The organism is Streptomyces parvus, assembly GCF_014648875.1.
GTDB classification, from domain to species: domain Bacteria; phylum Actinomycetota; class Actinomycetes; order Streptomycetales; family Streptomycetaceae; genus Streptomyces; species Streptomyces parvus.
This window is the reverse complement of sequence record NZ_BMRY01000015.1, coordinates 57,672-115,342: the sequence shown is the minus strand read 5'-3', so window position 1 is coordinate 115,342 and position 57,671 is coordinate 57,672. Positions and strand designations below refer to the sequence as shown.

50 protein-coding genes, 1 tRNA gene and 1 other RNA gene (2 of these 52 cut by a window edge) are annotated in these 57,671 nt (G+C 71.2%); 8 read left to right on the top strand and 44 right to left on the bottom strand.

Annotated elements, in window-relative coordinates:
• Positions 1-993 carry the 3' portion of an MFS transporter gene (locus tag IE140_RS32680; protein ID WP_150197016.1) on the top strand. It extends 366 nt beyond the left edge of the window, so the window shows 993 of its 1,359 coding nt (coding positions 367-1,359); its start codon lies off the left edge, out of view; the stop codon is at positions 991-993.
• Here IE140_RS32680 and IE140_RS32675 read toward each other — a convergent pair.
• The 6 genes from IE140_RS32675 to IE140_RS32650 all read right to left on the bottom strand — a co-directional run bounded on the left by IE140_RS32675 (position 953) and on the right by IE140_RS32650 (position 7,084).
• Positions 953-1,741: a S16 family serine protease gene (locus IE140_RS32675; protein WP_088575067.1), complete on the bottom strand. Its 789-nt coding sequence runs from the start codon at positions 1,739-1,741 to the stop codon at positions 953-955. The two genes, IE140_RS32680 and IE140_RS32675, sit on opposite strands and share 41 nt — an antisense overlap.
• A gap of 109 nt (positions 1,742-1,850) precedes the next feature.
• Positions 1,851-2,495, bottom strand: coding sequence for an IclR family transcriptional regulator (locus IE140_RS32670; protein ID WP_006124906.1), 645 nt, complete (start codon positions 2,493-2,495; stop codon positions 1,851-1,853).
• Between the two features lie 509 nt (positions 2,496-3,004).
• Complete coding sequence (locus IE140_RS32665; protein WP_032765050.1) at positions 3,005-4,789, bottom strand: DEAD/DEAH box helicase; 1,785 nt, start codon at positions 4,787-4,789, stop codon at positions 3,005-3,007.
• Positions 4,790-4,945: 156 nt separating this feature from the next.
• Entirely contained in the window at positions 4,946-5,341 is a 396-nt protein-coding gene (locus tag IE140_RS32660; protein ID WP_032765051.1) for a type II toxin-antitoxin system death-on-curing family toxin, read from the bottom strand.
• Positions 5,338-5,538 (bottom strand): ribbon-helix-helix protein, CopG family, encoded by a 201-nt coding sequence (locus IE140_RS32655; protein ID WP_093445696.1) that lies wholly within the window; start codon positions 5,536-5,538, stop codon positions 5,338-5,340. Before IE140_RS32655 ends, IE140_RS32660 begins: the two co-directional genes overlap by 4 nt.
• A gap of 40 nt (positions 5,539-5,578) precedes the next feature.
• Positions 5,579-7,084 carry an MFS transporter gene (locus IE140_RS32650; protein WP_093445697.1) on the bottom strand — a complete coding sequence of 502 codons (1,506 nt, stop codon included), beginning with the start codon at positions 7,082-7,084 and terminating at the stop codon, positions 5,579-5,581.
• A gap of 200 nt (positions 7,085-7,284) precedes the next feature.
• On the opposite strand from IE140_RS32650, the gene IE140_RS32645 reads away from it, so the two are divergent.
• Positions 7,285-7,359 (top strand) — tRNA-Cys (locus IE140_RS32645).
• 74 nt (positions 7,360-7,433) lie between these two features.
• Here IE140_RS32645 and IE140_RS32640 read toward each other — a convergent pair.
• The 15 genes from IE140_RS32640 to IE140_RS32570 form a co-directional block, all read right to left on the bottom strand.
• On the bottom strand, positions 7,434-8,207 hold the full coding sequence (locus tag IE140_RS32640; RefSeq protein WP_150197930.1) for a hypothetical protein: 774 nt from the start codon (positions 8,205-8,207) through the stop codon (positions 7,434-7,436).
• Positions 8,208-8,273: 66 nt separating this feature from the next.
• Positions 8,274-8,945 (bottom strand): hypothetical protein, encoded by a 672-nt coding sequence (locus tag IE140_RS32635; protein ID WP_150197928.1) that lies wholly within the window; start codon positions 8,943-8,945, stop codon positions 8,274-8,276.
• Positions 8,942-9,589, bottom strand: a complete 648-nt coding sequence (locus IE140_RS32630; protein WP_229826982.1) for a hypothetical protein — start codon at positions 9,587-9,589, stop codon at positions 8,942-8,944. The genes IE140_RS32635 and IE140_RS32630 overlap by 4 nt, the downstream gene beginning before the upstream one ends.
• A 72-nt stretch (positions 9,590-9,661) precedes the next feature.
• Positions 9,662-10,165, bottom strand: a complete 504-nt coding sequence (locus IE140_RS32625) for a hypothetical protein (RefSeq protein ID WP_150197924.1) — start codon at positions 10,163-10,165, stop codon at positions 9,662-9,664.
• Between the two features lie 152 nt (positions 10,166-10,317).
• Positions 10,318-12,627, bottom strand: a complete 2,310-nt coding sequence (locus IE140_RS32620; protein WP_150197922.1) for a hypothetical protein — start codon at positions 12,625-12,627, stop codon at positions 10,318-10,320.
• Positions 12,628-12,646: 19 nt separating this feature from the next.
• The gene (locus IE140_RS32615; protein ID WP_150197920.1) at positions 12,647-13,075 is read right to left on the bottom strand and encodes a hypothetical protein; all 429 of its coding nucleotides are present in this window, start codon (positions 13,073-13,075) and stop codon (positions 12,647-12,649) included.
• 525 nt (positions 13,076-13,600) lie between these two features.
• Positions 13,601-15,964, bottom strand: coding sequence for a xanthine dehydrogenase family protein molybdopterin-binding subunit (locus IE140_RS32610; RefSeq protein ID WP_189460955.1), 2,364 nt, complete (start codon positions 15,962-15,964; stop codon positions 13,601-13,603).
• Between the two features lie 76 nt (positions 15,965-16,040).
• Complete coding sequence (locus IE140_RS32605) at positions 16,041-17,663, bottom strand: (2Fe-2S)-binding protein (RefSeq protein WP_189460953.1); 1,623 nt, start codon at positions 17,661-17,663, stop codon at positions 16,041-16,043.
• Positions 17,660-18,556 carry an FAD binding domain-containing protein gene (locus IE140_RS32600; RefSeq protein WP_032765056.1) on the bottom strand — a complete coding sequence of 299 codons (897 nt, stop codon included), beginning with the start codon at positions 18,554-18,556 and terminating at the stop codon, positions 17,660-17,662. The genes IE140_RS32605 and IE140_RS32600 overlap by 4 nt, the downstream gene beginning before the upstream one ends.
• Before the next feature lie 354 nt (positions 18,557-18,910).
• Entirely contained in the window at positions 18,911-20,620 is a 1,710-nt protein-coding gene (locus tag IE140_RS32595) for a beta-N-acetylhexosaminidase (RefSeq protein ID WP_150195563.1), read from the bottom strand.
• 4 nt (positions 20,621-20,624) lie between these two features.
• Positions 20,625-21,521 (bottom strand): carbohydrate ABC transporter permease, encoded by an 897-nt coding sequence (locus IE140_RS32590; protein WP_050486837.1) that lies wholly within the window; start codon positions 21,519-21,521, stop codon positions 20,625-20,627.
• Positions 21,518-22,504, bottom strand: coding sequence for a carbohydrate ABC transporter permease (locus IE140_RS32585; protein ID WP_032765058.1), 987 nt, complete (start codon positions 22,502-22,504; stop codon positions 21,518-21,520). The genes IE140_RS32590 and IE140_RS32585 overlap by 4 nt, the downstream gene beginning before the upstream one ends.
• Positions 22,505-22,506: 2 nt before the next feature.
• Positions 22,507-23,811, bottom strand: a complete 1,305-nt coding sequence (locus IE140_RS32580; RefSeq protein WP_109178722.1) for an extracellular solute-binding protein — start codon at positions 23,809-23,811, stop codon at positions 22,507-22,509.
• Positions 23,812-24,049: 238 nt separating this feature from the next.
• Positions 24,050-24,346: a DUF3039 domain-containing protein gene (locus IE140_RS32575; RefSeq protein WP_006124925.1), complete on the bottom strand. Its 297-nt coding sequence runs from the start codon at positions 24,344-24,346 to the stop codon at positions 24,050-24,052.
• A 30-nt stretch (positions 24,347-24,376) separates the two neighbouring features.
• Complete coding sequence (locus IE140_RS32570; RefSeq protein ID WP_032765060.1) at positions 24,377-24,937, bottom strand: YqgE/AlgH family protein; 561 nt, start codon at positions 24,935-24,937, stop codon at positions 24,377-24,379.
• A 287-nt stretch (positions 24,938-25,224) separates the two neighbouring features.
• Between IE140_RS32570 and murA the strand changes: the two genes are divergently transcribed.
• Complete coding sequence (murA, locus tag IE140_RS32565; RefSeq protein WP_006124927.1) at positions 25,225-26,565, top strand: UDP-N-acetylglucosamine 1-carboxyvinyltransferase; 1,341 nt, start codon at positions 25,225-25,227, stop codon at positions 26,563-26,565.
• A gap of 50 nt (positions 26,566-26,615) precedes the next feature.
• Here murA and IE140_RS32560 read toward each other — a convergent pair whose 3' ends face one another.
• On the bottom strand, positions 26,616-27,530 hold the full coding sequence (locus IE140_RS32560) for a helix-turn-helix transcriptional regulator (protein ID WP_373296211.1): 915 nt from the start codon (positions 27,528-27,530) through the stop codon (positions 26,616-26,618).
• On the opposite strand from IE140_RS32560, the gene IE140_RS32555 reads away from it, so the two are divergent.
• On the top strand, positions 27,529-28,020 hold the full coding sequence (locus IE140_RS32555; protein ID WP_189460951.1) for a DUF2000 domain-containing protein: 492 nt from the start codon (positions 27,529-27,531) through the stop codon (positions 28,018-28,020). The two genes, IE140_RS32560 and IE140_RS32555, sit on opposite strands and share 2 nt — an antisense overlap.
• A gap of 112 nt (positions 28,021-28,132) precedes the next feature.
• Here the strand turns inward: IE140_RS32555 and IE140_RS32550 are convergent, their stop codons facing one another.
• The 6 genes from IE140_RS32550 to IE140_RS32525 all read right to left on the bottom strand — a co-directional run bounded on the left by IE140_RS32550 (position 28,133) and on the right by IE140_RS32525 (position 35,631).
• Positions 28,133-28,414, bottom strand: coding sequence for an HU family DNA-binding protein (locus IE140_RS32550; protein ID WP_003968811.1), 282 nt, complete (start codon positions 28,412-28,414; stop codon positions 28,133-28,135).
• 578 nt (positions 28,415-28,992) lie between these two features.
• Complete coding sequence (locus IE140_RS32545) at positions 28,993-30,429, bottom strand: NAD-dependent malic enzyme (protein ID WP_150195565.1); 1,437 nt, start codon at positions 30,427-30,429, stop codon at positions 28,993-28,995.
• A gap of 425 nt (positions 30,430-30,854) precedes the next feature.
• The gene (locus IE140_RS32540; RefSeq protein WP_189460949.1) at positions 30,855-33,227 is read right to left on the bottom strand and encodes a HelD family protein; all 2,373 of its coding nucleotides are present in this window, start codon (positions 33,225-33,227) and stop codon (positions 30,855-30,857) included.
• Positions 33,228-33,328: 101 nt separating this feature from the next.
• Entirely contained in the window at positions 33,329-34,294 is a 966-nt protein-coding gene (locus IE140_RS32535) for an anti-sigma factor family protein (RefSeq protein ID WP_150195569.1), read from the bottom strand.
• Positions 34,291-34,878 (bottom strand): sigma-70 family RNA polymerase sigma factor, encoded by a 588-nt coding sequence (locus tag IE140_RS32530; RefSeq protein WP_024263532.1) that lies wholly within the window; start codon positions 34,876-34,878, stop codon positions 34,291-34,293. The genes IE140_RS32535 and IE140_RS32530 overlap by 4 nt, the downstream gene beginning before the upstream one ends.
• Before the next feature lie 66 nt (positions 34,879-34,944).
• A complete protein-coding gene (locus IE140_RS32525) occupies positions 34,945-35,631 on the bottom strand; it encodes a CGNR zinc finger domain-containing protein (RefSeq protein WP_225680038.1) in 687 nt (228 codons plus the stop codon).
• Positions 35,632-35,736: 105 nt separating this feature from the next.
• Here IE140_RS32525 and IE140_RS32520 point away from each other — a divergent pair, with 105 nt between their 5' ends.
• A complete protein-coding gene (locus tag IE140_RS32520) occupies positions 35,737-36,384 on the top strand; it encodes a GNAT family N-acetyltransferase (RefSeq protein ID WP_373296210.1) in 648 nt (215 codons plus the stop codon).
• Here IE140_RS32520 and IE140_RS32515 read toward each other — a convergent pair.
• The 7 genes from IE140_RS32515 to IE140_RS32485 form a co-directional block, all read right to left on the bottom strand.
• Positions 36,317-36,880 carry a GNAT family N-acetyltransferase gene (locus IE140_RS32515; protein WP_109178729.1) on the bottom strand — a complete coding sequence of 188 codons (564 nt, stop codon included), beginning with the start codon at positions 36,878-36,880 and terminating at the stop codon, positions 36,317-36,319. The genes IE140_RS32520 and IE140_RS32515 overlap by 68 nt on opposite strands.
• A 139-nt stretch (positions 36,881-37,019) precedes the next feature.
• The gene (locus IE140_RS32510) at positions 37,020-38,162 is read right to left on the bottom strand and encodes a uroporphyrinogen-III synthase (RefSeq protein WP_093445711.1); all 1,143 of its coding nucleotides are present in this window, start codon (positions 38,160-38,162) and stop codon (positions 37,020-37,022) included.
• A gap of 176 nt (positions 38,163-38,338) precedes the next feature.
• Positions 38,339-39,670, bottom strand: coding sequence for a nitrate/nitrite transporter (locus tag IE140_RS32505; RefSeq protein ID WP_093445712.1), 1,332 nt, complete (start codon positions 39,668-39,670; stop codon positions 38,339-38,341).
• Positions 39,671-39,840: 170 nt separating this feature from the next.
• On the bottom strand, positions 39,841-41,013 hold the full coding sequence (locus tag IE140_RS32500) for an acyltransferase family protein (RefSeq protein WP_150195571.1): 1,173 nt from the start codon (positions 41,011-41,013) through the stop codon (positions 39,841-39,843).
• Positions 41,010-43,220 carry a bifunctional polysaccharide deacetylase/glycosyltransferase family 2 protein gene (locus IE140_RS32495; RefSeq protein WP_150195573.1) on the bottom strand — a complete coding sequence of 737 codons (2,211 nt, stop codon included), beginning with the start codon at positions 43,218-43,220 and terminating at the stop codon, positions 41,010-41,012. Before IE140_RS32495 ends, IE140_RS32500 begins: the two co-directional genes overlap by 4 nt.
• Positions 43,221-43,910 (bottom strand): hypothetical protein, encoded by a 690-nt coding sequence (locus IE140_RS32490; RefSeq protein ID WP_150195575.1) that lies wholly within the window; start codon positions 43,908-43,910, stop codon positions 43,221-43,223.
• A gap of 162 nt (positions 43,911-44,072) precedes the next feature.
• Complete coding sequence (locus IE140_RS32485; protein WP_150195577.1) at positions 44,073-45,044, bottom strand: LysR family transcriptional regulator; 972 nt, start codon at positions 45,042-45,044, stop codon at positions 44,073-44,075.
• Positions 45,045-45,147: 103 nt separating this feature from the next.
• Here IE140_RS32485 and IE140_RS32480 point away from each other — a divergent pair, with 103 nt between their 5' ends.
• Both IE140_RS32480 and IE140_RS32475 read left to right on the top strand, forming a co-directional pair.
• A complete protein-coding gene (locus tag IE140_RS32480; RefSeq protein WP_229826978.1) occupies positions 45,148-46,599 on the top strand; it encodes an MFS transporter in 1,452 nt (483 codons plus the stop codon).
• A gap of 65 nt (positions 46,600-46,664) precedes the next feature.
• Positions 46,665-48,395, top strand: a complete 1,731-nt coding sequence (locus tag IE140_RS32475; protein WP_189460947.1) for a protein kinase domain-containing protein — start codon at positions 46,665-46,667, stop codon at positions 48,393-48,395.
• 83 nt (positions 48,396-48,478) lie between these two features.
• Here IE140_RS32475 and ssrA read toward each other — a convergent pair.
• The 5 genes from ssrA to ftsE form a co-directional block, all read right to left on the bottom strand.
• Positions 48,479-48,865: a transfer-messenger RNA gene (ssrA, locus tag IE140_RS32470) on the bottom strand.
• Between the two features lie 98 nt (positions 48,866-48,963).
• The gene (gene smpB, locus IE140_RS32465; RefSeq protein ID WP_073800936.1) at positions 48,964-49,452 is read right to left on the bottom strand and encodes an SsrA-binding protein SmpB; all 489 of its coding nucleotides are present in this window, start codon (positions 49,450-49,452) and stop codon (positions 48,964-48,966) included.
• 18 nt (positions 49,453-49,470) lie between these two features.
• Positions 49,471-50,658: a S41 family peptidase gene (locus tag IE140_RS32460; protein WP_150196214.1), complete on the bottom strand. Its 1,188-nt coding sequence runs from the start codon at positions 50,656-50,658 to the stop codon at positions 49,471-49,473.
• Positions 50,659-50,726: 68 nt separating this feature from the next.
• Entirely contained in the window at positions 50,727-51,644 is a 918-nt protein-coding gene (gene ftsX, locus IE140_RS32455) for a permease-like cell division protein FtsX (protein WP_006124948.1), read from the bottom strand.
• Between the two features lie 54 nt (positions 51,645-51,698).
• Positions 51,699-52,388: a cell division ATP-binding protein FtsE gene (ftsE, locus tag IE140_RS32450; RefSeq protein ID WP_003968787.1), complete on the bottom strand. Its 690-nt coding sequence runs from the start codon at positions 52,386-52,388 to the stop codon at positions 51,699-51,701.
• Positions 52,389-52,648: 260 nt separating this feature from the next.
• Between ftsE and IE140_RS32445 the strand changes: the two genes are divergently transcribed.
• On the top strand, positions 52,649-52,846 hold the full coding sequence (locus IE140_RS32445) for a hypothetical protein (RefSeq protein ID WP_010070940.1): 198 nt from the start codon (positions 52,649-52,651) through the stop codon (positions 52,844-52,846).
• Positions 52,847-53,015: 169 nt separating this feature from the next.
• Here IE140_RS32445 and IE140_RS32440 read toward each other — a convergent pair whose 3' ends face one another.
• The 4 genes from IE140_RS32440 to IE140_RS32425 form a co-directional block, all read right to left on the bottom strand.
• The gene (locus tag IE140_RS32440) at positions 53,016-53,927 is read right to left on the bottom strand and encodes an LPXTG cell wall anchor domain-containing protein (RefSeq protein WP_150196215.1); all 912 of its coding nucleotides are present in this window, start codon (positions 53,925-53,927) and stop codon (positions 53,016-53,018) included.
• A 332-nt stretch (positions 53,928-54,259) separates the two neighbouring features.
• Positions 54,260-55,366 carry a peptide chain release factor 2 gene (gene prfB / locus IE140_RS32435; protein ID WP_032775042.1) on the bottom strand — a complete coding sequence of 369 codons (1,107 nt, stop codon included), beginning with the start codon at positions 55,364-55,366 and terminating at the stop codon, positions 54,260-54,262.
• 116 nt (positions 55,367-55,482) lie between these two features.
• Positions 55,483-56,727 (bottom strand): serine/threonine-protein kinase, encoded by a 1,245-nt coding sequence (locus IE140_RS32430; protein ID WP_109178737.1) that lies wholly within the window; start codon positions 56,725-56,727, stop codon positions 55,483-55,485.
• A gap of 182 nt (positions 56,728-56,909) precedes the next feature.
• A protein-coding gene (locus IE140_RS32425; RefSeq protein WP_150196216.1) for a serine/threonine-protein kinase crosses the window boundary here: on the bottom strand, positions 56,910-57,671 show its 3' portion. Its footprint extends 933 nt past the window's final position; 762 of the gene's 1,695 nt are visible here — the last part of the coding sequence; its start codon lies off the right edge, out of view; its stop codon occupies positions 56,910-56,912.

Below are 57,671 nucleotides of genomic sequence, written 5' to 3'. Positions count from 1 at the left end.
ATCCCGGACCTGGCCGAACACGCCGGGACCACGCTCACCCGCGCCGCCAGCCTCTTCGACGCGGTCTCGCGCGGGGCCCGGATGGTCGGCGCGGCCCTCGCCGGGGTCCTCATCGCCTTCGCCGGGGCGGAGACGGTGCTGCTGCTGGACGCGGCGACCTTCGGGCTGTCGGCCCTGCTCATCGCCGCGGGGGTACGGGGAGTGCGCGCGGCCGAACCGCGGAAGGCGGAGGCCCCGGTCTCACTGCGCGCCTACGGCACCGAACTCCGCGAGGGTTACGCCCACTTGCTCGGCAACCGGCTGCTGCTGGCGGTCGTGGTGATGGTGATGTTCATGAACGGCACCGACCAGGGCTGGTATGCCGTACTGCTGCCCGTGCACGCCGAGGCCGAACTGGGCGGGGCGACCCACATCGGGCTGCTCACGGCACTGTTCGGGGCGGGCGGCCTGACCGGGGCGCTGCTGTACGGGGCGGTGGGGCACCGCTTCCCGCGCCGGGCGGTGTTCACGGTGTGCGTGATCCTGTGCGGCGCGCCGAGGTTCCTGGTCGCCGCGGTGACCGGGACGACGCTGCCGCTCGCGGTGACGATGCTGCTCGGCGGGATCGCGGGCGGTGTGCTGAACCCGATCCTGACGACGGTCATCTACGAGCGGGTGCCGGACCGGCTGCGCAGCCGGGTGTCGGGGGCGCTGACGGCGGGCTGCGAGTTCGCGATGCCGGTGGGCGGGCTCGCGGCCGGGCTGCTGGTGGAGGGCGCGGGGGCGACGGGGGCGCTGCTGGCGATGGGCGGGGTCTACTTCCTGGCGACGCTGAGCCCGCTGGTGTTCCCGTCCTGGCGGACGCTGGACGACGTGCCGGGGCCGGAGCCCGTACAGAAGCCCGTACCGCAGGCAGAGGTGGCGGCAGAGGCACCGACGCAGGCGCCGGCAGAGACCCCGGCACCGGGGCAGGTCAGCAGCTCGGCACCTTCCCGCCCGACTCCAGGGCCTTGAGCGAGCCGACCGCGTCCTTCAGCGTGGAGACGGGCACGATCCGCAGCCCGTCGGGCGCCTCGGCCTCAGCCTGACGGCACTCGGCCTTCGGTACGAGGAAGACGCTCGCCCCGTCGCGGTGGGCGCCCTGGACCTTCATCGACACGCCGCCGACCGCGCCGACCTCGCCGTCCGCGGTGATCGTGCCCGTACCGGCGATGGTGCGGCCGCCGGTGAGACCGCCGCCGGAGCCGTTGCCGTCGAGCTTGTCGATGATGCCGAGGGAGAGGAAGAGCCCGGCGCTCGGACCGCCGATGTCGCCGAGGTCGACTTCCACCCGCATCGACCCGGGCTCGCGGTCCAGGTAGTTCAGGGCGGCGTCGACGGCGACGTTCTGCGACTCCTTCATGTCGTCGAGGTTGTGCTTCTCGATCTCCTTCTCGGAACCGCCGGTGGGGTAGACGGCATCGCGCGGCATGACCGCGCGGTCGGTCCGGAACCAGCTGTCGAAGACCTCACCGATGCGGACGTCCGCCTTCGGCCCGGTGGCGAGGATCGTCGTCATCCGCAGCTGCCCGTCGGTGGGCCGGGTCTCGGCACCGGTGATGGTGATCACCGGCCGCCCGTCGTCCTTGCCGAGCACGTCCGCGGTCACCCCGGGCCGCGCCAGGGTGAACGGCAGCGGCGCGAGGGCCGCCGTACCGAACAGGGCGAGGACGGGAAGTGCGCAGAGGGCGAGGACGCGGGGGCGCGAGAGACGAGAGAGCACGCACCCAATCTAACCGCCGCACCGGAACGGGAACGCGCCAGGCGTACGCCGCCCCGCGCGCGCTCCGACGCGTACGCATCCACGTACCTGAGGTGTACGGCCGCCCCGCCTACCGCAGCGCGTCCGCCACTTCCCGGGCGGCGTCGAGCACGCGGGGCCCGACCCGTTCCGGTACGGCGTCGGCGAGCATGACGACACCGACGCTGCCCTCGACGCCCGAGACTCCGACCAGGGGCGCGGCCGCCCCGCTGGCGCCGGCTTCGAGTTCGCCGTGGGTGAGGGTGTAGCCGGGGTGGCCGGCCTCCGTGGCCTGCCGGGCGGACAGGATGGCCCGGCCCGCGGCGCCCCGGTCCAGGGGATGGCGGAAGCCGGCCCGGTAGGCGACGTGGTAGTCGGTCCAGGTGGGCTCGACCACGGCGACCGCGAGGGCGTCGCTGCCGTCGACGAGCGTGAGGTGGGCGGTGGCCCCTATGTCCTCGGCCAGGGAGCGCAGCGCGGGCAGCGCCGCTTCCCGGACGAGCGGGTGGACCTGTCGGCCGAGCCGCAGCACACCGAGGCCGACCCGGGCGCGGCCGCCCAGGTCGCGGCGTACCAGGGCGTGCTGCTCCAGCGTGGCGAGCAGCCGGTAGACGACGGTCCGGTTGACACCGAGCTTGTTGGACAGCTCGGTCACGGTCAGGCCGTGGTCGGTGTCGGCGAGCAGTTTGAGGACGCGCAGTCCTCGGTCGAGCGTCTGGGAAGTCTCCGCTGTCACGACGCCCTCTCCTCTTCGGGGTGAGCGACGACGGCCCTGCTCCGACGGTAGCGACGCCGGTCCCAGCGGCGACGCACGGAGAGGCCGCCGGTCTGGCAAGGCACCGGCTGCGCTCCGCGGCGGCGTTGCCACGGGGCGTTCATATGGCGGGGACAGTAGCGAGCCGGTCCGCTCAGCGGAAGTCCTCGTCCAGAATCCGGTCTCCGGACGCGGGGCCCCGGAACGGCCCGCGCATAAGGGCCGGTCAGCGGGACGGCGTCCGGAAAGCGAACATCTACGCGCGTTCACGTGTCACGACACCGCCGGGTCGACACGTCCACGGATGTGAACCGACGTTAACTGCGTGTGAACGGACACCGGAGAAATTTCCCGGGCGCGAGGCCCGGAAACACCGCCGGACCGCCAAGGGGGAGCCGGGTAACGCCGTCGGCCTGTACGGAGGTTGGCACCTCCGTACAGGCCGACGGGAACAACGGGAACAGCGGGCGACAGGAACGGACGGCCGCGGATCACGTCATCCGCGTCGCCCACTCCTGAACCTTCGCGATGCGCGTCTGGATCTGGTGGGCCGTGGCCTCCGCGCTCGGCGGGCCGCCGCACACGCGGCGCAGTTCGTTGTGGATCACGCCGTGCGGCTTGCCGCTCTGGTGGGTGTAGGCGGAGACCATCGTGTTGAGCTGCTTGCGCAGGCTCAGCAGCTGCTTGTGCGTGACCACGGGCCGGGCCTCGGCGGGCTTCTCCAGGAGGTCGGCCTCCTCGGCCGGCTTCTGGCGGCTGTGCGCGATCTGCCGGCTCTGCCGCTTCTGGAGGAGGAGCTGCACCTGGTCGGGCTCCAGGAGCCCCGGGATGCCGAGGTAGTCCTGCTCCTCCTCACTGCCCGGGTGGGCCTGCATGCCGAATTCGGCACCGTCGTACAGCACCCGGTCGAAGACGGCGTCGGACTCCAGGGCCTCGAAGGGCAGCTGGTCCTCGGTCTCCTCGTCCTCCAGCTTCTCGGCGTCGGCGAGGAGCTTGTCCTCCTCCGAGAAGGGGTTCTCCTCGTCGCTGCCCTTCTTCGGCTTGTCGAGGACGTGGTCGCGCTCGACCTCCATCTCGTTGGCGAAGTCGAGAAGCATCGGGATGGTCGGCAGGAAGACGGAGGCGGTCTCGCCGCGCCGGCGGGAGCGCACGAAGCGGCCGACGGCCTGGGCGAAGAAGAGGGGCGTCGAGATCGTGGTCGCGTACACGCCGACGGCGAGCCGCGGCACGTCGACGCCTTCGGACACCATCCGGACCGCGACCATCCAGCGCGACTCGTCGCCGCTGAACTGGTCGATCTTCTTGGACGCGGCCTTCTCGTCGGAGAGGACCACGGTCGCCGACTCCCCGGTGACCTTCTTCAGGATCTTGGCGTACGCGCGGGCCGAGTCCTGGTCGGTGGCGATGACGAGGCCGCCGGCGTCGGGGATGCCCTTGCGGACCTCGGTGAGCCGCTTGTCGGCGGCGGCGAGGACGTTGGGGATCCACTCACCGGTGGGCGCCAGCGCGGTGCGCCAGGCCTGGCCGATGGCGTCCTTGGTCATCGGCTCGCCGAGCCGGGCGGCGATCTCGTCCCCCGCCTTCGTACGCCAGCGCATGTTGCCGCTGTAGCTGAGGAAGATGACCGGCCGGACGACGCCGTCGGCCAGCGCGTTGCCGTAGCCGTAGGTGTAGTCGGCCGAGGAGCGGCGGATGCCGTCGTTGCCCTCCTCGTACTGGACGAAGGGGATCGGGTTGGTGTCCGAGCGGAACGGCGTACCGGTCAGCGCGAGCCGCCGGGTCGCCGGGTCGAACGCCTCCTGGCAGGCCTCGCCCCAGGACTTGGAGTCACCGGCGTGGTGGATCTCGTCGAGGATGACGAGCGTCTTGCGCTGCTCGCAGCGGTTGCGGTGGAGCATCGGGCGGACGCCGACACCGGCGTACGTCACGGCGACCCCGTGGTACTCCTTGCTCAGCGGACCGGCGCTGTAGTCGGGGTCGAGCTTGATCCCTATCCGGGCGGCCGCCTCCGCCCACTGCTTCTTGAGGTGCTCGGTCGGGGCGACGACGGTGACCTGCTGCACGACATGGTGGTGCAGCAGCCACGACGCGAGGGTCAGCGCGAAGGTGGTCTTTCCGGCGCCGGGCGTCGCGACGGCGAGGAAGTCGCGCGGCTGCTCCTGGACGTACCTCTCCATGGCGCCTTGCTGCCAGGCTCGCAGCTTGTTGGCGGTGCCCCAGGGGGCACGGCCGGGGAAGGCGGGTGAGAGGTGGTGGGAGGCGGTGGTAGTAGTCACGGTCTCCGGTTCGGGGCTCTCGGGTACGTGGGGCGCTGCCCGTACCGCACCCGGCCCGAAGGGCCCGGCCCGCGATACGACAACCGGGCCACCTTACCGGGGGCCCGGTTGAGAACTCGTACGAACGGGCCGCGCCGGGGCCCGAGGAGACGGTGCTCACATCGCGTCGACGACCAGGTTCCGCAGCCCCTGGGAGATCACCTTGATCTCATCCGTCTCACCGGTGGCGACGTCGATGACCAGCCGTTCCGCCGCATCGATGTCCGGGCGCAGGTCGACGCCGTTCATGGCCAGGAACGTGACGCAGGAGAGCCAGGCCGCCCGCCTGTTGTCTCCGCACAGGGGACGCAGGTGGCGGTTCCCCAAGGACTGGAGAAGTGCCGCCGCCTTGTCGATCAGGTCGGGATAGGCCTCTTCGCCGAACGTGGCCACCGAAGGGCGATGGACCGCCGACTCCAGGAGACCGGCATCCCGGACGACGATCTGTATGTCGTCGCAGGCGTGCTCGGCGATGACGAGCACGTCCTCGGAGCTCAGATAGACACAGCTCACTTCAGCCGCTCCGTCAGCTCGCTCCACTTGGCCGCCTGCTCCTTCGCCGTCTTGCGGACGATGGCCTGCTGTGCCGTTCTGGCGAGGTAGTCGTCCACGGCCCGGAGCACGAGGGCGTGCATGCTGATGCCCTCCTGTTCGGCACGCCGCTTGAGGGCTTCGGTCTGGTCGTCCCGGAGGCGCAGGTTCATGGCCATACCGAAACGGTACTGGACTCATAGGGCCAGAGTGGTACCGCTACTTCTCCCGTACGAGCACCCTCGTAGCCACCCACACCCCCACCAGCGCCACCCCCGCCATCGGCAGGAACACCGCCGCGAACGCCCCCGGGTGCGAGCCCGCGGACCCCGCCTGCACCGCCCCGTGCGCGGCCGCGCCCACCGCCCCGCCGCCCAGCGCGGCGAAGGCCGCGCCGCCGGAGGCCAGCAGCAGCACGTTGGAGAGGCCGTCGGAGATCTGGAGGGCGGCGGAGTTGGAGCCCGCCTCCTCGGGGGCCGACAGCTTCAGGAGCAGGACACTGGTGGAGGCGATCACCATGCCCATGCCGAAGCAGCCGAAGGCCCAGGCGACGGCGACGATCCAGACGGGGACCCCCTCGATCAGCACGGAGGGCGCGACGGCGATCGAAGCGGCGACGAGCAGCATGCCGGTCACCATCAGCCGCTCGCGGTGCGGCTCCATGCGCGGCCGGGACTGGACGAACGAACCGAGCGCCCAGGTCGCCCCGCCCACGGCCAGCGACAGCCCGGCCATCGTCGGGGACAGTCCGCGCTGGGTGACCAGCATCAGCGGTACGAAGGACTCGGCGGCGATGAACGAACCGGCGGCGATCCCGCGCAGCAGGACCACCGAGGGCAGCCCCCGGGCGGCCCGCACGGTCCCGGTGGGCAGCAGTCCGCGGACGGCGGGCACGAGGAGGGCGGCACCGACGGCGGCGGGCAGGAGGGCGAGCCAGTTCAGCTCCTGCCCCGCGTACTGGAGCAGCCCCGCCCCGGCCGAGATCCCGAGGGCGAGCCGGATGCGGCGACGGTCGTACGGCTCGGTGGCAGCGGCCGGGTCGGCGGGCCCGGAGGCGGTGCGCCGGATCGCCGGGAGGGCCAGGGCGAGCGGGATCACGATGAGGACGGGTATGCCGACGAAGACCCAGCGCCAGCCGAGCTGCTCGGTCACCGTCCCGGAGGCGAGCGGCCCGACGACGGACGGGATCACCCAGCTCGCGGCGAAGGCGGCCAGGATCGCGGGCCGGATGTGCTCGGGGTAGGCGCGCCCGATGACGACGTACAGCGCGACGATCACCAGCCCGCCGCCGAGCCCCTGGACGGCCCGGCCCGCGATGAAGACCCACATGCTGGTCGCCGCCCCGGAGAGCAGCAGCCCGACGCCGAACGCGGTGATCCCGGTGGCGAGCGGCTGGAGCGGCCCGCGCCGGTCGGCCCACTGCCCGGAGAGGACCATGGCGAAGAGGCTGGTGGTGAAGTACGCGGAGAAGGCGAACGCGTAGAGGGGGATCCCGTTCAGCTCGCGGGCGGCGACCGGCATCGCCGTACCGACCGCCGTGGCCTCGAACGCGATGAGGAACACCACGGACACGATGCCGATGCTCAGCGCCCGGTAGGTGCGCCCGAGGACCCCTTCGACGGCCGCGGCGGGAAGGTCGGACAGCGGGTCCGGGGACGGGGCGTCGGTCGCGGGCGGCGCGAGGTGTGCGGCGTCGGTGCCGTCACGGGGTTCGAGGGCGGTCATGGGCTCAGCGTAAGGGGCATGGGCCGGTTTGAACCCTGTCGATGTACGGTCCTGGGCTCGGCCCTTGGTCGTAGGTCCGGGGCCCGGCTGTGAACGGCGTATGGCAGTCACGTTGCACGGCGGCCGGATTCCTTGAGGCGGGAGCCGGCGGCCCGTAGCGTCGTTGTCAGCAAGGAACAGCGGAACACCGCACCAACCCCGACCGTGTGCCCGAGAGGCTCAGGGGCTCGACTGCAACTCGAGTTACACCGGTTCGAATCCGGTCACGGTCTCCAGCGCAGGGAAGTGGCCGCCCCACGACAGGGGCGGCCACTTCGGCTTCCCCGTGCACGGCGGCCCACCGGGTCGGTCAGCCGGTCTTGAGCGCCTTCATCACCGCACGCGTGTCGCTGATCAGGTCGGCCCGGTAGGCGAGCATCTCGGGCCGGTCCAGCCCGTCGGGCGGACCGGCCCTTCCTTGGTCCATGTCCGGAGGGGACATCCAGGAGGCCAGGGTGAGCGTCACGACGGCACCGCCGTCCACCACCCGCACGCTCATCGACTCGTCCTCCATGACCAGCAGATACGCCAGATCGCCGAGATCCGGTACGCGCTCCACCCGGTCGACGCCCGTTCCGTCGACCTCCGTCAGAGTGCTGCTCGCCTCGAACTCGGGGCGCGGATCGGTCTCCTTGTGCAGTTCGGCCGTGAGGGAGGCGTGATATCCGGTGGCCCAGCCCGAGTCCTCCTCGCCGCCTGGCCCCCTGAGCACCGCCGCCGTGAAGTTGACGGTGCAGCTGATGCGGTGGAGGGCGGGATGCTCGATGCCGTCCAGTTCGGTCGCGGGCTCGGACGCGGGCCGCCCCACCGCCCTGGAGAGCGCCTTCAGTTCCATCGCCGCGCAGGAGCCGGACGCCACACGGTAGCCACGGGAGTCCGGCTTCCCGTCATCGCCGAGCCCGTACCCGAAGACGGCCGCAGCCCACACCGTCGACGCGGTCAGCGCCCCGGCCACACCCCAGAGCGCGCGGTGCCAACGCCGCCGTCCACCGCCCCCGGCCCCCTGCTCGGGGTCGAACCCGCTCACGACCTCCGAGGACGAGCCCGGCCCGTCCTCCCCCACCAACTCCGGTTCGGATATCACGCCGGCACCTCCCCTGGTCAACGGCCACGGTACCGGCCGGACTTGTCGCCACAGCACCGCCGTGCGTCACGCGGGGTCGAGCACCGGCCGGGGCTCCAGGCCTCCGTCGTTCTCGCAGCGCAGTTCCTTAGCCATGGCCAGGGCGAAGGAATGGACCACGGTCGCGTAGGCGTCCGTCAACTTCTCCGGATCGCCCTCGGGGTCCTCGGGCGACCAGCGCTCGACGCCGATGTCGATATGCGCCGGCGTCGAGCCGGGCAACTTCTCGCTCCGGCAGGCGAACTGGATGGAGCCGGATTTCGGAGCCGCCAGGGCCCGCTCCCCCATCGGAAGCACCCTGAACATCGCAGCAGGCTCGCCCTTCGGCGGGCCCCAGGTCAGCTCCCAGGTGGCCTCCAACCGATCGCCCGCTGCGGAGTTCTTCGCATATATCTGGCAGATGTCCCCGTCATCGGGCGCGGGGGAATCGTAGCCCTCGCTCAACCATTTCGCGGCAAATGCGACGGTGCCATCCGGTCCCGACCCCTCGAACCGGGACGCCCCCGTGATCACCTTCAGCGCCTTGCCCGCCTCGGCCGAGACCGCGTTGCCGCCGCAGAGTTCCGTCGGTCCCGTGGAAAAGTCAGGCGCTGCGTCGGCGCTCTCCCCGTCCGCACAGCCGACCGCACCTGCCGCCAGGGAAACCGCAATGACCGCGCCGACGAGACCGAGGCGGCCGGGGCTGGAGGTCCTGCTCATCCGGATGTAGGCAGTGCTGAGGGAACGACAGGGCGTTTCTCGCAATCCATCTCTCCCGCGACCGACCGAGCGAACGTACTGAGCAGTTCCCACCGGAGTTCCGTTCCCAAGTCTTTCGCCGCTACCTCGAACTGGAGCGGCAGATCGGACGGCTGGGAGGCGATGGCACCGGGTACGGCGCAAACTGCAAGCAACTGCATACGGGCAGGGCCTGGTTCCGGTGCCACGAAGAGGGATTCGTTCACCTGGCGCCATGTCCGACCGATCTGCGGGTTGTCCATCATCCTCACCGAGAGCACGGACCATTTCACTGACACATCGACAGTGCCGACGATCCGGTCACCCTCGAATGCACTCATACGGCAAGCGGTGTAAGGGGTGTGCAGCAAGTCGGACTTCTGCCACCGCTTGGCCTCCCGTGCGAGGCGATCAGCCAGAACATCGGCCTGAGGCGTCCCACTCACCTCGACATCACTGCCGCCCGTCGCCTTCACGGCCGCCTCCACGTTCTCAGCACCTAGCAACGTCTCGCACTGCTCCTGTTTCGGCGATTCCGCGCGCTCCTCGCCCCCGGAACACCCGGAGAGGAGTCCGCCGATGGCCAGAGTCGCGACGAGTATCAGCCGGTTCGTCTTGGGCAACATGAACACTTACCCCCTCCTCTGGTCACTGGCCCGCAGATTTCCCGTTTTCGTAGTAGACCTCGATGTCCGAGGTCAGCGGAGGAGTTGCGCCGGTACAACCGGATCTCCGGTGCAGGCCAGTTCGTCCACCAAGGTTCGCGCGAACGTCGACAGCAGGGGCTGGCGCTGCTCGATCCCCAGCCCTGGATCCATGATCGTCATCTGCAGGGGAAGCTCTGCCTCCTGCTCCGATGCTGCACCGGGGATACCGCATGCGACGAGGAGTGTCACGATGGGCCGCCCGGGCTCCTGCTCGACAAACACTTGGTCGTTCACTTGTCGCCAACTCTTGGCGTACTTCGGCTCGCGCATCGAATCGATGGTGAGTGCCGACCACTTGGCCTCTGCCTCTATCACGTATGCACCATCGCTCTCAGCTGGGATGTCAATACGACAGGCGTTGTGCGGATAGTAAAGCAAATCACCCAATGACCACTTCTTAGCCTCCAGAGTCAGTGCAGCCGCCAGCCGATCCGGACTATTGCGTGCCGTGGCATTCGCGTCACCACCGTCTACGGCGTCGACCGCCCTGCGCACGTTCTCCGCACCCAGGAACTGGCCACACACTTGGAGGCTCGTGGGACTATGCGCCTTCTTGTCTGCCGCGGATTTTCCCGAGCACCCGGCCAACACTAGAGCGCATAGAACGAACCCGGTCATCACAGACGCAGGGAATGATCGCTTCATCATCACTTGACCTTCATCGACCGGCCTACGGCCGTGACGCCACTGTTGTAATTCTGCTCAATATCTCGGAAGAGATCGCGCTTCTCATCTTTCGACATACCTGCGGAGTCAGCGTAGTGGAACATAGCAGCTGCAGCACTGCGCTCACCCTGCGTACTCTCGCTTTCAATACTGGTGAGCGCTTGGTCGTCATTGTTGTACTCGGATTCTTTGAGGTATTCGAGAGTTTCAGTTCCGTACTGCGTGTTCACCGCACTGCCGGCCGCCTCCATTGCCAGCGGGACCGCAACTGCGGCGACCACACCAGCGGCAGGACCCAGCACAACGGCGGAACCGACTCCCACTACGGCCGTCACCGCACCGCTGACGCCGGCCTTGCGCCACTCCGCACTCTTCTCCATGGCCAGGTTCTTCGCATCCTCGTCATTCGCGAATTCATCTCGGATTCCGACGCTGCGCGACTCATCGAGGATTCCGTGAACCTTGGTCGCGTTTCCGCCGAACGCCAGCGCTTCTTCTGTATTTTCTCCGAAAGATCGAAGCCCACTGGCCTGATACACCTGTTGAGCACTGCTCAAAGTCCGGTAGCCCTCGTCGTCCGCGGCCACTGCGGTCATGAACCTCAGTGTCGCATCCTCTCCGAAATCGTTCCTTTCGGATCCGTTGGGCCTCACGAAAAGTTCGTCGCGCCCTGCCTCATCTCCGTAGCCGCCGAAATTATAGGTCGAGTAATTCAAGTCGTCGATGTAAGCGGCACCCATGCGTGCAAGGCTGTCTTTCATCGGCTCGTGCCGGTCCCTGAGCCCGGAGTCGGCTCCGTAGCTATCGATCACGTTCTTCATGATGCCCGCCGTCACCTCGTCGCGCTTCAGCGTGGGTGAGGGGTCGTCCCAGGCGTGCCCGGTGGTCGCCGCTTCCAAGGCCTTGCCGAGCGCGTCGGGCATGTACTGCGTGGACCTCTTCACGTCATCAGGATGGTGGCTCGTGATGTCGAGGAACGGGTCGTAGTCCTCGTTCTGGAAGAAGTCCAGGTAACCGGTGATCTTCTCCCCTTCCTTGTCCTTTCCGAGGTCAGCGTCACCGCTCTTCAGGGTGCCGTCCTCGTTGTACGCGGTGGGCTCGGCGGAGAAGAACTGCTTTGCGGCCTCCGGGCTGTGCCCCAAGGCCTCCAGCATGCTGTTCACCGGGTCATAGCCGGAGCCGTTGACACCCGAGGGGTTGTACAGATTCTCCGGCCCACCGGGGACGCCCTTTGACGCGTAGAAGAAGTCATGGTCCTTCTGCCTCAACTGGACCACATGCTCAGCCATGGGATTGAGGAACTTGGGGTCGTAGTTCCCGAACCGCATGATGCCGCCGAGCAGCTGGTAGCCGAACGGTCCGCCGTAGTCGTTCTTGGCGAGCGGGAAGCGTTCCGTACCCATCTTGCGGAGCTCCGGCCCCCACTCCGCCGTGAACGCCTTGTCGTGCGAGGCCGTGGCCAGGTTGAGGCCGAGGTTACGCTGGAGGGCCTGGACGTCCGCCAAGCGCTCCTTGTCGACCTTGGTGATGTCGTGCGTGTCCGTGGCTAGCTGCCCGAAGAAGGTGAGCGCCTTCTCCGGGCCGAGCTTCTCGTAGAAGTTCTTGGCGAACTCCACCGACTTGCCGTTTTCGCGCAGCAGTTCGTTCAGCGCCTGGAGTTCCGCGTGCGTGAGGTCGCGGCCCTTCGCTGCCAGAGCGACGGCGCGGGCCGCCTCTTCCTGGTCGAACTTGGTGTACTTCGGGGCGCTGAAGTCCTTGCGGTCGGTGACGTTGGCCTCAAGGGAGTTCTTGAAGGCCACATCGGTGTCGTTGCAGGTTTCGACGATGTGGTCGATCTTCTTCTGCCACGACGCGATGTTCTCCCTCTCCTGCTGGAGGTACTTACCGAAGTCGGGATCGTGACGCGCCGCGTTGTTCTCGGAGATCGGGGAACGCGCCGTGACCTTTCCTCTGCCGTCCACTGAGATCCCGGCGGCCGGCCCCTCGTGGTCCCGGATGTTGACGAGGTCGTCCTTGGCCTTCTTGAAGGCCGCGTACCCCTCTTCGAGCAGCGTCTTCACGCCCTTGGCCTCGGCGGCGGCGTCCGCGAACTCCTTGACGGTCTTGCCGACGAACGCCTTGGTGACCCCTGCGTTGAGGCCTTCCCAGTTCGCCTTGTTCGCCTTCGCCTTCATTCCGTCCGACGCGTGATCGGCGAGCCTGTCCAGCTTCGTCGCCATCTCCGACCAGTCGTCGGCCGCCGCCTTCAGCTTCCCCAACGGGGCTTCGACGATGTCCTCGTAACTCAGCATGTGCGCGCTCCCCCGAGCCCTACTTCATGTATTCCGACAGCTTGGAGATCGGCGCCAGATCTCCACCGATCTTCACGTCGTCCTTCGCATGCTGCGCCTTGGAGTAATCCAGGTGGTTCGAAATGTGCGCGCAGGAATCCAGCAGCGTCTTGAGATGCTTCTGCCAGAAGTCGTGCACCTTCAGAACCGCCGAGCCGCTCGCGAAGTTGCCGTTGGTGAGAGCGATCGCCGCCGCGAAGGTGGTCGGGCGGGCGTGGTCACCGTCCTTCGACAGTCTCGTCCTGAGATCGTAGGCATCATTCCCGATAGCTCCGAGATCGTCCCGGTTCACCACCAGGTCCGGCGCACCGGCACCACCGCCACCCTCGGCCGGGGCGCTGTTGATCTGCATGGCACTTCGCTGGGCCGCAGCCGAACGCAGTTCGGCCCATTCCTGTTCGAATGTCACGTGCTCCCCCGGGTTTTTCCATACGTTCAGCCTTCGCGGGGTCACCCTACGATCCCGGGTGCAGCGCGGACGAGTACGATCTGAGCCTTTGTCCGGGCACGAATTCAGCGAACAGGGGGAGTTCCTGTGTCCGTAGTCGTCTTCCTGTTCCTCCTTGCCGCGGCGTTTCTCGTCGTCGCCCTCGTCGGGCCCTCCCGGCTGTACTGGCGTTCCCGTCCCCGGGCGGCGGGGCAGCCGTCGGATGCGGCGCTCGCCCTGGGGCGGGTCAGGGGCCGTCGCACGCGGTCTCCGCGGAGCGGGTAGGCAGCGGGCACGACTACGAGGTCTCGGCCGGGGGCGCCGGCTCCGCCGTCTGCCTGCGCGTCACGGAGACGGAGTCCGCGGGCGGCGGGGTCTTCGTGCCCGGGGCCGATGGGGGCAGCGGTGACTCCATCGCCCGGTACGACCTCAGCGCCACCGTCGACGACGGTCCCTGCTGAGCGCTGGACGCCGAGCGGGACCGTCGCCGGACCAGGGCCTTGAGGCTCAGCCCTTCGGCGTCGTCGCCACCGCCGCCTGCGGCCTGATCGGGAGGCGGTTCACCGGGCGGCCCGTGGCCGAGCGGACCGCCGAGGCCACCGCGGCCGGGGCCGTGACGACCGGGACCGCCGAGGCCGGTTTCGCGCCGAAGGGGGCCACCACGTCGCGTTCCTCGACCAGTTTCACGATGCGGATGTCGGGGGCGTCCAGGGCCGTCGGGAGCGCGTAGCCCGTCAGGTCGGGGTGGCGGATCAGGCCCTTCGCGGTGCGGAGGTTCTCCGTGAGGGCCGCGCCGATGCCCTGGGTGATGCCTGCCTCGATGCGGATGGCCAGTTGGGCGGGGTTGAGGACCCTGCCCACGTCCTGGGCGACCGCCATTTCGACCACGCGGATCGAGCCGAGCTCGATGTCGACGTCCACCACCGCCCGTACCGCGCAGAACGCGAGGCCCACGAACGCGTCGCCCTGGCCCGCCTCGTCCAGCGGTTCCGTGGGGTGGGGTCGGCACTGGGCGGTGGCCCAGAGTTCCTTGCCGTCCATCGCCTCCGTGACGGTGGTGGAGAGGACCCCGTCGTACGAGGTGATCTTGCCGTCGGCGATCTGGAGCAGCTCCGTGGACATGCCGAACTTGTGCGCCAGCGGCTGAAGGAGCTGGGTGCGGACCATCTTCGCCGCCCGTTCCACCGCCCCGCCGGAGACCCAGGTGTGGCGGCCGTGCGTCGCCGGGCCCGCCGGGGGCTGGTCGGTGTCCACCGCCGCCACGTGGACCTCTTCGACGCCCAAGGTCTCCTGGACGATCTGGCGGGCGAGGGTGCTGAAGCCCTGGCCTGTCTCGACCGCCGCGCAGATGACGGTGGCCACGCCGTCGTGGACCCGGACCGTGGCCGTCGAGACCTCGTCCGTGCCCTCGGCGCCGAGCATGTGCACCATGCCCAGGCCGTAGCCCACGCCCCGGCGCACCGCCCCCGGCTCCCCCGCGCCCTCGGGGCCGCCCGGCAGCAGCCAGTCGTCCTCCGGGGCGTCCTTGGGGAGGGCGGGGAGGGGGAAGTCGCGTACGGCCTGGAGCAGTTCGGCTACCGGGGCCGGGCAGGTCACCGTCTGACCCGTGGGCAGGATGTCGCCCGTGGAGAGCGTGTTGCGCAGGCGCAGTTCGGCCGGGTCGATGCCGAGCTTGGCGGCCAGCTTGTCCATCTGGCCCTCGTACGCCGCGCAGACCTGCATCGCGCCCTCGCCGCGTACGTGGCCGGAGGGCGGGTTGTTCGTCCGGACCGCCCAGCCCTCGATGAAGGCGTGCGGGACGACGTACGGGCCGCAGGCGAACGCCACGGCGGCCGCCAGGGATTCGGAGGAGGCGTCGGCGTACGCGCCCGCGTCCAGGAGGATCTGGGCCTCCACCTTGACCAGCCGGCCCTCCGCGTCCGCGTGGTGGCGGTAGCGCAGGAGGGTGGGGTGGCGGTGGGTGTGGCCGAGGAAGGACTCCTCGCGGCTCGCGGCCAGCTTCACCGGGCAGCCCGTGCGCAGCGCCAGCAGGCCCAGCGGGATCTGGAAGCCCGGGTCCTCGCGGTCGCCGGTCGCCCCCGGCACCCCGGTCACGACGACCTTGACCCGGTCCGGCTCCAGGCCGAAGCAGGCCGCGATCAGGTCGCGGTCGGTGTGCGGGTCGGTGGAGGCGGTGTAGATCTCCACGCCGCCGTCGGGCCTCGGCACGGCGAGGCCCGCCTCCGCGCCGATCGGGGCCGGGTCCTGGCGGCCGATGCGGTACAGGCCCTCCACCACGACCTCGCCCGTCGCCTCCGCGTCGCCGTAGCGCAGCGGGATGTGGCGGATCAGGTTGCCGTCGGGGTGCAGGGGCTCCGCCTCGAACGCCTTCTCCGGGTCCGTGACCGGCTCCAGCACCTCGTACCGTACGGCGATGGCGGCGGCGGCCAGCCGAGCCGTGTCCGGGTGGTCCGCGGCGACCGCGGCGATCGCCTCGCCGTGGTGGCGGACCAGGTCGGAGGCGAACACCGGGCGGTCCACCACGTGCCGGCCGTAGTTGCTCTCCCCCGGCACGTCCTCGTGCGTGACGACCGCCCGCACCCCGGGCATCTCCTCGGCGCCCGAGGTGTCGATGGACAGGATCCGCGCGTGCGGGTGCGGGGAGCGCAGCACGGCCGCCCACAGCAGTCCCTCGGCCCAGAGGTCGGCGGCGTACGGGAAGGTGCCCTCGGTCTTCGCCCGGGTGTCGGCGGCGGGGAGCGACGAACCGAGGCCCATCCGGGGCTGCTCCAGGTCCTGGTCCGGGCCGCCGCCGGGGCCGCCGCTCAGCGCGTCGATCCTGGGCAGGCTGGTGCTGGTCGCGTTGGCCGCGGTGGCCGCGTCGCTGCTCACGCCGCCTCCTTGTCGATCACGTGGTGCTGCCGGTGATGCGTGTGCCGCTGCTGTACGGCGGGGCCGCGGGCGTGCCTCACAGCGCCTCTCCCTCGTGCGGGTGGGGGCCCTGCTGCACGCCGCCGGCGCCCGGCTCGGCCTGGTGCGGGATGCGCGCCTCGTCCGGGGCCGCCGCGGCCGCCGCCTCGGCGTTCGCCTCGCGGGCCGCGACGACGTCCGCGACCGCGTCGAGCACACCCCGGTAGCCGGAGCAGCGGCAGAGGTTGCCGCAGAGCGCCTGGCGGGTCTCCAGCTCGGTGGGGGCGTGGTTGCCCTCCAGCAGGTCGTGGACGGTCATCGCCATGCCGGGGATGCAGAAGCCGCACTGGACGGCTCCGCAGGCGGACAGGGCGCGCTGGACGTCCGACGGTTCGCCGTCGACGGCAAGGCCCTCGACCGTACGCACCTCGCTGCCCGCCGTCGTGGCCGCGGGGACCAGGCAGGAGGCGACCAGCCGGCCGTCGACCTGGACGTTGCACGCGCCGCACTCGCCCTGCGAGCAGCCGTCCTTGGCACCGGCCAGACCGAGGCGCTCCCGGAGCACGTAGAGCAGGGACTCGCCGATCCAGGCGTCGCTGACCGGGCGGTCCACGCCGTTCACATGGAGCAGGTAGGACGCGGCGGGGTGCTCGCTCGGTACGTCGGGGAGGGCGGGGGGCTCGTCGACGGGAGCGAGGGCGCCGTCCGTGGGGGCGGCACCCGTGGGGGCGCCGTCCGTGAGGGCGGCATCCGTGAGGGCGGCATCCGTGGGGGCGGCGGTTTCCGTTGCGGTGCGGTCGGCGTCCGCGACAGCCTCCGTCGCCGCCTCCGCCTCCGCCTCCGCGTTCGGTTCCGCTTCCTCCTCCGGGAGCGCTTCCGCTTCGCCCGCCTCGGGCGCGTTCGCTTCGGCTTCCGGCTCTGCTTCCGGCTCGGCTTCGGCCTCCGGCGCCGGTACGGGAGCGGTTTCCGGTTCCGGTGTGGCCCAGGGGGCGGGCGCGCCGCCGGGCAGCGTGGCCGGGCGGGCGCTGTCCGTGTACCACTGCGGGGTGTGCGCCGACGCCAGGAACTCGCCCGATTCGTCCGGGAGATCCCCGTCCGCGACCGGGATCGTCCACTGGCCCGTGTGACCCGTATGTCCCGTGTGGGCTGCGTGGGCCGTGTTACCCGTGTGGGCCGAAGCGTCGGCCTCCCCGGGCGCCTGGGCACCCTCCGGAGCCGCCGCCGTCTCACCTAGGGCCTCGGTGAAGTTCCACTGGGCCGTGGCGTGCGAGGTGTCCTCGTACGGGCCCTGGTATCCGCCCTGCTGGTTCGGGTCCGGCCAGTGGATCGCCCCGGTCTCCTGGGCGGCGGCGGCCTCCTGGGCGCGCTGCTCCGCCTGCGCCTGCTGGGTCTGCGTCTGGATCACCCAGCTGCCCGTCGCCGCCGGGTCCAGACCGGCGGCCGGGGTCAGCGGAACGATCATCGGCGGGACGTACCCCTGGCCGGGCGCGGCCAGCGGGATGTTCGCCAGGTCCTCCGGCGGCAGGTGGACGAAGGCGGTGGCGTCGGCCGCGGTGGCGTCGGCGTCGAAGCCGTCGCCCTGCGGGGTCGGCTCCCAGCCGCCGTACCGCGGGTCCGGGCCCTCGGAGTGCCCCTGCCCCTGCTGCCCGTGCTGCTGGTGGGGGTTCTCCTCATTGCTCACGACAGTGCCCTCCCCAGCGCGCGTCGGGCGAGCGCGGCGACCGTGCGCCGCAGGTGCAGGACGGCCGGGGACAGCGGCGGGGCCTCTGATCCGTCGGCCGGTGGTGCGTGGTCCGGGATGCAGGCCGCGGCGACGTACTCGCCGAAGGCGGCCAGCGCGTCGGGGGCCAGGCCCCGCTCGCCGTCCCAGTCGATCAGCGAGGCGATCCACTGCTCCGCCTCCAGCGGGCGCAGCGGCATCGGGGCGATGGCGCCGACCGCGCAGCGCACGCCCCGGCGGGCCGGGTCCAGGACGATCGCGACGGAGGCGGTGGCGCGGCCGGGACCGGTGCGTCCCGTGGCCTTCAGGAACACCTGCGGGGCGTGCAGCAGCGGTACGCGGACGAAGCCGATGAGCTCCGCGGGCTCCAGCAGTTCACGTCCGGCCAGCAGGTGCGAGACGGGGATCTCGCGGCGGGCGCCGTCGGGGCCCGCGATGACGAGTTCGGCCTCCAGCGCGGCCAGCACAGGCAGGGCGTCGCCGGTGGGCGCGGAGGTGACGATGTTGCCGCCGAGCGTGCCCGCGTTGCGGATCTGGGGCGGGCCGGCGGCGCGGGCGGAGGCGGCGAGGGCGGGGATGAGGGCGGCGAAGTCCGGGCGGCCCATCCGGGCGTGGGTGAGTCCGGCGCCCAGGAGCGCGTGGCCGTCCTGGTAGTGCCAGCCGCGCAGCTCGCTGATCCGGCCGAGGCCGACCAGGCCGGAGGGGCGCAGCAGCCCCTTGTTGACGGCTGCCATCAGGTCCGTGCCCCCGGCAACCGGAACGGCTGCGGGCATGGCGCCGAGAGCCGCCACGGCCTCGTCCAACGAGGTCGGCAGCGTCACCGACTGCATCGCCTGCGGTGCGTGCGTGGTCAACCCAGCTGCCCCTTCCCGGTCTCCCGGCGCTCTGGCCTGTTCCGCCGTACGGTACGTGTTCACAGCCCGGACGTGGCAACTCTGGCACATCTTCCGAACGGACCGGCGCGAGGGTCCGCGAAGGGTGGATACGCCCCTGACCTGCGAGATGTTCCGGTTTCGCATGTCTTCGGCGGGGAAGGTGAATTGCCACTCCTGGCGAGGCTTGTACGACTTATACGGTTCGCGCCCCGGATCCGTTCCCGGGTCGGGGAGCGAAGCGTTCCCGGGTCCGGGGCGCGAACCGTTCCCGGACGCACGTCGGCCGCAGCGGTCCCGGAGGACGGCTGCGGCCGACGGGGGCCGGTACGCGGGTCACACCACCGGAGGCTCCCCCTCTCGCGGGAAGCCGAGGACGCCGGGGCGCTGCTGGCGCGGGTACGGGCCGCCCGGCGGGCGGTAGTCGACGCCGAGGGCGTCGAGGCGGGCGTAGTGGGCCCGCATCCGGGCGTCGAAGGCGGCGAAGTCCCGGTCGGCCGGGGCGGGCAGGGCGGACCAGGCGACCTCGGCGAAGGCGGCGAGGCGCGGGAAGACCTGGTAGTCGACGCGGTCCCGGTTCTGCATGACCTCGGTCCACACGTTGGCCTGGGTGCCCAGGATGTGACGGGCCGCCTCCTCGCTCAGGCCCGGCGGGACGGGCTCGAAGCGGTAGACGTCCTCCAGGGTCCGTACGTACCCGATGGGCATCGGCTCGTCGGAACCGCCGTCCTGACGGTGGTCCAGATACACCTGCTGCTCGGGGCACATGACGACGTCGTGCCCGGCCTCGGCGGCCGCGATGCCGCCGCCGTAACCGCGCCAGGAGGAGACCGCGGCCCCCTCCGCGAGGCCGCCCTCCAGGATCTCGTCCCAGCCGATGAGGCGGCGGCCGCGGGCGGTGAGCCAGGCGTCGAAGTGCCGGATGAACCAGGACTGGAGGCCGTCCTCGTCCTTCACGCCGAGTTCGGCGATCCGGGCCTGGGCGAGCGGGGACTCCTTCCACTGGTCCTTGGGGCACTCGTCGCCGCCCATGTGGACGAAGGGCGAGGTCTCGGCGGGGAAGAGCTCCAGCACCTCCTCCAGGACGCCTTCGAAGAAGCGCAGGGTGTTGTCGGTGGGGGCGAGTACGTTCGGGCTGACGCCCCAGTTGTCCCAGACGGAGAGGGCGGTGGTGTCGATGACGTCGGTGTTGCCCAGCTCGGGATAGGCGGTGATGGTCGCCTGCGAGTGGCCGGGGATGTCGATCTCGGGGACCACCCGGATGTGCCGCTCGGCGGCGTAGGCGACGATCTCGCGGATGTCGTCCTGGGTGTAGAAGCCGCCGTAGGGGGTCTCGTCCCACAGCTCGGAGGCCCGGTGGCCGTACTTGGTGCGGGAGCGCCAGGAGCCGACCTCGGTGAGGCGCGGGTAGCGCTTGATCTCGATGCGCCAGCCCTGGTCGTCGGTGAGGTGGAAGTGGAAGACGTTCAGCTTGTGGGCGGCGAGCAGGTCCAGGTAGCGCAGGACGTCGTCCTTGGGCAGGAAGTGCCGGGAGACGTCGAGCATCATTCCGCGCCAGCCGAAGCGGGGTTCGTCCTCGACGACGACCGGCGGGACCTCCCAGGTGCGGCCGGGGGCGAGGGGGGCGCGGCGGAAGGCGTCGGGGCCGAGGAGCTGACGGAGGGTCTGGGCGCCCCGGAAGACGCCCGCCGCCGTGCCGCCCGTGATGCGCACGGCGTTCGCCTCGACGGCCAGGCGGTAGCCCTCGGGGGCGAGGGACTCGTCGAGCTCCAGCACGATGCCCTGACCGGTGGAGCCCCGCCCGGAGCCGTCGGCCGCGCTCGTGCCGGTGCCGTCGCCCTCGGGCAGGGGCAGTCCGGTGGGCGGGCCGAGCGTGGCGCGCAGCCAGCGGGCGACGCCCTCGGTGCCCGGTCCGGCGGTCAGCGGGGTGCGGTAGCCGAGGGGGTAGGGCCCGGCGGCGGCCGCGGTCAGGGTGCGCGGGGCCGGGATCAGACCGAGGGCAGCGGCGTCCACGGCGCCCGGGGAGGGGGAGTTCTCGGGTGTCATGACGTCAGTCCTTAACCGCTCCGCCCAGTCCGGAGACGAGGCGTCGCTGTACGAGTACGAAGAAGACCAGGACGGGGATGGTCATCACGGTCGAGGCTGCCATGATCCCTCCCCAGTCGTTCTCGTCCGGCTTGAAGAAGACCAGCAGCGCCATCGGCAGCGTCGACTGGGAGGTGTCGCTGATGATGAACGACTTCGCGAACAGGAAGTCGTTCCAGGTGGTGATGAAGGAGAAGACGCTGGTGGCGACCAGGCCCGGGAAGACCAGCGGGAAGAGGATCTGCCACAGGAAGCGGGTGCGGCTGGCCCCGTCGATGTAGGCGGCCTCCTCCAGCGCCTCGGGCACGGCCTTGACGAAGCCGCGCAGCATCCAGATGGCGAACGGCAGCGAGAAGGCGAGGTGCGGCAGGATCAGCGAGCCGAGGGTGTTCAGCTGGCCGAAGTCCCGCATGAGGAAGAACAGCGGGATGGTCAGCGCCTCCACCGGCACCATCTGCGCCACCAGGAACATGATCAGCAGGGTGGTGCGGAACTTGAAGCGGAAGCGGGTCACGGCGGTGGCGGCCAGGAAGGCGATCAGCGCGGAGAGGACGACGACCGTGCCCGCCACCAGCAGGCTGTTGAGGAAGTAGCGGCCGAAGTCCTGCTGCTCGAAGACCCGGCGGAACGAGTCGAGCGAGGGTGCGAGCGTCCAGGGGCGGGCCTCGGTGGACTGGATCTCCCCGGCCGGTTTGAAGGCGGAGAGCACCATCCAGTACAGCGGGAAGGCGACCGCGACGGCGATGAGCAGGGCGGCGGCCTCGGCCAGCAGCCTGCCGGGCCGCTTGACGCGCAGGAACGTGCGTGCGCCACCGCCGCCTCCGGGACGTGTCCGTACGGCGCTGTCGGTCGTCGCGCTCACAGTTCCTCCCCCTGGCGCCTCACCAGGCGCAGATAGACCAGCGTGACGGCCAGCAGGATCACCAGCATCACGACGCCGATCGCCGATCCGAGGCTGTACTGCGAGGACGCGAACGCCTTCTGGTACGCGTACACGTTGAGCACCAGGTTCTGGCCGGCGATACCGCCGCCGTTGGTCATGACGTAGATCTGGGTGAAGACCTTGAAGTCCCAGATGATCGACTGGATGGTGACGACGATCAGGATGGGCTTGAGCATCGGCGCCATGATGGTGCGCCAGATCCGCCACTGGGACGCGCCGTCCAGCGAGGCGGCCTCCAGCACCTCGGTGGGGATGGCCCGGATGCCCGCGTAGACGGTGACCATCACAAACGGGAACGAGCACCAGAGGACTTCGAGGAGGACGAGGGCGAAGGCGCTGTAGCGGCCGTACGTCCAGGAGAAGTCGCCGAGTCCGAGCACCTTGTTGACCGGTCCGAAGTCGGGGTCGAAGAGGAAGACCCAGACGGTGGAGCCGGTGATCGCGGGGGTCGCCCAGGCGCCGAGCGCGGCCATCATCAGCGCGAGCCGGGGCAGGGCGCGGATGCGGGTGAGCAGGACGGCGAGCGCGCAGCCGACGGCCAGGGTGGAGACCACGCAGGCCGCGGCGAAGAGCACGGTGGCGAGGAGGACCTGCCAGAACTGGCTGTCGTTGAAGAGCGTCGCGTAGTTGCCGAAGCCCTGGAAGGTGGTGGGTTCGCCGCCGCTGACCTGGGCCTGGGTGTACTCCAGGAACGAGATCAGGCCGAGCTGGTAGATCGGGTAGACCAGCAGTCCGGCGAGCAGGACGAGGGCGGGCAGGAGGTAGAGCCAGGGGGTCCAGCCGGAGCGGTTCGCGGGCGATACGGACCGGGGGCGCCGGGGCGGGCGGGCTGCCGGGGTGGCGCCGCCCGCCCCGGCTCCGCCCGCGGGCGGGGCCTTGAGCGGTGAGGTGTGCGTGGTCATCGTCAGCCGGCTTCGGTGAAGGCCGCGTCCATCTTCTTCGCCGCGTCGTCCGAGGCCTTCGCCACGTCCTTACGGCCGGAGACGATCTCCTGGAACATCGTCGGCAGGACCAGCGAGGCGTCGATCTGGCCCCAGGCGGGCGAGGCGGGGACGAACTTGGCACCCGCGCCGAGGGTCTCGACGAACGGGGCGACGAAGGGCTCCTTCTTCGCGGCGTTGTCCCGGACGTCGGTGTAGGTGGGCAGGAAGCCCATCGCGTCGAACATCTGGGCCTGGGTCTTCTTGCCGGACAGCGACTTCATCAGGTCGACGGCGAGGGTGCGGTGCGAACTGCTCTTGAGGACGCCGAGGTTGTTCCCGCCCGCGAAGGCCGGGGCGATGGAGTTCTCCGCGACGCCGGGCAGCGGCACGACGGCGTACTTGCCCTTGACCGCGCCCGCCTCGACGGCGGCGTGGCTGAAGTCGCCGCCGATGGCCATGGCGGCCTTGCCGGAGGCGAAGGCGGTCACGGTGGCGTTGCCGCCCATGGAGGCGCACTTGGCGGCCGGACAGTTGTCGTCGCCGAAGAGGGAGGTGTAGGCCTCGATGCCCTTGCGGGACTTCTCGCTGTTGATGCCGGACTTGTACGTGCCGCCGGTCTCGCCCGCGAGTTCGCCGCCGTTGGCCCAGATGAAGGGCATTGCTCCGTAGGTGTACGCGCCGCCGACCGCGAGGCCGTAGAGGTCGGGCTTGGCCTTGCGGATCTTCTTGGCGGTGGAGATCAGTTCGGCCTGGGACTTGGGGGGATCGATGCCGAGGTCCTCGAAGACGTCGGTGCGGTAGTAGAGGGCCCGGACGCCGACGAAGAAGGGCGCGCCGTAGACCTTGTCGCCGACGGTGACGGACTGCTTGGCGATCGGGTCGGTGTCCCTGGCCTCGTCCCAGGCGCCGAACTCCTCGGTGATGTCGGCGAGTCCGCCGTCCTTGACGTATCCGGCGGTGTCGCTGTTGCCGTACTCGATGAGGTCCGGGGCGCTCTTGGGGTCGTTGAACGCGGCCTTGATGCGCTGCGCGCGGGTGTCGACGGGTATGTACTCGATCTCGACCTTCGCGCCCTTGTGGGCCTTCTCGAACTCGGCGACGGCCGCGTCGACGACCTTCTCCTTGGGCTTGTTGCCGACTTCCTGGAAGAGCCAGACGCGGAGCGTTCCGCTCTTGTCGTCACCCTTCGCACTCGTGTCGGAGGTCTGCGGCGCACAGGCGGTGGCGGTGAGGCCGGCCAGCACAAGCGCCGCAACGGGGGCGGCAATTCGGGCAGAAAGCTTCATCCGGAACCCCTACCGGTCAAGCGTTGCATCATGTGCAACGTGCGTTTCGTTCTGCACAACTGGCAGGAGAGTAGGCCTGCGTTCCGGAGACGACAAGTGGTCTCGACCACTCTGTGACCAGCGGACGCAGCCCGTGCAACGCGACCGCGCGGTCACCTTCCGTGAGGGGGTACGGCAAAGGCCCCCGGGGCGTGCGGTGTCGCACGCCCCGGGGGCCTTGCAGGAGTGGGGGCCGGACCTACTTCTTGTCCTTGCCGCCGCCCTTGCCCTTGTCCTTGTCGCCGCCGGCGCCCATGGACTCGTAGATCTCCTTGCACATGGGGCAGACCGGGTACTTCTTGGGGTCGCGCCCCGGCACCCAGACCTTTCCGCACAGCGCGACCACGGGAGTGCCCTCCAGGGCGCTCGCCATGATCTTGTCCTTCTGGACGTAATGGGCGTAGCGCTCGTGGTCGCCGTCGCCCCTCGACACCTGCGGCGTCGGCTCGACGAGGGTCCCGGTGCCTGCCCCGCGATCGGGCTCAAGAGTGCTCATAACCGCCAAGGGTACTGAAAGAGGCGGGGATCAGTTGAGCGAAGGGTCGTCCGGATACGTGGCGATCATCGCGAGCTCGCTGCGCTGGCGGCGGAGCACGGCACGCCAGAGCTGTTCGGGGCGCGGGGAGGAGACGTCGCCGGGCTCGGACTCGACCACGTACCACGCGCCCTCGGTCAGCTCGCCCTCCAGTTGACCGGGGCCCCAGCCCGCGTACCCGGCGAAGATCCGCAGCGAGCCGAGGGCGGGGCCGAGCAGCTCCGGCGGGGTCTCCAGGTCGATCAGACCGATCGCCCCGTGCACCCGCCGCCAGCCGAGCGGGCCCTCGTCGCCGGGGATCACCGCCACACCGAGAGCGGAGTCGAGCGAGACCGGGCCGCCCTGGAAGACGACGTCCGGTTCGCCGGTCAGGGCGGCCCAGGACGCGAGGATGTCGCCGACGCCGACCGGGGTCGGGCGGTTGAGGACCACGCCGAGGGAACCCTCCTCGTCGTGGTCGAGGAGCAGCACCACCGCGCGGTCGAAATTCGGGTCCGTGAGGGCGGGTGCGGCCACGAGCAGTCGCCCTGTGAGCGAGGACACCTCGGTCATGGCACGAATGATCCCGCATCTTCGCCCTTCGCGGGAGGCGAGTACCCGTGATGCCGCCCTCAGGAGAGCGAGCGCAGCTCAGGGCGCACGGAGGCACGGGGAGCGCACCGTCCGGCGGGGATGCTGTGGGCCATCCGGACGGTAACCCTCCGCAAGATCGGGTGCGCAGAGGGTGTTGTGGCGGATTCATGACGTTCGTACACCCCCCTTCGCCTTACGGAAGGGGGGTAGGAGGCCATTACCCTTTTCGTTGGCCCCCTGCCCGACCACTCCGGAACGCGAGATACATGACCGGCACAGACGATGTCCTGCTTGTCCACGGCGGCACCCCGCTGGAGGGCGAGATCCGCGTCCGAGGCGCCAAGAACCTGGTGCCGAAGGCCATGGTCGCCGCGCTGCTCGGCAGCGGGCCCAGCCGCCTCCGCAACGTTCCCGACATCCGTGACGTACGGGTGGTCCGGGGACTCCTCCAGCTGCACGGCGTCACCGTCCGCCCCGGCGACGAGCCGGGCGAACTGATCCTCGACCCCTCGCACGTCGAGTCGGCGAACGTCGCCGACATCGATGCCCACGCGGGTTCGTCGCGCATCCCGATCCTGTTCTGCGGCCCCCTGCTGCACCGCCTCGGCCACGCCTTCATCCCGGGCCTGGGCGGCTGCGACATCGGCGGCCGGCCGATCGACTTCCACTTCGAGGTGCTGCGCCAGTTCGGCGCGACCATCGAGAAGCGGGCCGACGGCCAGTACCTGGAGGCCCCGCAGCGGCTGCGCGGCACCAAGATCCGGCTGCCGTACCCCTCGGTGGGCTCCACCGAGCAGGTGCTGCTCACCGCCGTCCTCGCCGAGGGCGTCACCGAGCTGTCCAACGCGGCCGTCGAGCCGGAGATCGAGGACCTCATCTGCGTACTGCAGAAGATGGGCGCGATCATCTCCATGGACACCGACCGGACCATCCGGATCACCGGTGTCGACAAGCTCGACGGTTACACCCACCGGGCGATCCCGGACCGCCTGGAGGCCGCCTCCTGGGCGTCGGCCGCACTGGCGACCGAGGGCAACATCTACGTGCGCGGCGCCCAGCAGCGCTCGATGATGACCTTCCTCAACACCTACCGCAAGGTCGGCGGCGCCTTCGAGATCGACGACGAGGGCATCCGCTTCTGGCACCCGGGCGGCGCGCTCAACGCCATCGCGCTGGAGACGGACGTGCACCCCGGCTTCCAGACCGACTGGCAGCAGCCGCTGGTGGTGGCGCTGACACAGGCCGCGGGTCTGTCGATCGTCCACGAGACGGTGTACGAGTCGCGGCTCGGCTTCACCTCCGCGCTCAACCAGATGGGCGCGCACATCCAGCTCTACCGCGAGTGCCTGGGCGGCTCGGACTGCCGCTTCGGCCAGCGCAACTTCCTGCACTCGGCGGTCGTCTCCGGACCGACGAAGCTGCAGGGCGCGGATCTGGTCATCCCGGACCTCCGGGGCGGTTTCTCGTACCTGATCGCGGCGCTGGCGGCGCAGGGCACCTCCCGGGTGCACGGCATCGACCTGATCAACCGCGGTTACGAGAACTTCATGGAGAAGCTGGAGAAGCTCGGCGCGAAGGTGGAGCTGCCGGGCGGTTCCCTGGTCTGACCCCGCTCAGTGCTGCCGCACACAGCACTGCGCACCCGGCGCCCCGGCCCTCACAGAGGGCCGGGGCGCCGTGCTTCCCGTGCTTCCCGTGCTTCCCGTGCTTCCTGTGCTTCCCGGGACCGTGCGAACCGGCCCGGGGTGGTGCCCGCGATCCGCTTGAAGTGCCGGGTGAGGTGGGACTGGTCGTGGAAGCCGACCGCGACGGCGGCCTCCCCCGGGGAGACGCCCTCCAGCAGCAGGCGGCGGGCTCGGTCGACCCGGCGGGCCGTCACGTACTGGTGCGGCGGCATCGCGTAGGCCGCGCTGAAGGCCCGTACGAGATGGGTCGGGTGCGCGTGGACCAGCCGGGCGGCCTCGGCGAGCGTGACACCCTCCCGCAGCCGCTCGTCCAGCAGCTCGCGCAGGTCCCGGGCGACGCCCGGACGGGGCAGTGGCGGCTCCAAGGCCGCCAGGGGCCGCAGATGGCCGCGCAGCCGCTCCCCGACGAACGCCAGGCGGCTCTCCGCCTCCAGCGCGTCGCCCGGGTCCGCGAGGGCGGTATGCAGCCGGGCGACGCGGGCGCGCAGCAGCGGGTCGGCCAGGTCGGGGGTGTCGACGGCGGGCCCGATGAGGCTCGCGTCGAGCTGGGTCATGTCCAGATAGAGCACCCGTTTGCGGAACCCGTCCGGGGTGGCGGGCGAACCGTTGTGCGGGACCTGCGGCGGCAGCAGGCTGACGGTGCCGTCCGGGGTGCCGTGCTGGTGGCGGTCCAGGTCGTAGCGGACGGCCCCGTCGTCGACGATCAGGAGCGTCCAGGCGTCGTGGACGTGCATGGGGTAGGCGTGCTCGGTGAAGCGGGCATGGAAGACCTCCACGACCCCGGCGACGGACGGTCGCCAGGCCGAGATCTCCTGCGGGCGGCTCACGCGGGTCACGCCAAGAACGTACAAGACGCGTCGGCGGGGCGGCGGCCAGTCTCGACCCATGGGAAACACGCACGAGAACGCCACGGGAAACACGTACGGGAACGCGGGCGGCGACAAGACCGCGCCCGTCACCGCGCCCGTCCGCTTCGACACGAAGATCGCGGTGCTGCTCCGCGACGACCTGGAGACCTGGCAGCGGCTGAACGTGACCGCCTTCCTGGTGAGCGGTCTGGGGACGGCGGCGCCGGAGGTGATCGGCGAGCCCTACGAGGACGCCAACGCGACCGCGTACCTGCCGATGCTGCGGCAGCCGGTGCTGGTCTTCGAGGGGGCGAAGGAGACGCTGACCGCCGCGCACACGAAGGCGCTCGCCCGGTCCCTGACGGTGGCCGTGTTCACCTCGGACCTGTTCGGCACGGGAAACGACCGGGACAACCGGGCGGCCGTACGGGCGGTGGGGCGGGACTCGCTGGATCTGGTGGGCCTGGCCGTGTACGGGCCGCGGAACGCCGTGGACAAGGTCCTGAAGGGCGCGCGGATGCATCCGTGACCACCGAGGGCCCCGGGCGTACCGGCGGGGCCGTACGGGGCGCATGTGCCCCTGGCATGCGCAAGGGCGGCCACCCCTGGTCGGGAGTGGCCGCCCTCGTCGCGCCTGGGGGTTACTTGCCCTTGGCGGCTTCCTTGAGCTTCGAGCCCGCGGAGACCTTCACGCTGTAGCCGGCGGGGATGTTGATCGGGTCGCCGGTCTGCGGGTTGCGGGCGGTGCGAGCGGCACGGTGGGTGCGCTCGAAGGTCAGGAAACCGGGGATGGTGACCTTCTCGTCGCCCTTGGCGACGATCTCACCGACGGTCTCGGCGAGCGCGGCCAGCACGGCGTCGGCGTCCTTGCGAGTCACCTCGGCGCGGTCGGCCAGGGCGGCCACCAGCTCACTGCGGTTCATGTTGTTACTCCCGTGTTCTTCTTGCCTGTGAGGCGTGAGATCGAAGCCGATGCTGCCAGGGCCCTCTGACAGTCCCCGGACCCGGGTCTGATGTCAGACCCTCTCGCCCGATTACGCATCCTGCCCCCACCAGCGGCGGGAAAGCCAATCCGGAACCCCTTCGGGGTCAATGAAAAGCGCCACGGTTTGCTCGTGGTGACGCTCCGTCGACTTGGCCGAGCGGTCCGCAGCGGATGCCGGGCCCCGCAGGGCCCACTGCCCGCCCACCCTAAAGGGGCGTTTGGGGCGCCGCGACCCGCGACGCGCCGTACGGCACGGGCGGGTGCGGCCCGGGGTACTTCGCGCGTACCCCCCGGAAGAACCCCGAAACGGCTGGGGCCTCTCGTTTGGTTCATGTCGGATCAGGGAGCGGGGTCTGGTGCGTGCAGCTGCAAGGCGGAGGATTGAGGCAACGCGGATGGGGCCTCCCCTGCTCGAGCGAAGTCGAGAGCTTGGGGAAGTTGGTGATTGACGACAACGCCGCAGATGTGCGTGCCGGACCCCGCGAGCCCGACATGAACCAAACGAGAGGCCCTAGGTCAGACGGTCGGGGAGGGGGCTCCCGCGGTGACGCCGACGGCCTTCGCGGCGGCGCGTACGGCTCCGGCGACCGCGCCCGCGACCTTGTCGTTGAAGACCGAGGGGATGATGTAGTTCGCGTTGACCTCGTCCTCGGCGACCACGTCGGCCAGGGCGCCGGCGGCGGCGAGCATCATCTCCGTGTTGACGGTGCGGGACTGAGCGTCCAGCAGACCTCGGAAGACACCCGGGAAGACCAGCACGTTGTTGATCTGGTTGGGGAAGTCCGAGCGGCCGGTGGCGACGACCGCGGCCGTCTGACGGGCGATCGCGGGGTCGACCTCGGGGTCCGGGTTCGCGAGCGCGAACACGATCGCGTCGTCCGCCATCGCGGCGACGTCGTCGCCGTTCAGCACGTTCGGGGCGGAGACACCGATGAAGACGTCGGCTCCGACGACGGCCTGCTTGAGGGTGCCGGTGACGCCCTCGGGGTTGGTGTTGTCCGCGATCCAGCGCAGCGGCGAGTCGGGGTCGGCGGCGACCAGGTCCTCGCGTCCGGCGTGCACCACGCCGTGGATGTCGGCGACCACCGCGTGCTTGACGCCCGCGGCGATGAGCAGCTTCAGGATGGCCGTACCGGCCGCGCCCGCGCCGGACATGACGACCCGTACGTCGCCGATGTTCTTGCCCACCACGCGCAGGGCGTTGGTGAGGGCGGCGAGCACGACGATCGCGGTGCCGTGCTGGTCGTCGTGGAAGACGGGGATGTCGAGGGCCTCGCGCAGCCGGGCCTCGATCTCGAAGCAGCGGGGCGCGGAGATGTCCTCCAGGTTGATGCCCGCGAAGCCGGGGGCGATGGCCTTGACGATCTCGACGATGGCGTCGGTGTCCTGGGTGTCCAGGCAGATCGGCCAGGCGTCGATGCCGGCGAAGCGCTTGAAGAGGGCCGCCTTGCCCTCCATGACGGGCAGCGCGGCCTTCGGGCCGATGTTGCCGAGGCCGAGCACCGCGGAGCCGTCCGTCACAACTGCGACGGAGTTGCGCTTGATGGTGAGGCGGCGCGCGTCCTCGGGGTTCTCGGCGATGGCCATGCAGACCCGGGCGACACCCGGGGTGTAGATCATCGACAGGTCGTCACGGTTGCGGATGGGGTGCTTGGACGCCATCTCGATCTTGCCGCCGAGGTGCATGAGGAACGTACGGTCGGAGACCTTGCCCAGCACGACGCCCTCGATGTCGCGCAGACCTTCGACGATCTCGTCCGCGTGCGAGGTGGAGGTGGCGGCGATGGTGACGTCGATCCGCAGCTTCTCGTGGCCGGACGCGGTCACGTCGAGGCCGGTGACCGAGCCCCCGGAGGACTCGACGGCCGTGGTGAGCTGGGAGACCGCGGTGCCGCTCGCGGGCACCTCCAGCCTGACCGTCATCGAGTACGAGACGCTGGGCGCCGTTGCCATGGCCGAGTCCTTCGCTTTCCTTAGCTTCATTGCCGCACATCCGGAGGGTGGGTTCCGGATGTGCTTTCCGATCGTCGCACCTACCGACTGGTAGCCGGTAATGACTGCCGCCTTTCGGAAAGTAGTTTCCACCATACGAGAGATCACCCGTTCGGCGGAACCCCCAACGGGCCGGAAAGCCGCCGACGGACCGCCCACAACGAGAACAGACCCGCGCCACCGGGAGGTGACGCGGGTCTGTCTTCTTCAGTTGAGTGGCACCGACCCGCCATGCTCGCCTCGCGGCAAGTGGTCGCTCGAAGCGACGAAGGTTGGGCCCGGGGGCTTGGATCGAGCCGGTGCCAGTACCACGGTAACAAAGACCCCGGAAAAGTGATTCCCGTGCGCCGGGTTGACTCGCGGAACCCTTCCCGACCGGCCCGGCGTCAGTCCCTGAGCAGGTCCGGCACCCCGTCCTCGTCCGGCATGTCCCGCTCCCCCGAGACCACCGTGAGCTGCTGCGTCGCCCGGGTCAGCGCCACGTACAGCACCCGCAGCCCGGCCGGGGACTCGTCCGCGATCTCCGCGGGCGAGACGACCACCGTGGCGTCGTACTCCAGCCCCTTGGCCTCCAGGCTGCCCAGCGCCACCACCCGCTCCCCCAGCTCCGCGAGCCACTCGCGGGCCCGGGCGCGCCGGTTCATCGCGACGACCACGCCGACCGTGCCGTCCACCTGCTCCAGCAGCCGGGCGGCCTCCTCGCGGACCGTGGCGGCCAGGTCCCCGTCGCGTACCGGCTCGAAGCGCGGCACCACCCCGGTCGAGCGGACCGCCGCCGGGGACTCCATGCCGGGCATGGCCAGCGCCAGCACCTTGGCGGCCAGCTCCGCGATCTCCGCCGGGTTGCGGTAGTTGACGGTGAGGGTGAAGCGGCGGCGCGGCCGGGAGCCGAGCGCCTCGTCCCGGGCCGCGGCGGCCTCGTCCGGGTCGGACCAGGAGGACTGGGCCGGGTCGCCGACGATCGTCCAGGTGGCGTGCCGGCCGCGGCGGCCGACCATGCGCCACTGCATCGGGGTGAGGTCCTGCGCCTCGTCGACGATGACGTGCGCGTACTCCGTGCGCTCCGCCGCCAGCCGCTCGGCCCGCTCCCACTGGGTCTCCTCGCGCTGCGGCATCAGTTCGTCGAGCCCGGTGAGCTGGTCCAGCGGATCGGCCTCGCGTTTGCGCTTGGGCCGGTTCGGGGTGCCCAGCAGCGCCTGGAGCTCGTCCAGGAGCGCCACGTCGTGGACGGAGAGCGGCCCGTTGCCGTCCGCGTCCAGGCGCCCCAGGGAGCGGGCCAGGCGGCGCGTCTCGCCCTGGTTGAGGATGCGCCTGGACCAGCGGGCCAGCCGCCTCTCGTCGGCCATCGCGGCCAGCACCCGGCGGGGCGTCAGCTCGGGCCACCAGGCGTCGAGGAACTCCAGGAACGGAGTCTCGGTGGAGACGTCCTCGTCGAACGAGGAGCGCAGCTCCGCGATCAGTTCCGGGTCGGTGTAGCGGCCGCGCCCGGAGGACTTGTTCCACAGGGCGTCCAGCAGCAGCTTGCGGGCGCGCGGGCGCAGCAGGTTGACCGGGGCGGTGCCGCCCAGGGCGTTGTGCCGGATACGCCGCAGCTCCTCGGCCTCCAGCTCGATCCGGGCGCCGAAGGCGACGACGCGCAGCCGGGTGGGAGTCGCCGGGGCGGCCGCCTGCGCGGGCTCCTCCCCGAAGGCGAGCCGGCCCCCCTCGCCCACCGGCCGCGGGACTTCCAGGGCGCCCCGGGCCGCCTTGCGCAGCACATGGAGCATCCGGGAGGAGCCCTTGACCCGGGCCACGGCCGGTTCGTCGTACCCGGTGGCGCCTTCGAGGCCCGCCGCGTCGTCGGAGAGCGAGCCGATCGCGCGGATCGCGACCTGGCCCTCCTCGCCGAGCGAGGGCAGCACCCCTTCGGTGTACGCGACCAGGAGCGGGGTGGGCGAGACGATCAGGATGCCGCCCGCGTACCGCCGCCGGTCCTGGTAGAGCAGATACGCGGCCCGGTGCAGGGCGACGGCGGTCTTGCCGGTGCCGGGGCCGCCGGTGACCTCGGTGACGGAGGCGGCGGGAGCCCTGATGACCAGGTCCTGTTCGGCCTGGATGGAGGAGACGATGTCCCGCATGGTGTGGCTGCGGGCCTGGCCGAGCGCCGCCATCAGCGCGCCGTCCCCGATCACCGGCAGTTTCTCGCCGCCGAGGAACGCGGTCAGCTCCGGGCGCATCAGGTCGTCCTCGACCCCGAGGACCTTGCGGCCCTTGGAGCGGATGACCCGGCGGCGTACGACACGGCCCGGGTCCTTCGGGGTGGAGCGGTAGAACGGGGCGGCGGCCGGGGCCCGCCAGTCGATCACCAGCGGCGCGTAGTCGGAGTCCAGGACCCCGATCCGGCCGATGTGGAGCGTCTCCGCGATATCGGCGGTCGCGTCGTCGCGTACGGAGTCGTCGGCCGGCTCCACGGAGGTGTACGCGCCGTCCGGGCCGCGCTCGCCGTCCTTGCCGAGCAGCAGATCGATCCGCCCGAAGAGGAAGTCCTCGAACTCGCTGTTCAGCCGGTTGAGGTGGATCCCCGCCCGGAACACCTGGGCGTCCCGCTCCGCGAGCGCGCCGGGGGTACCGACCTGGCCGCGCTTGACGGCGTCGTTCATGAGGAACTCCGCCTCGTGGATCTTCTCTTCGAGGCGGTGATAAACACGGTCGAGATGCTCTTGCTCGACACCGATTTCCCGGTCCCGCAGCGATTCGACAGCGGCATCCTGCGCGGCCACCGAGGCCCCCTTCTTAACGGCACTGGGCAGCCGTCAACCCTATAGCGAAGGGGGCCCGCGCGCACCTGCCGACCAGCAGGCGGTCGCGCGTCGCGCCCTGGTCAGGCTCCGATCTCCACCAGCCGCTCCCCGTCGAAGGTCCGCACCTCGAAGCGGGCGATGTCCTCGCGGTCCATCGCCGCCCCGCCGTGCACGTACAACGGGGCCTTCGCCGCCGGGTTCGTCGCGCCCTCGATGCCGTACCCCCACTGCGGGACGGACCAGGAGGTGACGATCTCCTCCTCACCGGTCCTGGAGACGGCGACCAGGGTGCACTTCTGGGGTCCCTTGACGTTCTTCAGCTCCAGGACCGTGTGCGTGCCCCAGCCCTTCTCCTCCATGCCGACGGTCGCACCGACCCGGGTGGTGGGGTCGGTCGCCGAGACCTTCTCCGTCATGTGCTCGAAGAAGGAGTCCTCGGCCGGGCTGGTGGGGTGCGGCTCGCCCACGGCCACCGATCCGCCGCCGCGGTCGTCGCCCGCCGTGACCGCGAACGCGGCGACCGGGCCGCCGACGATCAGGGCGGCGGCCGCGGCGACCCAGTACCGGCTGCGCCGGGAGCGGCGGTGGCGTTTGCGCGCGACCTCGTCCATCAGTCCGCCGAGCAGCCGGGGCGCGGGCTTCTCGGGCACATGCGGTACGGGGCGGGCGCCGGGTACGGCGGACGGGGCCTCGGCGAGCATCGCGAGCATCGGCTCCATCCCCGCGAACTCGTCGAGATGCGCGGCGCACCGGGCGCAGCCCGAGAGGTGGGCCTCGAAGTCGCTCGCCTGCGCGTCGTCGAGGATGCCGAGGACGTACGCGGCGGCCGCGTCGTGTTCGGAGCCTTCGGAGTGCGCGGGCCCCGGGCCGGGGCCGGGTCCGGCGCCGAAGGGTCCGGGCGGACCGGGCGGGGCGGGGACGCCTGCGAGGTGAGCGGGCCCTGAGGGGTGTGCAGGACCCGCCGTATACGGGGGACTTGAGGGACCGGACGGCGTACGGTGACCGGGAGGCCGGGGCCCGAACGGCTGCCACTGCTGGTCGCTCATGCCGTGATCCCCCTCTCTTCGAGTGCGAGCTTCATCGAACGCAGTGCGTAGAACACCCGGGACCGCACGGTCCCGCTGGGGACACCGAGCACTTCGGCGGCCTCATTGACCGTACGCCCCTTGAAGTAGGTCTCGACCAATGCTTCCCGGTGCGCGGGGGTCAAATCTTCGAGCGCGTCCGAGAGCGTCATCAGCCACAGCGCCTTGTCGATCTCGTCCTCCGCGGGAATGACCTCCAGCGGCGACGGATCGACCTCGCGCGGCCGGGCCTGCCGGCTGCGGTGGTTGTCGATGACGATGCGCCGGGCGACCGTCACCAGCCAGGGTCGGACGGAGCCGGTGGCCCGGTTGAGCCGGCCGGCGTTCTTCCAGGCACGGATGAGTGTCTCCTGCACCACGTCCTCGGCCCGCTGGCGGTCGCCCGCGACGAGTCGGAGGACGTACGCGAGCAGCGGCCCGGCGTGTTCGCGGTACAGCGCCCGCATCAGCTCCTCGTCCGGTATCCCGGAAGGGGGCGGGGGCGGCTCACTGCGATGTCGAGCCCTGTGCGGACGGTCATCGGCCACGGCCGCATCCTTGCGCACCCGAACCTCCCGGTCGAGACCTCTGAAACGAGCTCCTGGACCATCGATACGGGGGTGGGCGCCGGTTCATTCAACGCCGGGCGGAATTTCTTTCTCCGGGCCGTACGGGCCGGGTTCACCGGGGCCGGACGGGCCGGGGGTCGCCGGGCCGGACGCACCGGCCGGTCCCGAGGTCCGGCGCCGGTGCCGGGCGACCCGTTCGCGGTTGCCGCAGACCTCGCCGGAGCACCAGCGCCGCCGCCCGCCGCGCGAGGTGTCCAGGTAGAGCCGGTGGCAGGCCTCTCCCTGGCAGCGGCGCAGAGCCGCACGCGCGACGGGGTCGGTGAGCAGGTCCACCGCGTCCCGGGCGACGACGGCGAGGAGTCCCGCACAGTCGGGCGTGGCGCTCAGGGCCCGCACCAGGACACCGTCCGCGCCGCGCACCGCGCGGGGTCCCGGAGGCGCGGCGGAGGCAAGGGAGTTGACCCGCTCCAGCGCACCGTCGGCCGGGGGCCCGCCGAGCTGGGCGGCCATCAACCGGGATACGGCGGAGCGCAGTTCGTGGAAGCGTGCCACCCAGGTGTCGTCCAGCGCGTCCAGCGCGGTGCCCGGCGGGACGAGCCCGGCGGCGGTCAGCCACTGGGTCAAGTGGCCCGGTGCGTCCAGCTGTTCGCAGGTGCCGGGCACCCCGCCCGCGCGTTCCGTGGCCACCAGATCGAGGCAGATCCGGCCCGCGTCGAAGCGCCACATCCGCGCACCCCTGCCCACTGCCATGATCCCGCTCACCGCCTTGGGTCACCCGGTGGAACGACCACCCCCAGAGTGCTCCTGCCGGGGCCCGGCCGGAACCCCCGCCGCCGCCCCCGTACCGTGACGGCCATGGAGCACGAGGGGGAGATGCACATGGACCTGTACGGCGAGAGCACCGTGACCGGCCCGGAGGGGCTGCGGCTGCGCCGGTGGCGCGAGGAGGATCTGCCCTCGGTGCTGCGGGCGTACGAGGATCCGGCGATGCGGAGATGGCTGGCCGTCCAGGTCTTCGGGCCGGAGGAGGCGGCCGACTGGCTTCGGACGCAGCGCACGGGGTGGGCGGCGGGCACCCGGTTCGCCTTCGCCGTGACGGAGAGCGGGCGGGAGGACGAACTGCTCGGCAATGTCGTGCTGAAGCGGTCGGATCCGTCGAACGGCCTCGCGGAGGTGGGCTATTGGACGACGGCGTCGGCGCGCGGCCGGGGCGTGGCGACCCGGGCGCTGGCGGCGCTCACCGACTGGGCGTTCACGACCTTCGCCGAACAGGGCCTGACCCGGCTGGAGTTGCTGCACCAGGTGGACAACGCGGCCTCGTGCCGGGTGGCGGAGAAGTGCGGATACCCGTTGGCACGGGTGATCCCGGCGCTGCCGCCGGACTATCCGCTGGACGGCCATGTCCATGCACGAGAGGCTCCGGCGGCCGCGACGGTCAGCCCGTCGGCGGATCGTCGTGGAGAAGCCGCTGGAACAGGTGGTGGTCGCGCCAGCGGGCGTTGATGTGCAGATAGCCGGGCGCGGTGCCGGTCCGCTCGAACCCGGCCTTGGCGAGCACCCGTTGGGAGGGGGCGTTGTCGGTGACGGTCGCGGCCTCGACGCGGTGGAGGCCCAGCCGGTGGCGGGCCTCCTCGCAGACCGCGCGGACGGCGGCGGTGGCCAGGCCGCGTCCGGCGTGGTCCTCGGCGACCCAGTAGCCGAGGCGGCCGTTGCGGAACGGGCCCCGCTCGATCGCGGAGAGCGTGAAGGCGCCGATCACCCGTTCGTCGGCGTCCGCGAGCACCCAGGGCGCGGCCCGCCCGGCGTCCCGGTCGGCCAGCAGGGCGGTGAGCCGGGCGGCCTGGCCCTCGACGGTGTAGAAGGCCTCGGGGCGTACGGGTTCCCAGCGGCGCATGTACGCGCGGTTGCGGGTGAGGGTGGCGGCGAAGGAGGGTGCGTCGGCGAGTTCGGCGGGCCGGAAGGCCACGTCCGGGGCGAGCAGGTGGATGCGGTCGGTCATCGGGTCACGCTATCCGGGGCGGCCGGGTTCTCCGTACGCCCCCAGGCCCTCCGCGCCGCCCGTCGCCGTACGTACGCCTCCGGAGCCCCGGCCGTACGCTGTACGCCTCCGGAGCCCCGGCCGTACGCCGTACGCCCTCTCAGCGCCCGTACTTCGTGTCCGCCGACGGGTCCAGCGCCAGCCGGTAGCCGCGCTTGACGACCGTCTGGATCAGCCGCGGCACGCCCAGCGCCGAACGCAGCCGGGCCATCGCCGTCTCCACCGCGTGCTCGTCGGTGCCGCTGCCGGGCAGGGCCCGCAGCAGGTCGGCGCGGGCCACGACCCAGCCGGGGCGGCGGGCCAGCGCGTGCAGGAGGGCCATCCCGGCGGGCGGCACCGCGCGCAGTTCGTCGTCGACGAGGACGGCGTGGCCCCGGATCTCGATGCGGTGGCCGGCGACGGGCAGGATGCGGGCGGACGCCGGGAGGTGGGCGCACATCAGCTGGACGAGGGGGCCGAGCCGGAAACGTTCGGGCTGGAGGGTGTCGATGCCCCGGGCCTGGAGCGGGAGGGCGGTGACCGGTCCGACGCAGGCGACCAGCACGTCGTCGCGCAGGGCGCCGAGGATCTCCGGGAGCAGTCCGCGGGTCTCGGCCCGGCCCAGGAACGAGGCGGCGGCGGGCGCGCTGGTGAAGGTGATCGCGTCCAGGCCCCGGGCGGCCGTGACGTCGAGCATCCGGTCGAGCGGGGCGATGTCCTGCGGCGGCATCCAGCGGTAGACGGGGACGACGACGACCTCGGCGCCCGCGGCCGTGAGGGACTCGACGAAGCCGGGCAGCGGTTCGCCGTGCAGCTGGAGGGCGACCCGGCGGCCCGCGACGCCTTCGGCGAGGAGCCGGTCGAGGACCTCGGCCATCGATTCGGACCCGGGCGACCAGGCCTCGGAGAGCCCGGCGGCCCGAATGGCGCCCTTGACCTTGGGGCCCCGGGCGAGGAGTTCGACCCCGCGCAGGGTCTTCAGGAGCGCGTCGCCGATGCCCCAGCCGTCGGCCGCCTCGATCCAGCCGCGGAAGCCGATCGCGGTGGTGGCGACCGCCACGTCGGGGGCATGGGCGATCAGTTCCTTGGTGGCGGCGAGGAGTTCGCTGTCGTCGGCGAGCTGCACGATCCGCAGGGCGGGGGCGTGCAGGACGGCGGCCCCGCGGCGTTTGAGGAGGGTGCCCAGCTCCTCGGCCCGGCGGGCGGCGGTCACCCCCACGGTGAAGCCCGCGAGGGGGCCGTGCGTTGTGTCGTCGTCCTGCATGGCGTGTTCCCCGGCTCCTGTGTTCCCGCTGGTGCGCGATGGTTCCCCGCTGATACGCGATGGTTCCCGCTGGTGAGGCGAGGTGCGGAGGCCCGAGACTGCCAACAGTGCGTGACAGGCTCGGTTCCCCCGTATTTCCCTGCCGTTACGTCGCACGACGCCGGACCGTGCCGTTTCTACACCTCCGCGTAGCCGAGCTGGGCCCGCGCGGGCACCGGTGCCGGGCGGCGAAGGTATACCGCCCAGGTGATCGTGGAGCACACCCCGTAGAAGGCGAGGAAGGACCAGAAGGCCGCGGTTCCGGTACCGGAGGCCTGGAAGGACTGGCGGAAGGCGAGGTTGATCGCCAGGCCGCCGAGGGCGCCGACGGCCCCGATGAGGCCCATGGCCGCGCCGGAGAGCCGCCGTCCGTGGGCGGCGGCCGCCTCGCCGTCGAGGCCCCGGGCGAGCGCCTTGGTGTGGAAGATGCCGGGGATCATCTTGTACGTCGATCCGTTGCCGAGGCCCGTCAGGACGAACAGGGCGGTGAAGCCGGTGAGGAAGACCGGCAGCGACGCGGACCCGGAGGCGTGGATGACGACGCCGGTGGCGGCGGCCATCGCGACGAAGGTGGCCAGGGTGATGCGCGCCCCGCCGTACCGGTCGGCGAGGCGGCCCCCGACGGGCCGGATCAGCGAGCCCAGCAGCGGGCCGATGAAGGTGAGCGAGGCGGCCTGGAGCGGGGTCCGGCCGAACTGGGTCTGGAGCACCAGGCCGAAGGCGAAGCTGTAGCCGATGAACGAGCCGAAGGTGCCGATGTAGAGGACCGACATGATCCAGGTGTGCGGGTCGCGGACGGCCCCCAGCGCGGCCCCGGTGTCGTTCTTCACGGGCCGCAGGTTGTCCATGTACAGGGCGGCGCAGACGGCGGCCAGGACGATCAGCGGGATGTAGACGCCGAGGACGATCCGGGGGTGCGAGGCGCCCAGGGTGCCGATGACGAGCAGGCCGACGAGCTGGACGACGGGGACGCCGATGTTGCCGCCGCCCGCGTTGAGGCCGAGCGCCCAGCCCTTCTTGCGCAGCGGGAAGAAGGCGTTGATGTTGGTCATCGACGAGGCGAAGTTGCCGCCGCCGATCCCGGTGAGCGCCGCGACCGCGACGAACGTGCCGTACGAGGTGCCGGGCTCCATCACCCAGAACGCGGCCAGGGTCGGGACGAGCAGGCTCACCGCGCTGAAGACCGTCCAGTTGCGGCCGCCGAAGCGGGCGACGGCGAAGGTGTACGGGACCCGCACCAGCGCGCCGACGAGGGTGGCGGTCGAGATGAGGAAGAACTTCCCGGCCGGGTCGATGCCGTACTCCGGTCCCATGAAGAGGACCATCACCGACCACAGGGTCCAGATGGAGAATCCGATGTGCTCGGAGAGCACGGAGAACCAGAGGTTGCGGCGGGCGACCCGTTCGCCCTTCTCCCGCCAGAACGTCTCGTCCTCCGGTTCCCAGGTCTCGATCCAACGGCCTGCCATCACGCGCCTCCACAGGGGGTCGGGGTGTTGTTCCCGACGCTAGGGAGCCCGCGTTTCGGCGTGGTGCCGCGAGGTGACCGGTGCGCAACCTTGCTCTCACCGGGCCGTTCCCGGCCCGGTGAGATGTCCCGGTGAAATGTCCGGGTGAGATGTCCGGGTGCGGTGGAGCTCTACCGTCTGCCGTCCGGCCAGAGCCGGGGCCGGCGCTTGGCGGCGACGTCCTCCACCCAGCCCACGGCGACGATCATGAGCGCGATCAGCGGCCAGATCAGCAGGGTCATCAGCAGGGTGTACCCGGCCTCGACCGCCGACCCCAGGTGCGCGTCCACGTACGGGATCTCCCAGAGGAGGTCGAGCAGCGGGATCGTCGCCAGGATCAGCAGGTTGTGCCAGAGGTAGATCGTCACGGCCCGGTTGTTGGCGAGCGTGACCAGGCGGTCGAAGCGGGCCAGCCGGCCGGGCAGCTCCTGCCAGGACGGGGCGTACTGGAGCAGGATCACGCAGAAGCCGAGCGACCACGTCGCCTGGGCCAGCGGGATGTCGTTGAGGTCCCAGCCGTCCGCGGTGAGGTGCCCCGAGGCCCACCACAGCCCGAAGCCCATGACGATCGACGCCACCGAGACGGTGAGGTAGCGCGGCACGTCCTTGAACAGGCCGTCGTGGTGGGCGAAGCCCAGGATCCAGCAGGAGCCGAACACCGCGAAGTCGCTCAGCGCGTTGCCGGTCTCGCCGGGGACGGTCACCAGCCCGGTGCCGATCACGGCGGTGAGGCCGAGGGGGGCGAGCAGCGTCGCCCAGGGCAGCCTGCGGAACGCCCGGAGCAGCAGGGGCGAGGCGAGGACGAACCAGAGGTAGGCGCGGATGTACCAGAGGGGCCCGGCCGCCTGCACCGCCCAGGTGTCCTCCAGCAGTCCGGCCTGGTCACCGCTGGACCAGGGGAAGGGGGGTGCGCCGACCGGGAAGACGTACCAGGCGAGCTTGACGAACCACCACGCGCCCTCCTCCTTCACCGGCTGCCAGCTCAGCGCGAACATCATCGGTACGACGACGAGCGCGAACACCCACATGGGCGGCAGCAGGCGGCGGATCCGGCCCCGGACGACGCCCAGGGCCGGGCGGCCCAGCGAACGGGCCATCAGCGAGCCGGCCAGGGCGAACATCACGCCCATGGAGGGGAACAGGATGGTCAGCCAGGCCCAGCCGAAGATGTGGTAGATCACCACGCGGAGCAGGGCGATGGTCCGGAGCAGGTCGAGATAGCGGTCCCGGCCGGGCCTTCCCGCCGGGGCGGTGGGCGCCGCTGGGGTCCCGGCGGGCACGGTGGCGGCGGTGGGGGCGGTCATCCGACGGGCCTCCTCTCGGGGGCGGGTTCGCGCCGCTGGGCGGAGACACCACCGGGGGCCTCCACCGCGCCGGTGCGGCGCAGCTTCTGCCAGCGCAGCCGGCCACCGGTGAGCGCGGTGATCCAGGACTGGAGCAGCACGACGTACATGAGCTGGCGGTAGAGGATCTGCTGGAGCGGCAGCGAGAGGAGGTGCGTCATGCGTTCCCTGTCCAGCCGGAAGGCGTACGCGGCGCAGACGGCCTGGACGACCAGGACGCCGAACCACGCGGCAACGGTCTTGCCGGTCGGGCCGAAGACGAGTCCGTACAGCAGGAACACGTCGATGAGCGGCGCGAGCAGCGGGGCGACGACCATGAACAGGGAGACGAACGGCAGCCCGACCCGCCCGAAGCGGCCCGACGGCCCGCGTTCGATGACGGCCCGGCGGTGCTTCCAGATCGCCTGCATGGTGCCGTAGCTCCACCGGTAGCGCTGGGACCAGAGCTGCTGGACGGACTCCGGTGCCTCGGTCCAGGCTCGGGCGTTCTCGGCGTAGACGACGCGCCAGCCGTCCCGGTGCAGGGCCATGGTGATGTCGGTGTCCTCGGCGAGGGTGTCCTCGCTCATCCCGCCGACCCGCTCCAGGGCCTCGCGGCGGAACGCCCCGACGGCTCCGGGGATGGTGGGCATGCAGCCGAGCACGTCGTACATCCGGCGGTCCAGGTTGAAGCCCATCACGTACTCGATGTGCTGCCAGGCGCCGATGAGGGAGTCGCGGTTGCCGACCTTGGCGTTGCCCGCGACGGCTCCGACCCGGGGGTCGGCGAAGGGCTGGACCAGCTCGCGGACCGTGGCCGGTTCGAAGACCGTGTCGCCGTCCATCATCACGACGATGTCGTAGCGGGCGTGCCGGATGCCGTTGTTGAGGGCGGCGGGCTTGCCCGCGTTCTGCTGGCGCACGACCCGTACGCGGGGCAGCCGCATGGCCTCGACGAGGTCGGCGGTGCCGTCGGTGGAACCGTCGTCGATGACGATGATCTCGATCGGGTGCTCACTGGCGGCCAGGGAGCGCACGGTCGCCTCGATGCACTCGCGTTCGTTGTACGCGGGGACCAGGACGGAGACCGGGCGGCTGAGGGGTTCGCCCCAGCTGAAGTTCCTGCGGCGGACCTTGCGGGCGTGCAGGAAGGAGAGCAGCAGCATCAGCCCGAAGCGGGCCAGCACCAGGGCGCCGATGACGGCGAGCCCGACGACCAGGACGCCGGTGATCCGCTCGGAGACGGCGACGGCGGAGACGAACGCCTTGCCCTTCCACAGGGCGAACCCGGTGACCGGGGCGTGCGCGCTGGGGGCGTCCAGGGCGGTGGTGAGGCGGGTGAAGGTGTAGCCCTTCTCCTTGAGGTCGGGCAGCAGGGTGTCCAGGGCGGCCACGGTCTGCGAGCGGTCGCCGCCGGAGTCGTGCATCAGGATGATCGCGCCCTTGCCGTTCTTCGGCGTGGCCCGCTCGACGATGGCGTGGACCCCGGGGCGCTTCCAGTCCTCGCTGTCGGTGTCGTTGACGACGGTGAGGTAGCCGCGGCTGCCGATGTACTCGGTGACCGGCCAGGACTTGTTGTCCATGGCGTCCGAGAAGGAGGAGTACGGCGGCCGGAAGATCGAGGTGCGGATCCCGGCCGCGCCCGCCAGCGCCAGCTGGTTCTGCGACAGCTCCCAGTCGATGCGTGCGGTGGACTGGTAGGAGAGGTCGGGGTGGTTGAAGGTGTGCAGGCCGAGTTCGTGGCCCTCCTCCACCATCCGCCGGACCAGGTCCGGGTGGCGGGCGGCCATGTTGCCGGTGACGAAGAAGACGCCGTGGGCGTCGTACTCCTTCAGCTTGTCGAGCACCTTCGGCGTCCACACCGGGTCGGGCCCGTCGTCGAAGGTCAGGACGATCCGGCGGTCGGGTATGCGCAGGGTCTTCGCGTCACCGGAGCGGGCGTCGATGACGGGCCCGCCGGTCAGGACGTCCTTGGGCACCCGGTGGGTGGGGGCGGCGTCGCGGACCCGGTGGTCGGCGAGGATCTCGCTGTGCACGTATCCGCGCAGCATCAGCATCGCGAGCAGGGCGACGAGAAGGGTCGTCGGCAGGAGGTAGCGCATGGGGAGCCTGAGTCGGCTCCGGCCACGTGACGCCTTCCTCCTCCTGCCGTCCTTGCCGTTCCTGCCCCGCGTGGCGGGGGAGTTCATTTACGGGGCGCTCTCTTCTTGCACCGGCGGGTCGGAGTCCTCGGCTGGCGGAACCGTCGGTTCGGTCGGCTCCGGCTCGGTGGTCGGTGGCGTGGGGTCGACCGGTGGTTTGGCGGTCGAGGTCGCGGGGGCCGGCTTCGTGGCGCCGCCACCGCCACCGCCACCGGCGGGACGGGTCGGGTCCGCTGAGGCGGACGCGGAGGGGCGGTCCGCCGAACCGGCGGGCACGACCACGGAGGTGGCCGACGGGGTGGCGCCCGCGGGGGCGCCGGACGCGCCGGCCGCCGGGGATCCGGAGGCGCTGGGCCCCGGCTCCGGGGCGTCGTCGGACAGGCCGTCGTCCACGGTGTCGGCACCGGTCTCGGGGAGGTCCTCGACCTGCTCCGCCTTGGCCTCCTCCTTGGGCCCGGACAGGGGCAGCCAGGGAGCGCTGGAGTTTCCGCCGAGGACGGCGAAGACCAGCGTCACGGCGTAACCGGCGCAGACCGTGGCGAGGACCCAGCCGAGGCGTCGGAAGGTCTTGCTGCGGCGGCCGCTCTCGTCGACGAAGACGGGGCCGTCGGAGCCGTCCGGCGGGGCGGGTTCGCCGGGCAGTTCGGCGAGCTGACGGCCCAGTCCGTCGAGCTGGATCGTCGCGTCGTTGGGCTCGTGCGTGTGCCCGGTTCTCTTGCCTTCGCGCCAATTGTCCACAGGTGCAGCCCATCCCCCACTCAATGAATCAGGCGCACCGAATTTGACCGGTTCTTTACTGTTGGACTGGGCCCCCACCCGTCCACGAACCTGGCGTCCATGCACCCGGACGATGAATGTAGCGCACGGCGTTGACGCCCAAGTGCCCCTGAACGGAGTTGATCAGGAACGGTTGCGCATCAGTGACAGATCGGACTCCGGCAACCAGGCCCCGGACGGCCGGACCAGCCATCCCTCGGCAAGGGCCAACTGGTCAGTAGCGTTGCGCAGCGCGTCTACGCCGGGATGGCGCAGCCCCTTCCGCCAGACCAGCGACACCGGCGAAAGCGGAACCGGGTCGACGAGCGGGCGCAGTACGGTCCCGGGCATCGGCGGGAAGTCCACGACGGCGAGCACAGGGTGTCCGCCCTTCTCCATGACCCGCTGGAATTCGGCCACGCCCACGGCGAGCGGAACGGGCGGGGCCATCACGATGTCCCACTCGGCGAACAGCGATGCGGCGAGGTCGGTCCACTCCCGGGTCCGCTCGTTGCCGGCCCCCGCGTAGACGGTCTCGCCGGACAGCTCGGCCAGGGCGACGGTCTCCCGCTCGGCGAGGGGATGAGACAGGGGCAGCATCAGGGCCATCGGCTCGTACCGCACGGGGTGCGTGGAAAGCCCCGCCCGCACGGCGGGGGCCAGCCCGGCGGCCCGGCCGAAGGAGGCGTCGAGCCGGCCGGCCAGGATCTCGGCGGCGGCCCAGGTGAGCCCGGACTCGAAGCGGGCCATCAGCTCGCACTCGGGCACCAGCTCGCGGGCGAGCCCCAGCACCCGGGCGGCGGTGGCCCCGTCGCTGTTCAGGTCCACGAGCAGCGGCCGGGCGGGCGCGCCGCTGAAGGCCCCGGCGAGTTCGGCGTGCGCGTCGAGCACCCGGCGGGCGTACGGCAGCAGGCGTTCGCCGTCCGGGGTGAGCGCGACCTGCCGGGTGGTCCGGACGAACAGTTCGGCGCCCAGTTCGCGTTCCAGCCGTCGGATGTCCCGGCTCAGCGCCTGCTGCGCGACGAAGAGCCGGGCGGCGGCCCGGGTGAAGTGCAGTTCGTCGGCGACGGCGAGGAAGGCGCGCAGAAGCCGGGGGTCGGTGTCGGCGGGTGGCACGCCGCGAATCTACCGCGCGGAACCTGATTCACAACACGTACGCGTGAATCGCTCCGCGGAAGGTGTTGGACCCGGACGGCGGGGCACGGCGAGCCTGGTCCGTATGCCGATATCCCCTGCCGCCCGCCCGGAGACCCTTCCCGCCGCCCGCCCCGCCGCCTCGGACCGGCGGCCCCGTCCGCACGTCCGCCCGGAGAGCGCGCCCCGGCCCCGTCCGCACGTCCGCCCGGACCGGGCCCCCTTGCCCGCTCCCCCGGCCACGCCCCTCCTCGCGGTCTCCGGCGGGCAGTTGGTCGCGGCCCCGCGCTGCGCGCCGACGGGACCCGGGCGCCGACGGTCGCGGCCGGCGTCGAATCCGTACCTCCGGCTGCTGGCGACACCCGGGGCCCGCGCCTTCACGGCGGGCAATCTGATCGCCCGGCTGCCGATGGGGATGCTCAGCGTCAGCGCGGTCATCATGATCGCCGGGTCCCGGGGCTCGTACGCCCTCGCCGGGGCCGTCACCGCGACCGGCCTGGCCGCGACGGCGGTCGTCGCGCCGTTCACCGCCCGGCTGGTGGACCGCTTCGGGCAGGCCCGCGTCGCCGTGCCCGCCACCGCGCTCGCCGTGCTGGGGTCGCTGGCCCTGGTGCTGTGCGTGCACCACGACGCCCCGGCCTGGACCCTGTTCGCCGCGTACGCCGCGACCGCGACCACCCCGAACACCGGCGGGATGTCGCGGGCCCGCTGGGCGTATCTGCACCGGGGCGATCCGGCGGCCCTGCACACCGCGAACTCCTTCGAGCAGGCCGCCGACGAGCTCTGCTTCATGCTGGGCCCGGTGCTGGCCGCGACGCTCTGCGGGGCGCTGTTCCCGGAGGCGGGCACGCTGGTGGGGGCGGGGCTCCTGATGACCGGCGTCCTGGTCTTCGCCGCCCAGCGCGCCACGGAGCCGCCCGTCACCCCGCGTACGAAGCCGGCGGCCTCGCCCCTGCGCACGCCCGGGATGCCCGCGCTGCTGGCGGTGTTCCTCGCGACGGGGGCGGTGTTCGGGTCGCTGGAGGTGGTCTCCATCGCGCATGCCGGGGGCGCGATCCTGGCGCTCCAGGCGGCGGGCTCGTGCGCGGCGGGCCTGCTCTACGGTTCGCTGCGGCCCGCGCGGAACGTCCACCTCCGGCTGCTGCTGTGCCTGACCGCGATGACGGCCCTGATGTCCCTGCCGCTGCTGGCCGCCGCCGGATCGGCTTCCCTGCCGGTGCTGGCGCTCTGCCTGCTGCTGGCGGGGGCGGCGACCGCCCCGACCATGGTCACGGGCATGACCCTGGTCCAGCGGGCCACGCGCCCGGAGCAGTTGAACGAGGGCATGACGCTCTCGGTGACGGCGCTGCTGGGCGGGGTCGCGGCCGGGGCGGCGGCGGGCGGCTGGCTGGTCGAGCACGCGGGGACGGCCCCCGGCTACGCGGCCCCGGTGTCGGCGGCGGCCCTCGCGCTGGTCATCGCGGCTGCGGGAACGGCCGCAACGGCTTCGCCCGACCTTGTACGGCGGATGAAAGCAGCCACGCCGAGGGGGAGTTGACCTGGACGGATGGCTGGGAGAGGCTGATCCGGCCGCTGTTCACGCGTACCGGGGGGACTTCTCGCATGGCGACCACGACCGGAGGTCTGCGCGTCGGACCGGACCCGGCCCCCGACCGGTACCGGCTGCGGCGGTCCATCGGACGCGGCGGCGAGGCGGTCCTCTATCTCGCCGACCTGGAGCTGTCCGGGGAGGCCGAGCCCGTCGTGGTGAAGGTCCTGGACACCCGGACCACCATGACCGCCGAGGGCTTCGCCCGGATCAGCGCCGCGTGGAGCGAGCAGGCGGAACTGCTCCGCTTCGTGCACCGGGTCGGCGTGATCGGCGTACGGGAGCACTTCGAGGGCCCGCCCCCGCACCCCCAGGGCCGGGCCGAGGAGGTCACCGGCCGCTGTCTCTACCTGGTGATGAACCATGTGGAGGGCCTGGACCTGCGGGACTGGCGGGCCGAACGCACGCTGGAGACGCCTGCCGAGCGGCGCGAGGCCGCCCGCTGCCTGGAGCAGCTGGCCGAGGTTCTGGACCGGCTCCACTCGGGCACCGCCACCCCGTCGGGCCGCGTGGTGGTGCACGGCGACCTGTCGCCCGGCAACGTGATGGTCGACGCCGACGGACAAACCACCCTGGTCGACTTCGGGCTGAGCAAACTCGCTCCCGAACACCGCACGACCGAGGTCTGGTTCACCCCGGGGTTCGCGGCACCGGAGGTGCACGAGGGCGTACGTTCCCCGGCGGCGGACCGGTACGCGTTCGGCGCCATCGCCTACTTCCTGCTCAGCGGCGAGACCCCGCCCACGGCCCCGGAGCAGCTGCGCGAGCGGTTCATCGCGCTGCCGGAGGTCACCGCCCTGCCGCCCGAGCGGCGGACCGCTCTGCTCGCACTGTTCGACGCCGACCCGGTCCGCCGGCCGGAGTCACTGACCGGCTGGGTACGGCAGCTGCGCCCGGCAGTGGTCACGACGACGTCCCGCGCCCGCACCGCCACGGCCCCTCCCCCGCCCAGGACCCCGCCGCCGGGAGCTGTCCCGCCCGGGGCGGCGCCCTCCGCGCGCCCGCACCACGTCGCGCCGCAGCCATCGTCGGCACAACCACCGACCCAGCCGCCCGCGACGGCACCGGCCCCGGGGCGGCGGCACCGCCCGAAATACCTGGTGCCGCTGGGCGCGGCGGCCGCCGTGGTGCTGATGGTGGCAGGCGGCTTCCTGGGCGCCCGGCTGGCCTCCGGCGGCGACGACGGCGACACCACGTCCGGCAAGCGCCCGGAGACGCCCCGCACAGCCACCGAGAGTCCCACGGCCGAGCCCGGCGCTGAGCCCGGCGCCTCCTCGGAAGCACCCGGGACACCGTCGGACGACCCGTCCGGCACCCCGGACGCGACACCCTCTTCGGAGCCGGAGCCCGATGCGAGGGAGCCCCAGTCCCTGACGGCGCTGACGCCGGTCGACGGCTCCACGTGGAAGACCGAACCGGCCGTCCTGAACACCCGGGAATTCGAGACGGCGCTGACCAAACGCCTGCCCTGCACGGGGACCTCTGCCACCGAGTACAACCTGGAACGCGCGTGGTCCTCCCTCCGCTTCACCGGCGGCATCACGGACGACTCCCCCCAGTCGCAGGGCAAGGTCACGTTCCTCGGCGATGGAAAGATCCTGGCGTCCGGAACCCTCACCCTGGGCAAGGAACGGACCTTCGACGTACCGGTCGCCGACGTACTGCGGCTGCGCGTCACCCTCGCCACCGCGTCCGGCGACTGCAAAGGCATCGCCGCTTTCGCCGACCCCGTACTGGAACCCTGACAGGTCCCGCCGTGGGATGCCCCTGACATGGGAAAAGCCTCCGCCCCGCGAGTGAACTCGCGGGGCGGAGGCTTACATGGGAATTGTGGAGATGGCGGGAATCGAACCCGCGTCCAACGGTGCGGAACCAGGGCTTCTCCGAGTGCAGTTCGCTACGCTTTTCTCGGCCCCGGAGGTCACGCGAACAAGCCTCCGACAGGCCCAGCCACTGTTTGATTTCCTTCTCGGCCCCGTGGCCGGGCCGAGAAGTTTAGATCCCTAGCTGATGCCAGGATCCGGGTCGGGATCACCCCCGGGCTGACACTCCGCAGAGTCTTCGCTAGCTGCTAATTAGGCAGCGAGGGCGAAGGCGGAGGAATCGCGCTTGGAATTGGCGATTATTGTTTGCGACATATGGTTTACGAGATCATTGCCGCTTCCTCGACTCGCTTCCCCTGCTTCGACATCCGCTGTCGAAACCGATCATCCCCATGTTGATTTTTCAAAACGCGCACCTTCGCTGAGGTGCACGGCCCATCGTACGTGACCAACGCCGGACGATGCCAGCGTATTCCCCGTGGGGGGTGCCTCAGGCGCTGCGCTGCCGCCGGCGGGCCGCCGCGATGGCGCGGTTCGTCTCCCGCGTGTCCTGCTTCTCGCGGAGCGTCTGCCGCTTGTCGTACTCCTTCTTGCCCTTGGCGAGCGCGATCTCGACCTTGACCCGGCCGTCCTTGAAGTACAGCGCGAGCGGCACGATGGTGTGGCCCGTCTCCTGCGACTTCGACTCCAGCTTGTCGATCTCGGCCCGGTGCAGCAGCAGCTTGCGCTTCCGCTTGGCCGCGTGGTTGGTCCAGGTGCCCTGGACGTACTCGGGGACGTGGATGTTGTGGAGCCACGCCTCGTGGTCGTCGATCTGCACGAAGCCGTCGACCAGGGAGGCCCGCCCCATGCGCAGGGACTTGACCTCCGTCCCCATGAGCACGAGGCCGCACTCGTAGGTGTCGAGGATGCTGTAGTCGTGCCGCGCCTTCTTGTTCTGCGCGATCATCTTGCGCCCGGTGTCTTTTTCCTTCGCCATAGTGCGGTCATTTTCGCACTACGACCCACCCCCGAGGCCACTCAATACCGTCTCGGCCCGCTGCTGGGCCCGCTCCCCCACCACGAGGTCGGGGGTGATGCCCCTGCCGTCGACGTTGCGGCCGCCCGGGGTGCGGTAGTGGCCGACGGTCAGCTCGGCCACCGAGCCGCCCGGGAGCCTGCTGGGCATCTGCACGGAGCCCTTGCCGAAGGTGGGCGAGCCGACGGTGACCGCGCGGCCCCGGTCCTGGAGGGCGCCGGTCAGCAGCTCGGCGGCGCTCATCGTGCCGCCGTCGACCAGGACGACGACCGGCCGGTCCGTGTCACCGCCCGGATCGGCGTACAGCGCGTGCTGGTCCCCGCGTACGTCGTACGTGGCGACCAGGCCGCCGTCCAGGAAGGCGGAGGCGGCGACGACGGCCTCGGCGACGAGTCCGCCGGAGTTGGCGCGCAGATCGAGGAGTATCCCCGCCCCCTCGGGAGCGTCCCGGACCGCGTCCCGGACGTCGGCCCCCGCGCCCTTGGTGAAGGCGGCGACCTTGACCAGGACCGCCGACGAGGGCTCGTCCCCCAGCCGCCGCACGGTGACCGCCTCGGTGGTCAGCCGGGCCCGCTCCAGGGTCTCGGTCCAGCTCCGGCCCTCCCGGACGAGCCCCAGCTCCACCCGGCTGCCCTCGGCCGCTCCCGTACCGTCGCCGCGCAGTAACGCGACGACCTCCGCGACGGGGCGTTTGCCGATCGCGCGGCCGTCCAGGGTGCGCAGCAGATCGCCGGTGCGGATGCCGGCCCGGTCGGCGGGGCCGCCGGGCTGGACGCGGGAGACGGTGACGTCGCCGCGGCCGGTGCGCCGGGCGGAGAGCCCGACGCCGGTGTAGGTGCCGTCGAGCGCCTGCTCGAACTCCTCGTACTCCCGCTGGTCGTAGACCGCGCCCCAGCGGTCGCCGCTGCGGCTGACGACCTCCTCGGCGGCGTCCTTCACGGACTTCCCGTCGGCCTCGGCCTCGGCTGCGGCGTCCTCGATCTCGTCGTGGTCGACCGGGGCGACGGTGGAGGAGACGGCGCGGGTCCCCGGGCCGGGCCCGGGCTCGGGTTCCTGCGGCAGCGAACCGGTCGCGGCGGCGGTGGCGAGAGCACACCCGAAGACCAATGTCAGGGCCGCCCCGCGGCGACGACCGCGGGGCCCGAAGCGTTGAGCGGAGCCCGACATGGCGACGAGTCTAGGACAAACCCCCTGGGGCGCACGGGCGATCGCCCGTGCGCCCCAGGGGGCACATGTCACACCTTCAGGTACTTGCGCAACGCGAAGAGAGCGGCGACTGCGGGCATCAGCAGCCCGATCGCGAGCACCAGCGGAAGCTTGGTCAGAACCGCGTCCCAGCCGATGAAGTTGATGAGGTTCAGCTTCTCCTGGAGCGCGAGGCCGCCGTCGATCAGGAAGTACCGGCCGCCGAGCAGCATGGCGCAGGCCAGCACACCGCCGATCAGGCCGGCGACGGCCGCCTCCATGATGAAGGGGGCCTGGATGTAGAAGCCGGAGGCCCCGACGAGGCGCATGATGCCCGTTTCACGTCTCCGGCTGAACGCGGAGACGCGCACGGTGTTGACGATCAGGATCAGCGCGATGACGAGCATCAGGATCATCACGTAGATCGCGACGACGTTCATGCCGTTCATCAGCTCGAAGAGGTTGTCCAGGATGGACCGTTGGTCCTGGACGGACTGCACCCCGTCCCGCCCGGCGAACGCCGTCGCGACGACCTTGTACTTCTGCGGGTCGTCCAGCTTCACGCGGAACGACTCCTGCATCTGGTCGGGCGTGATGTTGCCCGCCATCGGGGAGTCGCCGAACTGCTCCTGGTAGTGCTTGTACGCCTCGTCGACCGTCTCGAAGTGGACCGTCTGAACGGCGTCCATCTTCTCCAGATCGGCCTTGATCTCCGCCTTCTGCTCCTTGGTGACAGCCCCCTTGGCGCACTTGGGCATGTCCTTGGCGTCGTTCTTGTTGCAGAGGAAGATCGAGACGTTGACCTTGTCGTACCAGTAGTCCTTCATCGTGCTGACCTGCTCGCGCATCAGCAGCGCACCGCCGAACAGGGCGAGCGAGAGGGCGACGGAGACCACGACCGCGAAGGTCATCGTGAGGTTGCGGCGGAGACCGACGCCGATCTCCGACAGGACGAACTGGGCGCGCATGGCGTCCTTTCAGTACTCGATGCTCGAAATGCACGAAGGGCCGGAGCCCCTCGGTCAGTGCTGGTAGCCGTAGACGCCGCGTGCCTGGTCGCGTACGAGACGGCCCTGCTCGAGCTCGATGACGCGCTTGCGCATCTGGTCGACGATGTTCTGGTCGTGGGTCGCCATGATCACGGTGGTGCCGGTCCGGTTGATCCGGTCCAGCAGCTTCATGATGCCCACCGAGGTCTGCGGGTCGAGGTTGCCGGTCGGCTCGTCCGCGATCAGCAGCATGGGGCGGTTGACGAAGGCGCGGGCGATGGCCACACGCTGCTGCTCACCGCCGGAGAGCTCACCGGGCATCCGCTCCTCCTTGCCGCCGAGGCCGACGAGGTCGAGGACCTGCGGCACGGCCTTGCGGATCTCGCCGCGCGGCTTGCCGATGACCTCCTGCGCGAAGGCCACGTTCTCCGCGACCGTCTTGTTGGGCAGCAGGCGGAAGTCCTGGAAGACCGTCCCCAGCTGGCGGCGCATCTGCGGCACCTTCCAGTTGGACAGCCGCGCGAGGTCCTTGCCGAGCACATGGACCATGCCCGTGCTGGCCCGCTCCTCGCGCAAAATCAGTCGCATGAAGGTCGACTTGCCGGAGCCGGAGGACCCCACCAGGAAGACGAACTCACCCTTCTCGATGTCCAGCGAGACATCGCGCAGAGCCGGTCGGGTCTGCTTCGGGTAGGTCTTGGAGACGTTGTCGAATCGGATCACGGATGCACCACGGTCGGCCGGGAGTAGGTGAGCGTGACCATACGCGAACCGGGCTCACGCGTGCAGGCGGCGTCCGGCAATGGGTGTTATATGGCGAATCGCCCCACGGTACGAAACGGGTCGTGCCGGACCTTGTCCGGCGGGCCGCGCCGAAATCGCCGCGAGCTGGCACAGTGGTGGGGGGAACGGTTGCGTTTCCGTGAGCGTTGTGCGGAGAGAAAGCAGGCAAGCGGCTCCGCCGCGCGGGAGGAGGAATGCGCATGACCTATGACCGACTGGTGTGCGCGAACTGCGCGGCGCCCGTGAGCGAGGGCCGTTGCCGCGTCTGCCGTGCCGTGCGGCAGCAGATGCTGGAGGAGCAGGGCCAGGGCCCGCTGGCCGGGATGAGCCCGGCGATGCTGATCGCCCTGATGGTGGTGTTGCTGACGGCGCTCGCACTGCTGGCGCAGGCGGCCTGATCAGGTCCGCGCGGCCCTCGGGGCCGCCTCTCACCGCCCCGCAGGGGCTTATGGACGTATGCGTACGGCCGTCTGAGCGGTCCGGGCGCGCAGAAGGGCCCGGGAGGCGTCGTACGCCCTCCCGGGCCCTTCGTTATGCCGTGGTGCGCCACGGGCCCGGCTGCCGGACCTAGGCGACCGTGCGACCGCCGCCGACCAGGCGCGGCAGGATGCGGAAGCCGATGCCGCCCGCGATCATCGTCGCGGCGCCGATGACCAGGAAGGTCGTCTCGGCCGCACCGGTCTCGGCGAGCTCTTCCTTGCCCTTGCTCTGCTCGACCGGCTTGTTGCCGACGCTGTCGGTGTCGGTGTTGTCGGTGCACTCGGCGCCGTCGAGGTCGACGGTGCAGCCGGCGTCGTCGCCACCGGTGGTGGACCCGCCGGTGGCGCTGCTGCCGCCCTGGTCGCCGCCGGTGGAGCCGGTGGTACCGGTGGTGCCGGTCGAGCCCGTGGTACCGGTCGAGCCGGTCGAGCCGGTCGAGCCGGTGTTGCCGGAGGCGCCGTTGTTACCGGAGGCGCCGTTGTTGCCCGAGGCGCCGTTGTTACCGGAGCCGCCGTCGACACCACCGTCTACGCCGCCATCGACACCACCGTCGACACCGCCATCCACGCCGCCGTCGACACCGCCGTCAACGCCGCCATCCACGCCGCCGTCGACACCACCGTCAACGCCGCCATCGACACCACCGTCGACACCGCCATCCACGCCGCCATCCACGCCGCCGTCAACGCCGCCATCCACGCCGCCGTCGACACCACCGTCAACGCCGCCGTCGACACCGCCGTCAACGCCGCCATCCACGCCGCCGTCGACACCACCGTCAACGCCGCCATCCACGCCGCCACCGCCGTCGGCGCCCGCGTCGACGCCGCCCGGGTCGCCGTCTTCCAGTACGTCCGCCTGGACGTTGACCTCGGCGACGCCGGTGTCGACGCCGATCTCCAGCGCCTGCGCCGCACCGGCCGCAGTCAGCGAGGCACCCGCGGCAATAACCGCACCAGCGGCTATCCGCGCGACGCGAACACGCGTCTTCTTCGTCATCTGTTGCTACCCCCAGTAGCCGATCTCGTCAGTGGAGCAGCCATATGCGGGCAGCGGGCCCTGGGGGGTATCGCTCTCGGCAAGGCCACGTCGTGTCGTGGTCACCCCGCCCCGCCCCCCGGTACACACCCGCCCCAGACATACGCATGCTGCTCTAGCACCCTGGCCAGAGTTAAGGATTACGTCAAGGCCGTTCCGTGCACTAGGCACCGATATGGGGGGTGTTGACGGCTATTCGGAAGCGTGACTGTGACGTATCGGGCACAGATCCTCCCCAACGCAGGAGGGCCCGGACGGTTCCCCGTCCGGGCCCAACCTCCGTACCGCTGAAGCTACTTCTCCCGCTGCTTGCGCCAGCGGATACCCGCCTCGACGAAGCCGTCGATCTCGCCGTTGAAGACCGCTTCGGGGTTGCCCATCTCGAACTCCGTACGCAGGTCCTTGACCATCTGGTACGGGTGGAGGACGTACGAACGCATCTGGTTGCCCCAGGAGTTGCCGCCGTCGCCCTTGAGCGCGTTCATCTTGGCCTGCTCCTCCTGGCGGCGGCGCTCGAGGAGCTTGGCCTGGAGGACGTTCATCGCGGACGCCTTGTTCTGGATCTGCGAGCGCTCGTTCTGGCAGGAGACGACGATGCCGGTGGGCAGGTGGGTCAGACGGACCGCGGAGTCCGTGGTGTTGACGCCCTGTCCGCCGGGGCCCGAGGAGCGGTACACGTCCACGCGCAGCTCGGACTCGTCGATCTCGATGTGGTCCGTCTGCTCGACGACCGGGAGCACCTCGACGCCCGCGAAGGACGTCTGACGGCGGCCCTGGTTGTCGAAGGGCGAGATCCGGACCAGCCGGTGGGTGCCCTGCTCGACGGAGAGGGTGCCGTAGGCGTACGGAACCTGGACGGCGAAGGTGGTCGACTTGATGCCGGCCTCTTCGGCGTACGCGGTCTCGTAGACCTCGGTCTTGTAGTTGTGCTGCTCGGCCCAGCGGAGGTACATGCGCTGGAGCTTCTCCGCGAAGTCCGCGGCGTCGACGCCACCGGCCTCGGCGCGGATGGTCACCAGGGCCTCGCGCGCGTCGTACTCGCCGGAGAGGAGCGTGCGGACCTCCATCTCGTCCAGCGCCTTCTTCACCGACTCCAGCTCGGCCTCGGCCTCCGCCCGGGCGTCGGCGTCACCCTCGGCCTCGGCGAGCTCGAAGAGGACTTCGAGGTCGTCGATGCGGCCGCGCAGGGCCTCGGCCTTGCGGACCTCGGCCTGGAGGTGCGAAAGCTTGCTGGTGATCTTCTGGGCCGCGTCCGGGTCGTCCCACAGGGACGGCGCCGCTGCCTGCTCCTCGAGCGCGGCGATGTCCGCCCTCAGCGCATCCAGGTCCAGGACGGCCTCGATCGACCCCATGGTCGAGGAGAGGGACTTCAGCTCTTCGGAAATATCGACGACTGCCACGGGTCCAGCGTAACGGCTGGGCGGGTGAAGCTTGCCCTCACCCGGGAACCGGCCCGGGATCCGGCCAGGAATCCGGCCCGGGGCAGGGGTGCGCCCGCACCGCGCTCACCGTGCGCTCACGGGCTCGCCGGGGCCGAGTTCTCGCTGTCCTGGGGCGTCCCGCCCTCGTCGCCGCCCCCGGTGGCCAGCCACCCGCCGACCGCGACGGCCGCACAGAGGAGCACGGCGGCGGCACCCAGCGTGATGCGGCGCTTGCGGACGGACGCCGCCTTGTTCCGGGCGGAGCCGGGCCGGGGCCGGCCCGGGGCGCGGGGCGCGCGGGCCGTGCCGAGGGGGCCGCCCGCCAGCTCGTCCGGGGCCGGGACGCGCATGCTCGTGTGGGTGTCCCGGTTGGAGTCGGGGGCGGAGCCGGGCACCAGCGGGACCGCGCCGCGGCGGCGGGGCTCGTCGGCGGCCGGGGTGTACTGCTGCTCGTCGTAGGCCGGGGCCTGCTCGCTCTCCTCCGGGCCCGGCTCGTCCACCTCCAGCGGCGGTATCCCCGCCAGCAGGGGCAGCAGGTCGCGCAGCCGTACGGCCAGCTCCGAGGCGCGCAGCCGGGAGGCGGGGGCCTTGGCCAGGCACTGGACCAGGAGCTGCCAGAGCTCCTCGGGGATGCCGGGCAGCGGGACGACGGTCTCGGTGACATGGCGGCGCAGGACCGCGCCGGGGTGGCCGCCGCCGAAGGGCGTGAACCCGGCGAGCAGCTCGTACAGCACGGTCGCCAGGGCGTAGATGTCGACGGCGGCGCGCGGCGGGAGGCCCTCGACGATCTCGGGGGCCAGATAGTCCGGCGTACCGATGATCTTCGTGGCCTTGGTGCGGCGCGGGGTGTCGATCAGCTTGGCGACGCCGAAGTCGGTGAGCAGGGCGGGGTGGGCACCGCCGGGGCCGAGCGGGCCCTCCATGTCGAGCAGGATGTTCTCCGGCTTGACGTCCCGGTGGACGATCTGGGCCTTGTGCGCGGCGGCCAGTCCGTCGGCGACGTCCGCGATGATCGCGACGGCGGCCTCGGGGGCGAGGCGGCGCTCGCGGTCCAGGCGGGTACGCAGGTCGGTTCCGCGTACGAGCGTCATGACCAGGGCGAGGTCGTTGCCGTCCACGACGAGGTCCCGGACGGCGACCACGTGCGGGTGGTCAAGTCCGAGCAGGGCGGTGCGCTCCTGCACGAAGCGGCCCACGAGCTCCTGGTCGGACGCGAGGTCCTCACGGAGCAGCTTGATGGCGACCGGGCCCTCGGGCCCTTCGCCGAGCCATACCGTGCCGGCGCTGCCGCGCCCCAGGATCTGGTGGGCCGTGTACCGGCTGCCGATATTCCGTGCCAAGACTGCTCCCTCAGCGGCTGGCGGTGGACCCCCGGTCGACAAAGTTACGCGGCGTTCGGGGTGTCACGCGCCCAGGATGGCACCGACCTTCACTTCTCCGGGCGGAATGGGCCCGGAGAAGTCGACAAAGAGACAGCGTTGCAGGTCCTGGGGCCCCGACCGGTCGGGGCCCCGCCGACGGTTCAGGCCCCGCCCGAGCCTTCGGCGCTGTCACCGAGCTTGGAGAACCAGTCGGTGACCGTACCGACCGCGTCGCCGATCGCTTCCCAGTAGCCCTTGCCCTGGGCCACCCAGTCCTGGAGCGGGGTCAGCTCCCAGATCAGCCAGCCGGCGACGATCAGGAGGACCAGGGTGAACAGGCAGCCCTTGAGGCAGCCGAGCCCCGGGATGCGCATCGGGTTGGCGCTGCGCTGCCGCGGCGGACGCGGCTCGCGCGGCGGTCGGGCGGCCGGCTGCTGGGGCTGCTGCGGCTGCGGGGGCGCGTACTGCTGCCGCTGGGGCTGCTGCGGCTGCTGGTAGCGCTGCGGCTGCTGTTGCTGCTGTTGCTGCTGTTGGTACGGGTACTGCTGCTGGAGCGGCTGCTGCCTGCGCTGCGCCGGCTGCTGCTGCCGCTGGGGAGGCTGCTGCGGCGGCTGCTGGCGCTGGGGGCGGCGGCGCAGCGGGTCCTGGCTCGGGTCCAGGTACTGCACCTGGGTCTGCTCGTTGCGGTCGCGGGCCGCCTGGAGCTGCGACTGCCAGGGGTGCGGTCCGTCCGGCTGCGGCGGCCCGTCGGGGCGCTGCGGCACGGGCGGCATGACGGCGGTCGGGTCGGCGTGGCCACCGGGCCCCTGACCGGGGCCGCCCTGGCCCCCGGGGCCGGTCTGCGGGAGCACGCTGGTGGCCGCCGCGGGGTCGTAGGAGCCCGCGTTGCCCGGCAGCACCTGCGTGGGGTCGGCCGCGCCCGG

Bases quoted from the DNA above. Each gene is read 5' to 3' on its own strand.
- IE140_RS32620 (WP_150197922.1), bottom strand. From the start codon at position 12,627: ATGCTGAGTTACGAGGACATCGTCGAAGCCCCGTTGGGGAAGCTGAAG.
- smpB (WP_073800936.1), bottom strand. From the start codon at position 49,452: ATGGCGAAGGAAAAAGACACCGGGCGCAAGATGATCGCGCAGAACAAG.
- IE140_RS32560 (WP_373296211.1), bottom strand. From the start codon at position 27,530: ATGGGTCGAGACTGGCCGCCGCCCCGCCGACGCGTCTTGTACGTTCTT.
- IE140_RS32460 (WP_150196214.1), bottom strand. From the start codon at position 50,658: ATGTCGGGCTCCGCTCAACGCTTCGGGCCCCGCGGTCGTCGCCGCGGG.
- IE140_RS32500 (WP_150195571.1), bottom strand. From the start codon at position 41,013: ATGACCGCCCCCACCGCCGCCACCGTGCCCGCCGGGACCCCAGCGGCG.
- IE140_RS32580 (WP_109178722.1), bottom strand. From the start codon at position 23,811: ATGAAGCTTTCTGCCCGAATTGCCGCCCCCGTTGCGGCGCTTGTGCTG.
- IE140_RS32525 (WP_225680038.1), bottom strand. From the start codon at position 35,631: ATGGCAGTGGGCAGGGGTGCGCGGATGTGGCGCTTCGACGCGGGCCGG.
- IE140_RS32555 (WP_189460951.1), top strand. From the start codon at position 27,529: ATGGGAAACACGCACGAGAACGCCACGGGAAACACGTACGGGAACGCG.
- ftsX (WP_006124948.1), bottom strand. From the start codon at position 51,644: ATGCGCGCCCAGTTCGTCCTGTCGGAGATCGGCGTCGGTCTCCGCCGC.
- IE140_RS32475 (WP_189460947.1), top strand. From the start codon at position 46,665: ATGGCGACCACGACCGGAGGTCTGCGCGTCGGACCGGACCCGGCCCCC.
- IE140_RS32545 (WP_150195565.1), bottom strand. From the start codon at position 30,429: ATGGCAACGGCGCCCAGCGTCTCGTACTCGATGACGGTCAGGCTGGAG.
- IE140_RS32585 (WP_032765058.1), bottom strand. From the start codon at position 22,504: ATGACCACGCACACCTCACCGCTCAAGGCCCCGCCCGCGGGCGGAGCC.
- IE140_RS32480 (WP_229826978.1), top strand. From the start codon at position 45,148: ATGCCGATATCCCCTGCCGCCCGCCCGGAGACCCTTCCCGCCGCCCGC.
- IE140_RS32570 (WP_032765060.1), bottom strand. From the start codon at position 24,937: ATGACCGAGGTGTCCTCGCTCACAGGGCGACTGCTCGTGGCCGCACCC.
- IE140_RS32575 (WP_006124925.1), bottom strand. From the start codon at position 24,346: ATGAGCACTCTTGAGCCCGATCGCGGGGCAGGCACCGGGACCCTCGTC.
- IE140_RS32510 (WP_093445711.1), bottom strand. From the start codon at position 38,162: ATGCAGGACGACGACACAACGCACGGCCCCCTCGCGGGCTTCACCGTG.
- IE140_RS32535 (WP_150195569.1), bottom strand. From the start codon at position 34,294: ATGAGCGACCAGCAGTGGCAGCCGTTCGGGCCCCGGCCTCCCGGTCAC.
- IE140_RS32505 (WP_093445712.1), bottom strand. From the start codon at position 39,670: ATGGCAGGCCGTTGGATCGAGACCTGGGAACCGGAGGACGAGACGTTC.
- IE140_RS32445 (WP_010070940.1), top strand. From the start codon at position 52,649: ATGACCTATGACCGACTGGTGTGCGCGAACTGCGCGGCGCCCGTGAGC.
- murA (WP_006124927.1), top strand. From the start codon at position 25,225: ATGACCGGCACAGACGATGTCCTGCTTGTCCACGGCGGCACCCCGCTG.
- IE140_RS32515 (WP_109178729.1), bottom strand. From the start codon at position 36,880: ATGACCGACCGCATCCACCTGCTCGCCCCGGACGTGGCCTTCCGGCCC.
- IE140_RS32650 (WP_093445697.1), bottom strand. From the start codon at position 7,084: ATGACCGCCCTCGAACCCCGTGACGGCACCGACGCCGCACACCTCGCG.
- IE140_RS32630 (WP_229826982.1), bottom strand. From the start codon at position 9,589: ATGTTGCCCAAGACGAACCGGCTGATACTCGTCGCGACTCTGGCCATC.
- IE140_RS32440 (WP_150196215.1), bottom strand. From the start codon at position 53,927: ATGACGAAGAAGACGCGTGTTCGCGTCGCGCGGATAGCCGCTGGTGCG.
- IE140_RS32595 (WP_150195563.1), bottom strand. From the start codon at position 20,620: ATGACACCCGAGAACTCCCCCTCCCCGGGCGCCGTGGACGCCGCTGCC.
- IE140_RS32655 (WP_093445696.1), bottom strand. From the start codon at position 5,538: ATGGCCATGAACCTGCGCCTCCGGGACGACCAGACCGAAGCCCTCAAG.
- IE140_RS32635 (WP_150197928.1), bottom strand. From the start codon at position 8,945: ATGAGCAGGACCTCCAGCCCCGGCCGCCTCGGTCTCGTCGGCGCGGTC.
- IE140_RS32495 (WP_150195573.1), bottom strand. From the start codon at position 43,220: ATGAACTCCCCCGCCACGCGGGGCAGGAACGGCAAGGACGGCAGGAGG.
- IE140_RS32520 (WP_373296210.1), top strand. From the start codon at position 35,737: ATGGAGCACGAGGGGGAGATGCACATGGACCTGTACGGCGAGAGCACC.
- IE140_RS32550 (WP_003968811.1), bottom strand. From the start codon at position 28,414: ATGAACCGCAGTGAGCTGGTGGCCGCCCTGGCCGACCGCGCCGAGGTG.